Origin of the sequence: Synechococcus sp. Cruz-7E5 (assembly GCF_024345995.1) — a bacterium.
Taxonomy (GTDB): Bacteria; Cyanobacteriota; Cyanobacteriia; order PCC-6307; family Cyanobiaceae; genus Regnicoccus_A.
Map to the genome: position 1 here is coordinate 1 of NZ_JAGQCE010000020.1, position 42,717 is coordinate 42,717.

General features: G+C 66.1%; 43 protein-coding genes. 18 read left to right on the top strand and 25 right to left on the bottom strand.

The genetic code is table 11. The annotated features are described in order from the left end of the window. Positions 1–289: 289 nt before the first annotated feature. Positions 290–595, bottom strand: a complete 306-nt coding sequence (locus KBY77_RS16840; RefSeq protein ID WP_399213038.1) for a hypothetical protein — start codon at positions 593–595, stop codon at positions 290–292. A gap of 8 nt (positions 596–603) precedes the next feature. Between KBY77_RS16840 and KBY77_RS15290 the strand changes: the two genes are divergently transcribed. Next, positions 604–3,342 carry an HAD-IC family P-type ATPase gene (locus tag KBY77_RS15290; RefSeq protein WP_255106304.1) on the top strand — a complete coding sequence of 913 codons (2,739 nt, stop codon included), beginning with the start codon at positions 604–606 and terminating at the stop codon, positions 3,340–3,342. Here KBY77_RS15290 and ligA read toward each other — a convergent pair. Together ligA and KBY77_RS15300 are read right to left on the bottom strand one after the other, a co-directional pair. Next, the gene (gene ligA, locus KBY77_RS15295) at positions 3,339–5,444 is read right to left on the bottom strand and encodes an NAD-dependent DNA ligase LigA (protein ID WP_255106306.1); all 2,106 of its coding nucleotides are present in this window, start codon (positions 5,442–5,444) and stop codon (positions 3,339–3,341) included. The genes KBY77_RS15290 and ligA overlap by 4 nt on opposite strands. Positions 5,445–5,464: 20 nt before the next feature. Further along, a complete protein-coding gene (locus KBY77_RS15300) occupies positions 5,465–5,887 on the bottom strand; it encodes a hypothetical protein (protein ID WP_094556178.1) in 423 nt (140 codons plus the stop codon). Positions 5,888–5,991: 104 nt separating this feature from the next. Here KBY77_RS15300 and KBY77_RS15305 point away from each other — a divergent pair, with 104 nt between their 5' ends. Genes KBY77_RS15305 through KBY77_RS15320 form a run of 4 tightly spaced genes read left to right on the top strand, consistent with a single transcriptional unit; the run spans position 5,992 to position 7,885 of the window. Continuing rightward, positions 5,992–6,534 carry a SprT family zinc-dependent metalloprotease gene (locus tag KBY77_RS15305; RefSeq protein WP_255106308.1) on the top strand — a complete coding sequence of 181 codons (543 nt, stop codon included), beginning with the start codon at positions 5,992–5,994 and terminating at the stop codon, positions 6,532–6,534. 24 nt (positions 6,535–6,558) lie between these two features. After that, positions 6,559–6,693 (top strand): hypothetical protein, encoded by a 135-nt coding sequence (locus tag KBY77_RS15310; protein WP_255106310.1) that lies wholly within the window; start codon positions 6,559–6,561, stop codon positions 6,691–6,693. A 50-nt stretch (positions 6,694–6,743) separates the two neighbouring features. Continuing rightward, on the top strand, positions 6,744–7,322 hold the full coding sequence (locus KBY77_RS15315) for a hypothetical protein (RefSeq protein ID WP_255106312.1): 579 nt from the start codon (positions 6,744–6,746) through the stop codon (positions 7,320–7,322). Between the two features lie 41 nt (positions 7,323–7,363). Next, positions 7,364–7,885, top strand: coding sequence for a DUF1269 domain-containing protein (locus tag KBY77_RS15320; RefSeq protein ID WP_255106314.1), 522 nt, complete (start codon positions 7,364–7,366; stop codon positions 7,883–7,885). Positions 7,886–7,911: 26 nt separating this feature from the next. Here the strand turns inward: KBY77_RS15320 and KBY77_RS15325 are convergent, their stop codons facing one another. The 9 genes from KBY77_RS15325 to KBY77_RS15365 form a co-directional block, all read right to left on the bottom strand. Continuing rightward, a complete protein-coding gene (locus KBY77_RS15325) occupies positions 7,912–8,451 on the bottom strand; it encodes a hypothetical protein (protein ID WP_255106317.1) in 540 nt (179 codons plus the stop codon). A 91-nt stretch (positions 8,452–8,542) separates the two neighbouring features. Continuing rightward, positions 8,543–9,178, bottom strand: a complete 636-nt coding sequence (locus KBY77_RS15330; protein ID WP_255106320.1) for a chorismate lyase — start codon at positions 9,176–9,178, stop codon at positions 8,543–8,545. A 102-nt stretch (positions 9,179–9,280) separates the two neighbouring features. After that, on the bottom strand, positions 9,281–10,249 hold the full coding sequence (locus KBY77_RS15335) for a hypothetical protein (RefSeq protein ID WP_255106323.1): 969 nt from the start codon (positions 10,247–10,249) through the stop codon (positions 9,281–9,283). A gap of 11 nt (positions 10,250–10,260) precedes the next feature. Further along, positions 10,261–12,249 (bottom strand): tRNA uridine-5-carboxymethylaminomethyl(34) synthesis enzyme MnmG, encoded by a 1,989-nt coding sequence (gene mnmG / locus KBY77_RS15340; protein ID WP_255106325.1) that lies wholly within the window; start codon positions 12,247–12,249, stop codon positions 10,261–10,263. 4 nt (positions 12,250–12,253) lie between these two features. Then, the gene (locus tag KBY77_RS15345) at positions 12,254–13,069 is read right to left on the bottom strand and encodes a sterol desaturase family protein (RefSeq protein WP_255106350.1); all 816 of its coding nucleotides are present in this window, start codon (positions 13,067–13,069) and stop codon (positions 12,254–12,256) included. A 212-nt stretch (positions 13,070–13,281) separates the two neighbouring features. Beyond that, a complete protein-coding gene (locus KBY77_RS15350; RefSeq protein ID WP_255106359.1) occupies positions 13,282–13,866 on the bottom strand; it encodes a hypothetical protein in 585 nt (194 codons plus the stop codon). A gap of 51 nt (positions 13,867–13,917) precedes the next feature. Continuing rightward, entirely contained in the window at positions 13,918–15,384 is a 1,467-nt protein-coding gene (gene dnaB, locus KBY77_RS15355) for a replicative DNA helicase (protein ID WP_255106362.1), read from the bottom strand. A gap of 113 nt (positions 15,385–15,497) precedes the next feature. Further along, entirely contained in the window at positions 15,498–15,956 is a 459-nt protein-coding gene (rplI, locus tag KBY77_RS15360; RefSeq protein ID WP_094556144.1) for a 50S ribosomal protein L9, read from the bottom strand. Positions 15,957–16,034: 78 nt separating this feature from the next. Next, positions 16,035–16,997, bottom strand: a complete 963-nt coding sequence (locus KBY77_RS15365; RefSeq protein WP_255106365.1) for a fatty acid desaturase — start codon at positions 16,995–16,997, stop codon at positions 16,035–16,037. 56 nt (positions 16,998–17,053) lie between these two features. Between KBY77_RS15365 and KBY77_RS15370 the strand changes: the two genes are divergently transcribed. Further along, a complete protein-coding gene (locus KBY77_RS15370) occupies positions 17,054–17,815 on the top strand; it encodes a hypothetical protein (protein ID WP_255106368.1) in 762 nt (253 codons plus the stop codon). Here KBY77_RS15370 and KBY77_RS15375 read toward each other — a convergent pair. After that, positions 17,785–18,708, bottom strand: a complete 924-nt coding sequence (locus KBY77_RS15375; RefSeq protein WP_399213055.1) for an acyl-CoA desaturase — start codon at positions 18,706–18,708, stop codon at positions 17,785–17,787. The genes KBY77_RS15370 and KBY77_RS15375 overlap by 31 nt on opposite strands. A gap of 259 nt (positions 18,709–18,967) precedes the next feature. Here KBY77_RS15375 and KBY77_RS15380 point away from each other — a divergent pair, with 259 nt between their 5' ends. The 4 genes from KBY77_RS15380 (at position 18,968) to KBY77_RS15395 (ending at position 24,299) form a co-directional block, all read left to right on the top strand. Beyond that, complete coding sequence (locus KBY77_RS15380; protein ID WP_255106374.1) at positions 18,968–20,290, top strand: methionine gamma-lyase family protein; 1,323 nt, start codon at positions 18,968–18,970, stop codon at positions 20,288–20,290. A gap of 52 nt (positions 20,291–20,342) precedes the next feature. Further along, a complete protein-coding gene (gene gcvH, locus KBY77_RS15385) occupies positions 20,343–20,732 on the top strand; it encodes a glycine cleavage system protein GcvH (protein ID WP_255106376.1) in 390 nt (129 codons plus the stop codon). Positions 20,733–20,904: 172 nt separating this feature from the next. Then, complete coding sequence (gene gcvP, locus KBY77_RS15390) at positions 20,905–23,844, top strand: aminomethyl-transferring glycine dehydrogenase (RefSeq protein ID WP_399213057.1); 2,940 nt, start codon at positions 20,905–20,907, stop codon at positions 23,842–23,844. Between the two features lie 140 nt (positions 23,845–23,984). Continuing rightward, complete coding sequence (locus KBY77_RS15395) at positions 23,985–24,299, top strand: hypothetical protein (protein ID WP_399213045.1); 315 nt, start codon at positions 23,985–23,987, stop codon at positions 24,297–24,299. A gap of 31 nt (positions 24,300–24,330) precedes the next feature. Here KBY77_RS15395 and KBY77_RS15400 read toward each other — a convergent pair whose 3' ends face one another. From KBY77_RS15400 to KBY77_RS15440, 8 genes are all read right to left on the bottom strand, one after another. Further along, complete coding sequence (locus KBY77_RS15400; protein WP_255106379.1) at positions 24,331–24,558, bottom strand: hypothetical protein; 228 nt, start codon at positions 24,556–24,558, stop codon at positions 24,331–24,333. 150 nt (positions 24,559–24,708) lie between these two features. Then, the gene (locus KBY77_RS15405; RefSeq protein ID WP_255106382.1) at positions 24,709–25,260 is read right to left on the bottom strand and encodes a DUF924 family protein; all 552 of its coding nucleotides are present in this window, start codon (positions 25,258–25,260) and stop codon (positions 24,709–24,711) included. Further along, positions 25,257–25,982: a pirin family protein gene (locus tag KBY77_RS15410; RefSeq protein ID WP_255106385.1), complete on the bottom strand. Its 726-nt coding sequence runs from the start codon at positions 25,980–25,982 to the stop codon at positions 25,257–25,259. The genes KBY77_RS15405 and KBY77_RS15410 overlap by 4 nt, the downstream gene beginning before the upstream one ends. Continuing rightward, positions 25,979–27,043, bottom strand: coding sequence for an alkene reductase (locus KBY77_RS15415; RefSeq protein WP_255106387.1), 1,065 nt, complete (start codon positions 27,041–27,043; stop codon positions 25,979–25,981). The genes KBY77_RS15410 and KBY77_RS15415 overlap by 4 nt, the downstream gene beginning before the upstream one ends. A 6-nt stretch (positions 27,044–27,049) precedes the next feature. After that, positions 27,050–27,763 carry a rubrerythrin family protein gene (locus KBY77_RS16680; protein ID WP_315856498.1) on the bottom strand — a complete coding sequence of 238 codons (714 nt, stop codon included), beginning with the start codon at positions 27,761–27,763 and terminating at the stop codon, positions 27,050–27,052. A 73-nt stretch (positions 27,764–27,836) separates the two neighbouring features. Then, on the bottom strand, positions 27,837–29,645 hold the full coding sequence (locus KBY77_RS15430) for a diflavin flavoprotein (RefSeq protein WP_255106390.1): 1,809 nt from the start codon (positions 29,643–29,645) through the stop codon (positions 27,837–27,839). Beyond that, on the bottom strand, positions 29,642–31,759 hold the full coding sequence (locus KBY77_RS15435) for an acyltransferase family protein (RefSeq protein ID WP_255106393.1): 2,118 nt from the start codon (positions 31,757–31,759) through the stop codon (positions 29,642–29,644). Before KBY77_RS15435 ends, KBY77_RS15430 begins: the two co-directional genes overlap by 4 nt. Before the next feature lie 54 nt (positions 31,760–31,813). Next, on the bottom strand, positions 31,814–33,553 hold the full coding sequence (locus KBY77_RS15440; RefSeq protein WP_255106395.1) for a diflavin flavoprotein: 1,740 nt from the start codon (positions 33,551–33,553) through the stop codon (positions 31,814–31,816). 886 nt (positions 33,554–34,439) lie between these two features. Here KBY77_RS15440 and KBY77_RS15445 point away from each other — a divergent pair. Continuing rightward, positions 34,440–35,438, top strand: coding sequence for a sodium-dependent bicarbonate transport family permease (locus KBY77_RS15445; protein ID WP_255106398.1), 999 nt, complete (start codon positions 34,440–34,442; stop codon positions 35,436–35,438). Positions 35,439–35,484: 46 nt separating this feature from the next. Continuing rightward, positions 35,485–35,799 carry a P-II family nitrogen regulator gene (locus tag KBY77_RS15450; RefSeq protein WP_255106401.1) on the top strand — a complete coding sequence of 105 codons (315 nt, stop codon included), beginning with the start codon at positions 35,485–35,487 and terminating at the stop codon, positions 35,797–35,799. A 119-nt stretch (positions 35,800–35,918) separates the two neighbouring features. Here the strand turns inward: KBY77_RS15450 and KBY77_RS15455 are convergent, their stop codons facing one another. After that, a complete protein-coding gene (locus tag KBY77_RS15455) occupies positions 35,919–36,776 on the bottom strand; it encodes a DUF6671 family protein (RefSeq protein ID WP_255106406.1) in 858 nt (285 codons plus the stop codon). An 82-nt stretch (positions 36,777–36,858) separates the two neighbouring features. Between KBY77_RS15455 and KBY77_RS15460 the strand changes: the two genes are divergently transcribed. Together KBY77_RS15460 and KBY77_RS16845 are read left to right on the top strand one after the other, a co-directional pair. Further along, complete coding sequence (locus KBY77_RS15460) at positions 36,859–37,248, top strand: ABC transporter substrate-binding protein (RefSeq protein ID WP_255106408.1); 390 nt, start codon at positions 36,859–36,861, stop codon at positions 37,246–37,248. 60 nt (positions 37,249–37,308) lie between these two features. After that, a complete protein-coding gene (locus KBY77_RS16845) occupies positions 37,309–37,776 on the top strand; it encodes an ABC transporter substrate-binding protein (protein ID WP_399213051.1) in 468 nt (155 codons plus the stop codon). Between the two features lie 95 nt (positions 37,777–37,871). Here the strand turns inward: KBY77_RS16845 and KBY77_RS15475 are convergent, their stop codons facing one another. From KBY77_RS15475 to KBY77_RS15485, 3 genes are all read right to left on the bottom strand, one after another. After that, entirely contained in the window at positions 37,872–38,279 is a 408-nt protein-coding gene (locus KBY77_RS15475) for an Hsp20/alpha crystallin family protein (RefSeq protein WP_255106427.1), read from the bottom strand. 191 nt (positions 38,280–38,470) lie between these two features. After that, the gene (locus KBY77_RS15480) at positions 38,471–39,013 is read right to left on the bottom strand and encodes an MEKHLA domain-containing protein (protein ID WP_255106410.1); all 543 of its coding nucleotides are present in this window, start codon (positions 39,011–39,013) and stop codon (positions 38,471–38,473) included. Continuing rightward, positions 39,000–39,899: an SWIM zinc finger family protein gene (locus KBY77_RS15485; protein ID WP_255106411.1), complete on the bottom strand. Its 900-nt coding sequence runs from the start codon at positions 39,897–39,899 to the stop codon at positions 39,000–39,002. Before KBY77_RS15485 ends, KBY77_RS15480 begins: the two co-directional genes overlap by 14 nt. Positions 39,900–39,980: 81 nt before the next feature. Between KBY77_RS15485 and KBY77_RS15490 the strand changes: the two genes are divergently transcribed. The 4 genes from KBY77_RS15490 to KBY77_RS15505 all read left to right on the top strand — a co-directional run. Beyond that, positions 39,981–40,889, top strand: a complete 909-nt coding sequence (locus tag KBY77_RS15490) for an MBL fold metallo-hydrolase (RefSeq protein ID WP_255106413.1) — start codon at positions 39,981–39,983, stop codon at positions 40,887–40,889. Positions 40,890–40,964: 75 nt separating this feature from the next. Next, positions 40,965–41,579, top strand: a complete 615-nt coding sequence (locus KBY77_RS15495; protein ID WP_315856506.1) for an integron integrase — start codon at positions 40,965–40,967, stop codon at positions 41,577–41,579. A gap of 227 nt (positions 41,580–41,806) precedes the next feature. After that, complete coding sequence (locus KBY77_RS15500; protein WP_255106415.1) at positions 41,807–42,343, top strand: GNAT family N-acetyltransferase; 537 nt, start codon at positions 41,807–41,809, stop codon at positions 42,341–42,343. A 102-nt stretch (positions 42,344–42,445) separates the two neighbouring features. After that, the coding region (locus KBY77_RS15505; RefSeq protein ID WP_255106417.1) for a DUF4160 domain-containing protein at positions 42,446–42,717 on the top strand (272 nt) is incomplete at its 3' end.

Here is a 42,717-nt window from a genome sequence, read left to right on the forward strand (position 1 = left end):
ACTGGCCGGGATCCGCTCCTCGATCGAGACGTAGGAGAACAGTGAGCCGCTGCGCTCCTGCTGACCTCGCATCACGGCTGTGCGGTTGCCCCATTTTCGCAGGGTGGGCGGGTTTTTCAGCAAACTCTTAGGGGCTGACTCCAGCTCTGAGTCAGAAGGAGATCGCCACGATCAGCGGCCTGGTCAGGGGAACAACCTCTCAGATTCTCACCCGCTCGCGGGACGCTGGAGGAGTGCTCTGCCGGACTGCGGATCAACGTTCTCAAACCGTTGCGCAGGAGCGGACTGATCAGCTCTTGAGTGCTGTGGTCTCCGGCTGATTCCAGTCGCGGAGGGCGGCGATCAGTACGAAACAGGCCGGCCTCAGAGGTGCTTTGCCACCGCTGCGGCCGGCCTGTTCGGCGTACTTGGCCCGGCCGCACTCGGTCTTGATCCAACGGGGAGTCTGGCCTGGTGATCTGGAGCCCGGGATGTCCATGGTGGGTCCCCTGAGGTGCCGCTCACCGCGGCCGATACGTCCACCCTGGCGGCTCTGCTGGCGGCGGTGGGCCCGGAGCGATCTGTCTAGGTTGCGGCTATCGCTGTCCCATCCCACGGAGGGCCATGCCGCCTGCCACCCCCGCTGCGCCGCGCACCACTCTGGAGGCTTGCGAGCAGCCCCATTCCCAGGCTGCCGAGGCGGTGCTGAGCCAGTGGGGCAGCAACCCTGATGGCGGCCTCGGTGCCGCCGAGGTGGCCCACCGCCACGAGCGCCACGGCTGGAACGAACTGCCGGAGGTGGCCGGCCAGCCGGCCTTTCTGAAGCTGCTGCTGCAGTTTCACCAGCCCCTGATTTACATCCTGCTGGCAGCGGGCCTGGTCAAGGCCCTGCTGGCCGCCTGGACCAACGCCCTGGTGATCTGGGCGGTGGCGGTGATCAATGCCGTGATCGGTTATGTGCAGGAAGCCCGCGCCGAAGGGGCGATCGCCGCCCTGGCCCGCTCGGTGAGCACCGACACCACCGTGCTGCGCGATGGCCAGACCCTGACCATCCCCTCCCGGGAGCTGGTGCCCGGGGATGTGGTGCTGCTTGCGGCCGGTGACAAGGTGCCGGCCGATCTGCGCCTGCTGGCGTTGCGCGACCTGCAGATCGACGAGTCGGGGCTCACCGGCGAATCCCTGCCGGTGGCCAAGGACCCCGCCCCCATGCCGGCCGACACCCCCCTGGCCGATCGGCTGTGCATGGCCTATGCCGGCAGCTTCGTGACCTTCGGGCAGGGCCGGGGTGTGGTGGTGGCCACCGGTGAGGCCAGCGAGATGGGGGAGATCTCCCGCTCGCTGCAGAAGCGGGTGACGCTGAGCACCCCGCTCACCCGCCGCTTCGCCAGCTTCAGCAGGGTGCTGCTGTATTTCATCCTGGCGGTGGCGGCCCTCACCCTGGCCATCGGCCTGGGCCGCGGCCAGCCCTTCGCCGAGGTGTTCGAGGCGGCCGTGGCCCTGGCGGTGAGCGCCATCCCGGAGGGCCTGCCGGCGGTGGTCACGATCACCCTGGCCATCGGCGTGAACCGCATGGCCGCCCGCCACGCGATCATCCGCAAGCTGCCGGCCGTGGAGGCCCTGGGCAGCGCCACGGTGGTGTGCTCCGACAAGACCGGCACCCTCACCGAAAACCAGATGACGGTGCAGGTGGTGGTGGCTGGTGGCGTGAGCTACCAGGTGAGCGGCACCGGCTACAGCCCCCACGGCGATCTCCTCGATGGCGCCGGCGCCGTGGTGGATCCCCTGCCGCCGGCGCTGGAGCAGGTGCTGCGCTGCGGTGTGCTCTGCAACGACTCCCGCCTCAGGCAGCAGCACGGCGCCTGGACCATCGAGGGAGACCCCACCGAGGCGGCCCTGCTGGCGGCCGCCGAGAAGGGTGGTCTCACCCGGGCTGGGTTGGAGTCGGGCTTCCCGAGGCTTGATGCAATTCCCTTCGCCTCCGAATACCAGTACATGGCCAGCCTCCACGACGGCGAGGAGCGGTTGATGCAGGTGAAGGGATCGGTGGAGGCGCTGCTGCCACGCTGCCGCGGCATGCTCGCCGCCGATGGCGCAGTGGTGCCCCTCGATGCCGAGGCCATCCATCGCCGGGTGGATGGCCTGGCCGGGGAGGGGCTGCGGCTGATCGCCTTTGCATCGCGGGTGTTGCCCCATCACCGCCACGACCTCGACCATGCCGATCTCGACGGCGAGCTGGTGTTCCTGGGGCTCCAGGGCATGCTCGATCCGCCACGGCCGGAGGCGATCCGTGCCGTGGAGGCCTGCCAGCGGGCCGGCATCTCGGTGCGCATGATCACCGGCGATCACGCCGCCACCGCCGCCGCCATCGCCGCCCGCATGGGTATCGGCTCCGCCGGCGCCCAGGAACTGCGGGCCTACACCGGCAGGGAACTGGAGGCCATGGATGATGTCGCCTTTGCCCTGGCGGCCAGTGATGGCAAGGTGTTTGCCCGGGTGGCGCCGGCCCAGAAGTTGAAGTTGGTGGAGGCGCTGCAGGCCGGCGGCAACGTGGTGGCGATGACCGGCGATGGCGTCAACGACGCTCCGGCCCTGCGCCAGGCCGACATCGGCATCGCCATGGGCAAGGGCGGAACCGAGGTGGCCCGCGAGGCCTCCGACATGTTGCTCACCGACGACAACTTTGCCTCGATCGAGGCGGCGGTGGAGGAGGGGCGCACGGTGTACCGCAACCTGCGCAAGGCGATCGCCTTCCTGCTGGCAGTGAACGGTGGTGAGTCGATGACGATCCTGATCAGCGCCCTGCTGGCAAGAGATATGCCGATCCTGGCCCTGCAGGTGCTCTGGCTCAACATGATCAACTCGATCACGATGACGGTGCCGTTGTCGTTCGAGCCCAAGGCGCCCGACACGATGACCCAGCTGCCGCGGGATCCCAAAGAACCGCTGATCACGCCCCGGCTCCTTCGGCGCATCCTGGTGGTGTCCGCCTTCAACTGGGTGCTGATCTTCGGGGTGTTCGAGTGGGTTCGGATCGGCGGCGGCAGCCTCGAGTTGGCCCGCACGGCGGCGATTCAGGCCCTCGTTGCAGCCCGGATCATCTACTTGCTCAGCATTAGCCAGCTGGGCCGCAGCCTGGCGCTGCGGCTGTGGGATCCCTCCACCCACATAGCCCTAGCGCCCCAGCTGCTGCTGGGCGTGGGCCTGGCGGTGTTGTTGCAGGTGGTGTTCAGCCAGTGGGGGCCGATGAATGCGCTGTTCAGCACTGCGCCGATCGGCGGCCCGGAGCTGCTGATGTGCTCCCTGGCGATGGTGGCGATGCTGCCGGTGGCCTGGCTGGCCAACCATCTCGATCCCGACGCCTAAGCGCCCAGAAGCCCCAGTAACCCCGCTTCATCCAGCACCGGCACCCCCAGGCTTTCGGCCTTTGCCAGCTTGCTGCCGGCTTCCTCACCGGCCACGAGGTAGCTCGTCTTCTTGCTCACGGATCCGGTCACCTTGCCGCCGGCCGCTTCGATCAGCGCCTGGGCCTGGCTGCGGCTGAGGCTTGGAAGGGTTCCCGTGAGCACGAAGGTGTGGCCGGTGAGCGCTGAGCGACCATCGACGCCCGTGGCCTCCACGCCGCCGTTCGCACTGGCCGCCAGCTCCCCTTCGCCGGCGGCCATGGAGAAGCCCAGCTGCTTGAGCTGGTCCAGCAACCCCTGGTTGGAGGGGGTGGCGAACCACTGGCGCAGGGATTCAGCGATCTCCCCGCCGATGCCGAACACCGCCGTGATCGCCTCCGGCTTCTCCGCCGCGGCGACGCGCAGGTCGTCGGCCGATGGGAACACCCGCGCCAGCAGCTTGGCGTTCACCGCCCCCACATGGTGGATGCCGAGGCCGTAGAGCTGGCGATGCCAGGCCTGCTGCTTCGAGGCCTCCAGGGCCGCCACCAGATTCGCCGCCGACTTCTCCCCCATCCGCTCCAGGCTGGCGAGCAGGGCCGCATCGAGGCGGTAGAGATCGGCGATCGAGGCCACCAGGCCCCGGTCCACCAGCTGTTCAATCAGTTTGCCGCCGAGGCCGTCCACATCCAGGGCCCCCTTGCTCACCCAGTGGCGCAGCGAGCCGCGCAGGATCGCCGGGCAGCTGCTGTTCACGCAGCGGGTGGCGGCCTCACCCACCTCCCGCACCAGCGTTGAACCGCATTCAGGGCAGGTGTGGGGTAGCTGCAGCGGCGCGGCTCCCGGCGGCCGCAGTTCGCTCAGCACCTTCACCACCTCCGGGATGATCTCGCCGGCCTTGCGGACCACCACCGTGTCGCCGGCATGGAGATCGAGCTCCTCGAGCCGGTCGGCGTTGTGCAGCGTGGCGCGGCTCACCGTGGTGCCGGCCAGGGGCACCGGCTCGAATTCGGCCACCGGTGTCACCACCCCGGTTCGCCCCACCTGGGCCACCAGGCGCAGCAGCTTGCTTGGCGCCTCCTCGGCGGCGTACTTGAGCGCGATCGCCCAGCGCGGTGCCTTCTGGGTGAAGCCGGCATCGGCCTGCAGGCGCAGGTCGTCGAGCTTCACCACCACCCCGTCGGTGGCATAGGGGAGCTGCGCCCGCCGCGTCTCCCAGACGCTGAAGAAGGCCTCCACAGCCGCCAGATCGGGGCAGAGGTCGGCATTGGGATTCACCCGGAAGCCGGCGGCGGCCAGCCAGGCCAGCGATTCCCACTGACTGCGGGGCCGCGCTGGATCGGCCCCGACCGGACTCCAGTCGTCCGGCAGGTGGAGCGTGTAGGCGAAGAAATCGAGCCGCCGGCTGGCCACCACGCCCGGATCGAGCTGGCGCAGGGTGCCGGCGCAGGCATTGCGAGGGTTGGCGAACAGGGGTTCACCGCGGGCCTCCCGTTCGGCATTGATCGCCGCGAAGGTGCCGTCGGGGATGAAGGCCTCGCCGCGCACTTCCACCCATGCCGGCGGCCGCTCCAGCTGCAGCCGCAGCGGCACGGCCTGGATCGTGCGCACGTTGGCGGTGATCTCCTCGCCGCGCTCACCGTCGCCGCGGGTGGCGGCCCGCACCAGCACCCCCTGCTCATAGCTGAGCGCCAGGGCGTTGCCGTCGATCTTCAGCTCCCCAACCATCGGCAGGCGCGGCAGGGGCTCGCCGGCCTCCGGGGTACGGTCCAGGACCTTCAGCAGCCGGGCAAACCAGGCTTCGAGCTCTTGGCTGGAGAAGGCGTTGTCGAGGCTGAGCAGCGGGATTCGGTGTTCAACGCTGCGGAAGCCGTCGGCTGGCGCGCCACCCACCCTCTGGGTGGGGCTGTCGGGACTGGCCAGCTCCGGATGGGCCACCTCGAGATCGAGCAGCTCCCGGTAGAGCCGGTCGTAGACCGGATCCTCCAGCTCCGGGGCGTCGAGCACGTAGTAGGCGTGAGCGGCACGGTTGAGCATCCGACGGAGCTCCTCGGCCCGGCTCGACTCGGCGGCGGTGGGCGGCATGGCAGGCCGGCGCCCCGGTCTCAGGCCGCAGCCAGTTTCTGGATCCGCTCCACCCGCCAGTTTTCTTCCACCTTCACGAAGGTGAAATCCAGGGGCAGTTCATCCTTGGCTTCGGATTTGAGCTTCACGGTGAGGATGATCTGGCCCTCCTGCAGCCGGGGCCGGCCCGATTTGAGGTTGCGATACTTGTTGAGCTGCAGGCCCGCCAGGAAGCGGATGAACTGCTGCCGGTTCACGTGCGAGCGGTAGTTCTTGGTGGTGAGCAGATAGGCGCCGTCGATCTGGCCCGAGGCCACCTGGGTGAAGAACTGCTTGAGCAGGGGGTTGATGCCGCGGGCGCTGATCACCAGGCGCACCGCGGTGTAGGTCCAGTAGAGGAGCAGGGCGGTCGCTCCGGCCAGCAGGGCCTTGGTGCCGATCGTTTGGGCCAGACCCCAGTCCATCGTCTGCATGCGCACGTTCAGGTTGGAGAGTCTGACCGACGGCCCCGCCACCTCGGTGGCGAACCCTGCACACTGGGCGCACGGTTGAGCCACCCGTCTGCGGCATGCCCCTGGCGCCCCTGCTGCCCCTGTTCCATCGCCTCGACCGGGAACACTTCGGCGGCGCCCTGGCTCCTGGAGGCCGCGCCCTGCTGGATCTGCGCTGGAGCGACGGGCGCATGAGCCGCACCGCCGGTCTCTACCGCCGCGGCCGCCGACGTGATGGCTCCAGCCTGTGCGAGATCGTGCTCTCCCGGCCGGTGCTGGCGCCCCTGCCCGCCAGCGCCACCCTGGGCACCCTCTGCCACGAGATGATCCACGCCTGGATCGACCGGGTCTTGCAGGCGTCTGAGGTGCATGGTCCCCACTTCCGCGCGGCCATGGCCCGGATCAACGCCGCCCAGGGGGAGTTCAGGGTGAGCCTGCGCCACCACTACCCGCTGCCGCTGGCATCCGCCCCCTGGATCGCCCGTTGCCCCTGCTGCGGTGTCAGTGCGGCCTACCGTCGCCGGGTGCGGGGCCTGGCCTGCCGGCTCTGCTGCGAGCGGCTGCATGGCGGCCGCTGGGATGCCAGCTGTGCCCTGGTGTTCGAAGCGCGTGCGACCTAGGGTTCCGGCAACCGGCTGGGGCCCTTGGATCTGTTTCTTTGGGTGCTGCAGGGAGGGGGACTCTCGATCGCCCTGCTGGGCCTGGGGCGAGAGCGCTGGATGCGGGCCCACCGCCTGGGGCTGTCTGATTCGTGTGCGCGGCCGATCGTCGGCCGTTGAGTGGCCGTTAAGGTCGGATTACATCGATTGCGATGGCACACGCGAGGGCCATGAACGGTTCGGGTGATCCTCCCCGCCGGGGACGCCGCCGCAGCGGCGGTTCTCTGGATCAATGGATGTCGGCGGGCCGGCAACTGGTCGATGGAGTGGCAGGGGCTCGCCCAGGCTCGCGTCCCCAGGTCCGTGGAGCCGAGCGTCGAGCCGGTGGCCGCCCGGGCCTGGAGGGTCTGGGCCGCTGGGTGGAGAACCGCATCGACTGGTTCCTTGAAGGCGACGACGATTGGCCGGAGCCCTGGCAGGAGCGGGCTGAGATCCCGGAACGCAGGAGGCCACCGCTGAACTCAGACGTGGCGCCCTGGCAACTCCAGAGCGAGCGTCAACCGACATCGCCATCGCAACCGCAACCCCAGCCGCCGGCCCGGGCTTCGGCGCCTGTGGAAGGAACCCGCCGTCCCCTGGAGGCCATCTCCCGCCGCACTGCACCCCTGCTGCCTCCGTCCCGGGGTCAGTCCTCCGTTCAGTTGCCGCCAGTGCAGCTCGAGCCGCCACCGCAGCCGCAGACCAGCGGGGAGATCCCCCCTGGAGCCCGTCCTCTGCCTCGCTCCAGCCGGCGGCCCCGGCGTGAATGAAGCCCTAGCCTGAGCCCCAGTCCCGACATTCCCCAGCGTCCATGAGCAACCTGATCGTGGTGGGTTTTCCCAAGGTTGATGAGGCAGAAGCCGTGCGCAAGGAGCTGGTTGCCATCCAGCAGGAACATCTGATCTCCCTCGAAGACGCCGTGGTGGTGGAGCGTGATGCCGATGGCCAGGTGCAACTGCGTCAGGCTGTCAACCTCACCGCCGCTGGCGCCCTGGGCGGTGGTTTCTGGGGGTCGTTGGTGGGGCTGCTGTTCCTCAATCCCCTGCTCGGTGCCGCAGTCGGCGCCGGCATGGGTGCGGCTTCAGGGGCGCTCAGCGATCTGGGCATCAACGACGGCTTCCTGCGGGAGCTCGGTGAAACCTTGCCCAAGGGCAGTGCCGCTCTCTGCCTGCTGGTGCGCGATGCCACACCTGATCGCGTGGTTGAGCGCCTGCGCAGCTTCGCGCCCCACGCCAAGTTGCTGCGCACCAGCCTCAGCCACACTGATGAGGCCCAGCTCAACGAGCTGCTGGAGAACAGCCGCAAACAGGCCGAAGCCCTGCGCCTGGGCTGAGCGCCCCGGAGCAGGACGCTCAACGCTCAGTGGCTATGGCGCACCCTGCTGCGGCCAGGTGCCATCTGGCTGTGGTGCTGGGCGGTCTGCTGGGGCCTGGAGGGATGGTTTCTCACCTGGAAGTCCCAGCCTTTGTCCTGCAGCTGACGGTTCACGGCCCCCACCAGCTCATGGGGAAGATCTTCCGCCATCTGCTCGGCGGAGGTGATGATTGAGGGGGAGCCCTGCTTCAGGGCCCAGAGCAGTTCCGCCCACTGCTCCACCAGGGTGGGCTGAACGACCTGCCGTTGAGAGTCACCCTCAAGGACGGCAGCGCAGCCGCTCTGCTGCCAGAGGGTGGCACGACCCCTTTGCAGGCCCTGGCCACTGGCCCGCGCCAGACCCAGTTGCAGTGCCCGCTCGGTGGGGCGGCCATCAAGCTGGCGCAGCCCGGCCTGAATCAGCTGGCGGCCGCAGCTCACGGCTGAAAGGCCGAGGGAGCGCCCCAGGTCAGTGAGGGAGATCCAGCGATCCCCGGATTCGTCGGGGCCGTGCCCGCCTGTGGTCCCAGGCATGGTGGTCGTCATCGTTGAAGAGGTGAAACCGATGCCGCCATCCTGTTCAGATTGCCCGAAAGCGCAAGTTGTCAAGTGGAAACCGCCACAGGTTGCGACGATTTCATAAAACTTTATGGAGATCTGCATCGGGCTGGCTGGGGCCGAGCCAGCGCTCCAGTGCTGGTGAGAACACTTCCCGGATCACCGTGAGTTCCCGTCCCTGCCTGAAAAAGCGGTAGTGGCGGCTCCAGAAGGGACCCTTGGCGGCGAATCCCCGCTCCAACCAGTCGGCGTTCACCTGGGCCAGTCCGTCCACTTCCCGAAACAGTTCGGCCCGCTCACTGGTTAGGCTCAACCAGATGGGCTGCTGCCGGTCGCGCAGAGACTCTTCGGCCTCCGCCTGATTCCACCAGCTCTCGGCCCAGGCCAGGGCCTGGCCGTTGCAGCGCAGCCACACCTGCCGCAGCAGCAGGGGTGGGACCAGCTCCGCCACCTCGGCGGGCCGAGTCTGGGCGGTATCAGGGCCTGGTCCTGGGCGCCGGAGCTCCTGCTCTGGCCCCATGGCGATCAGATCGATCGTGACCGGCCTGCCGGTGAGCAGGTGCAGGTGGCGGGTGGGACTGCCGTCGCCCAGGAGCAGCAGTTTCCAGGCGCCGCTGAGCTGGGCTCCGGCCCGGGCGTTGAGCACCTCGCTGATCGGGGCTTCCCAGAGCGGTGTCGGGGAGACCGATGGCCTGGTGAGCAGGGAGTCAGCCATCAGGCTCAGCTCGGTTATTCAGGCTAAGGAGGTCCGAGAGGGCAACGGGAAGACGATCCAGGAGCCTTACCTACTACGTGGGGCTAGCCGGGAGCCTGACCCTCAGAAGCCTCCGCTGATGCTCACCCGTTGCTGCTGGCCGTTGCGCTCAATCACCACGGAGTTGCCGTTGGCCGAGCGCAGGCGCCAACCGGTGGAGCCGATCGCCTCCCCCACTGCTGCGCTGGTTGAGCTGCCGCCCATCTGGAAGATGGCGGAGCCACTCTGGCCAGGTACCTGTACGACCCCCACCAGCTCGGGGGAGCCACTCTCCGCTCCAGCACCGCCGCCATCATCTGACGGACCGGAACCGCTGGCTGCTCCAGCTGTCGGCATGGCGGGGGCTGGTGGAGCCCTCCGCGTGATCGTGCCACTGACTGGAACCCGCAGCGGGGCTGCGGATGAGGCACGGGAGGTGCTCTCCAGCGGCTCCAGTTCCTGCACCCAGGCTTCCTCCGGCGGCGGCGGCGGCAGGCCGTTGATGGCGCCATCGACAGCTTCGCCTGGAGGCTGGGAGGTGGCGGCGGCCGTGGTTCCAGGCTCGGCAGCCCCCAGGGGGCCCACCGAGCGCAACCGCTCCAGCAGTTGCAGGGTGCGCTCCTGTTGAAGGGCGATGCTCGCCTGGGTCCAGCCCCGCCACACCAGCAGGGTGCTGCCGGCCCCCAGCACCGACAGGAGCGCCATCGCTATCAGCATTGGCCGTTGCTGCTGGGGCCGTACCGCTGCCGAAGAGGGGGCTGTGGAGCTTCGGCCCCTTGCCACGGATCGGCTTCCAGGCCTGGCTGCCTGCCGCAAGCGCGGTGGTGCGTCGTGCACCACCACATCGATGGGTGCGGGATCGCAGCCAGGCTCCATGGCCAGGTTCGGCTCCGGCTGGTGCGGGTCGCGGCTGTAGCCCTCCAGGGTCAACCGCTCCCCAGAGCGGATCCCCAGGGTAGGCAGACCGGAGGAAAACACGCGGTCCATCACCTGCTCGGCCTTCAGCTCCCAGAACGCGCGGGAGGAGGAGATGGGACGCGGATCACCGCCCATGGCCGATGGGCTCAGGAGTCAAGTCCGGTGAGTGTACCGGCGGTTTGCTGATCGGACAATCGTTCCTGCTGGGACCCGCGGCGCCGGCGCAGCTCCAGCCACAGCAGCAGGGCGGTGGTATCCGCCGGGCTCACTCCAGGGATGCGGGAGGCCTGCCCGAGATTGAGCGGTTGCACGGCGGCGAGCTTCTCGCGGGCTTCCTTGGAGAGGGTGGCGATGTTGGTGTAATCGATTCCCCCCGGGATTGGCCTCTGGTCCTGCTTGCGCACCTGATCGATCTGTTGTTGCTGGCGGGCCAGGTAGCCGCTGTATTTGAGGTCGATCTCCGCACCCTCACGCACCCCATTCGGCAAGCTGGCCTCCGCCAGGCCCAGCTCCACCAGATCATTGCTGTGGAAGCCGGAACGGCGCAGCAGATCAGCGAGTGTGATCGATCCCTTGATAGGCGCGCCCGAGCGAGCCTCCACCTCAGGCGCCACCGGGTCACTGACCTTGAGCCGCACTGTCTCGAGGCGCTGCTTTTCGGCGGCGATGGCGGTCTGCTTGGCCTCGAACAACCCCCAGCGGCGGTCGTCGATCAAGCCCAGCTCACGGCCCAGCGGGGTGAGGCGTCGGTCGGCATTGTCACCGCGCAGCACCAGGCGGTATTCACTGCGGCTGGTGAGTACCCGGTAGGGCTCACGCAGGTCCTTGGTGACCAGGTCATCGATCAGGGTGCCGATGTAGCTGCCTTCCCGGGGGAAATGCACCGGTTCCTGGCCCCGCAGCAGCCGGGCGGCGTTGAGGCCGGCCACCAGCCCCTGGGCGGCGGCCTCCTCGTAGCCGGTGGTGCCATTGAGCTGGCCGGCGCTGAACAGACCGCGAACCCGCTTGGTCATCAGCGAGGGCAGGCACTGGGTGGCAGGTAGGTAGTCGTACTCGACTGCGTAGGCCGGACGCAGCATCACGCAGTGCTCCAGGCCGGGCAGGGTGCGCAGCAGCTCCAGCTGCAGCCGCTCCGGCAGGCCGGTGGAGAAGCCCTGGATATAGAGCTCAGGGGTGTCGCGCCCCTCTGGCTCCAGGAAGATCTGGTGGCTCTCCTTGTCTGTGAAGCGGACGATCTTGTCTTCGATCGAGGGGCAGTAACGCGGGCCCTTGCTGTCGATGAAGCCGCCGTAGATGGGGGTGAGGTGGAGGTTGTCGCGGATGAGCTGGTGGGTGGCGGCGGTGGTGCGGGTGAGATGGCAGGCCATCGGCTCACTGCTCACCCAGGCGGCAGGATCGAAGGAGAAGAAACGGCCATCGGCGTCGCTGGGCTGCTCTTCGAGCTGATCGAGGCGGACGCTGCGGCGATCCACCCGGGCTGGGGTGCCGGTCTTGAGGCGGTCGGTGTGGAAGCCGAGGGCCTGCAGCGCTTCGGTGAGCCCTTCAGCGGCCTGCTCGCCGGCTCGGCCGGCGCTCATCGACTGGTTGCCCACCCAGATCTGGCCCCCCAGGAAGGTGCCGGCAGTGAGGATCACGGCCGGCGCGGCATAGACGCTTCCGAAATAGGTGCGCACGCCGGTGATCCGGCCCACCGCTCCATGTCCTGGCTGGCTGGGGTCGTCTCCCTCCAGCTCCACCTCCAGCCCCGTGACCATCGCCTCGCGCAGCTGCAGGTTGGGCGTGTGCTGAAGCAGCTGCAGCATCTGGCGGGCGTACTGGCGCTTGTCGGTCTGGGCGCGCAGGGCCCAGACGGCCGGGCCGCGGCTGGCGTTGAGCACACGCTTCTGCAGGGTGGTGGCATCGGCGAGGCGGCCGATCACCCCGCCGAGGGCATCCACTTCATGCACCAGCTGGCTCTTGGCCGGACCACCTACCGCCGGGTTGCAGGGTTGCCAGGCGATGCGATCGATGTTGAGGCTGAACAGGGCCGTGGAGATCCCCAGCCGCGCCGCGGTGAGCGCCGCCTCGCAGCCGGCATGGCCGCCGCCGACCACGATCAGCTCGAATGTTTCGCTGGGGGCTGCACTGAGGGCCATCAGGTCAATGTATGGCGCTCAGATCGTTGGAGGGCTCCATGGCGGCGTCGTAGCTGGAATCTTCGGTGCCGCCGATCCGGTCCCAGAGCGTGAAGTAGAGCCCGAAGTGCACACCTGGGTGGCGATGGTGCAGCGAATGGTGGGCAGGTCCGATCACCCAGCGGCCCAGCCAGTGGTGGGGGAAGCCGCTGGGCAGACGGTCAAGGCCGAGGTGATTGACGATCGCCCAGATCGTCATGGTGCTCAGCACCGCCATCAGGGTGATCAGGTGCAGCGGCACCAGCATCACCAGGAGCACCAGCACCAGCGCCTGCAGGATGGCTTCAGGGGGATCGAAGGCGAAGGAGGTCCAGGGGGTGGGCTGGCGCGTGCGGTGGTGACCGTGGTGGCACCAGGGGTAGAGCCAGCGGTGGTGGATGAGACGATGAGTGGCGTAGTAGATCCCGTCCTGAAGGATCAGCACGGCGCCGTAGCTAAAAGCGAGGTACCACCAGCCGTAGGTGTCAGGCCTGGCATAGAGGCGGGTGAGCCCATGGCTCTGGAGCGCGAGCACGGTGACGGTGGCCAGAGCGAACACGGCGGCGGAGAGCACCGAAAGGCTGATGTCGGCGCCGATGCCATTGGAGTCGTTGTGCTTCAGACGTTGTGTGGATCCGGAAGATGTCGCGGGGGAGCGGGCATACAGCCACCACCAGGATCCACCGGCCAGCAGAAAGTAGCGGGCCAGGATGATACCGAAGAAAACAAGTCCGTAGAACACGAAGGAGTGATCACCGAGTGAACGGATCACTGTTTCGGTGTCGATCTGAGCGATCGGCATGGACTGGTTGTCCCATCGGCGGCATGAACCCCCAGCCTAGAGACCCTGCACCTCACCAGCCTGCGCATCACAGCTTCGACCAGGCTTGGATCTGGATCTGTTCGCCGGAGACTTTGGCTATCTGCCGCTGGACCCTGGTGCGCGCAGCCTTCTGTTTGAGCGCTGGCGTCCGGCTTGGCCGCGCCGCAGCTGAACCACGGCTGAATGTCTGCTCAGAAGCCGATCCGGATGCGCCGGTGCTCCAGCTGATTGATCACGTTGGCCTCCACTTTCCCCTGCACGGTGGCTCCCACGTCGCCACGCACGGTTGCCCCCACATCACCAGCCACCTGGGCGTTCACCGTGCCTCTGACCTCTGCTGTGACCGGGGTGTTGACTGTTGCTTCGACGGGACCCCTGACGGCGACGCCGATGCCTCGGCCCAGCTCCGGCACGTTCACGGCCAGAGGAGAGGCCACAGCGATCGGCTCCGCCACCGTCACCTTCGCGGTGATCGGAATTGTTTTGATCGGAGCGGTCCGGATCGGTGCCGTGATCTCCTCGACCACCAACGGCGACTGAATCGAGCCCAGATCCACCTGACCTGACACCGGCAACGGGCTCTTCATCACCAGTTCGATCTTGATCGGCTCCTGCAGGATCCTGCCCAGGGAGACTGCCCCGATTCCCACAGCGGCCACCACAGCGATGGGCCAGCGCAGGGCCAGCACCCAGCCCATCAGGGCCGGCGAAGGCCCGTGAGGGCCCGCTCCTCCTTCGCTTTGGAGGCTGGACTGGCTGGCTGGGGGCTCGCTCATCGGATGCGGGGGCGTTGGACCCATGTTGATGGGGCTGCGGGCGAGTGAGGGTCAGGGCGCCGCCAGGTTGCGGAAGCGGGTGAACTGGGGCTCGAACAGCAGCTTCACGGTGCCCACAGGGCCGTTGCGGTGCTTGGTGACGATCACTTCGGTGATGCCGCGATCGGCCGTTTCCGGGTTGTAGTACTCGTCCCGGTAGATCATCAGCACCAGGTCGGCGTCCTGCTCGATCGAGCCCGACTCGCGCAGATCGCTGAGCATCGGCCGCTTGTTGGTGCGGCTCTCCACGCCGCGGCTGAGCTGGGAAAGGGCAATCACCGGCACGTGCAGCTCCCGGGCCATGCCCTTGAGGCCGCGGGTGATGCGAGAGAGCTCCTGCACCCGGTTGTCGGGGGTGGATCCCTCCATCAACTGCAGGTAGTCGATCACGATCAGACCCAGTTCCTTGCCCTGCTCCGCCATCAGCCGGCGGCAGAGGGAGCGCATCTCCAGCACACCGGCATTGGGCTTGTCGTCGATGAACAGGGGCAGCTGGCCGAGGGTGTTGATGCCCTGGCCCAGCAACGGCCATTCCTCCTGCTGCAGCCGTCCGGTGCGCAGCCGGCCGCTCTCGATGCCCACCTCCATCGACAGCAGCCGGTAGGTGAGCTGCTCCTTGCTCATCTCCAGGGAGAACACACAGACCGGCAGCTGGTGGATCTGGGCCACGTTCTTGGCGATGTTGAGCACGATCGAGGTTTTGCCCATCGCCGGCCGGCCCGCCACGATGATCAGATCGCTGCGCTGCAGTCCCTGGGTGATGGCATCGAGGTCGTAGAAGTTCACCGGGATGCCCGCCACCGAGGTGCCGAGGGACCGGCTCTCGATTTCGTTGAAGGTGCTGGTGAGGATCTCGGCGGTGGGGGTGAGCCCTACGGAAGGTTTCTCCTGGCTGATCGCGAAGATCTGCTGCTCAGCCTCATCGAGCACCTGCTCCATCGGCTTGGCCTGATCGAAGCCGAGCTTGATCACCTCGTTGCCTGAGCGGATCAGCTGCCGGCGCAGGTATTTGTCCATCACCAGGCGGGCCACCTGGTCGATCGAGGCGGTACTGAGCGTGCGCTCCACCAGCTCCACCAGCCGATTGCTGCCGCCCACCTTGTCCAGCTGACCGGTGTCGGCCAGCCAGGCGGCCATGGCGGTGAGATCGGTGGGTTTGCCCTGGCTGTGCAGCATCAGGGCGGTGCGGTAGATCTCCCGGTGGGCATTCAGGTAGAAGGCTTCGGGCCGCAGCACGTCGGCGATGCGGCCGAGGGCGTCGGGGTCGAGCAGGATGCCGCCCAGCACGGCCTCCTCCGCCTCCAGGTTCTGGGGCGGCACCTGATCGGGCAGGGCCTCGAAGCGAGCCTCGTCCTGGTCCCGGCCGCGGCGGCGAAAGGCTGGTGTCAGAGCGGCGGCGGCAGCTGCCTGGTCGCTGCGCTCGCCAGCCGGCCCCCACTCGGGACCGCCATCAGGGGCCGGCAGGGGAACACTCACCATGGGCTGAGGCTAGGTCCAGGCTGGGAGAGCGGCGATGGGTGCGGGCGCCAAGAAAAACGCCGGCCCAACAAGGACCGACGTCGAAAGGTCTGAAGGTGCGAGCCGGAACGTTGTCAGTGGCTGACCACTTCCAGATTGATCTCGGCGGTTACCTCGGGATGGAGCTTGACCTGCACCTTGTAGGAGCCGGTGCGGTGGATTTCGGGTACCGCGATGTCGCGGCGGTCGAGTTCCTTTTTGGTGGCTGCTTCGATCGCTTCGGCCACATCGCCGTTGGTTACGGTTCCGAAGAGCACGTCGTCGCCGCCGGTCTGTTTTTTGACGGTGAAGCGGCCGATGGTGGTCAAGGCCGTGCGGAAGGCTTCAGCCTCCTGCTTCAGGGCTGCCTGGCGCTCGGCCTCCTTGGCGCGGCGGTGCTCCACCTGGCGCAGCACGGCTGGCGTGACAGCAACTGCCTTGCTCTGGGGCAGGAGGAAGTTGCGGGCATAACCGGGAGCCACCTCCACCAGGTCACCCTGTTTACCGAGGCTGTAAACGTCCTCGCTGAGGACGACGGAGACGCGCTTGGCCATGGAAACAGAACGGCGGGAACGAGGGATCGGGCAGGAGCCGTCGGCGTGACGGCCTGCATCCTGAGGCGATCAGCGATCCTAGATCACAGCTTGCGATGGCCTGGCAGCGGCCGCGGGCAGACGCACCTGGGTGGCCAGGCCCAGGGCTCGCAGCAGGCGGATGTGCTGCCAGGTGAGGTCGAACTGGCGGGCTCCGAAGCCGTGGCGGGCCGAATGGGGGAAGGCATGGTGGTTGTTGTGCCAGCCCTCACCGAAGGTGAGCGCCGCCACCCAGGGGTTGTTGCGCGACTGGTCGCCGCTCTGATGGGTCACGCTGCCCCAGCAATGGGTGGCGGAGTTCACCAGCCATGTGCAGTGGTAAAGCACCACCAGGCGCAGGGGGATGCCCCAAAGCACCAGGGCCCAGCCGCCGGCGCCGGTGGCCGTGCCGATCCAGAACAGCAGCAGGCCCACCGGGATCTGCAGCAGCAGGAAGTTGGTGTTCAGCCAGCGGTAGTAGGGATCGCGCTGCAGATCGCCGGTCAGGCGGGGCACGGCGGCCATGGCCGGAATCTCCTCGAACATCCAGCCCATGTGGCTCCACCAGAAGCCCCTGTGGCTGTTGTGGTGGTCGGCGTCGGTGTCGGAGAACTTGTGGTGGTGGCGGTGCAGGCCGGCCCAGTCGATCGGACCGTGCTGGCAGCTGAGGGCGCCGCAGGTGGCGAAGAATCGCTCCAGCCACTGGGGCACCCGCAGGGCCCGGTGGGCCAGCAGACGGTGGTACCCCAGGGTGACCCCCAGACAGCCGGTGACCCAATAGAGCACCAGCAGGCTCACCGCGGCCGGCAGGCTCCAGAACTGGGGCAGCAGGGCCACCAGTGCCAGCACGTGGACCACGGCCATGAAGCCGATCGTGGCCCAGCGGGTGCCCTTGGGCGCCTCAGGTGCTGGTTGGCCGGGCCGGGGCCGGTGCAGGGCGCGGGCCTGCTTCAGTGCCGCGGCAGCCGGTGCCAGGCGTGCCACGCCGGATGGGCGGGTGGCGGGTTGAGGGGTGACCGTCATGCGGGGGGCGACTCCTGATCGTTCCTTAGAATGGTAGCAGTACGAATCCAGATCAGGTGGGATATCAGGCAGAAATCGAATCAGGACGCGAAGCTTTTTCGTATCTGATCAGGGCCTGGCATGAGCGCAACGGCTGGTCTCACCGGGTGCTGCCCGGCCTGGCCGAGGTGCTGGATCTGGGCCGGATCCACAACTCCCAGGTCTCGATGCTGCGCAACCGCAAGCTCGCCTCCCCCGGCCCTGAGGTGTTCCTGGCCCTTGGTCGCATCAATCAATGGATGGCCGCCCCCGGCGGGGTTCAGGCTGGCCTCCTGGCCGGCCATCCCGATCTGATTGAGGCCCTGGGCCAGGGGGGGCGGCCCCTGCTCAGTGACAACGGGGTGCCGCTGGGGCCCGGTGATCTGCTCGAAATTTTTGTGGGCCTGGTTCCTCCACCGCGGGCCTTCGATCTGCGCATTGCCGAAGAGGAGGCCGCGGGCCTCAGCTTCGCTCTGGCGGACCTGCTCTGCGCCGGGCGGCCCTGGCGGCTCTGCCGCGACCAGGTGCTGGCTGCCTATCCAGTGGCCAAGGCCCAGCGCAGGGAGCGCTTCGCGGCGGTGATGAGCGGCCAGCGTGATTACAGCGCCAGCGAGCTCGACGCCGAGCTGATGGACCTGCACCGAACCCTGGAGGGGCTGGGGGTGGCGGCCGAGCAGGAGATCAGCGCCGACCGCTTCCTGGATGTCCTCCGCCAGAAAGCCCGCCTGCAGCAGCAGGCGGGCCTTGAGGATCTGGCAGCAGCCATCCGTCAGGAGCTGGTGGCCGATGGCAGTGGCTGACCCAGATGGGCCTCCCGGATTCGTTTGGCCAGCCCCAGGGCGCGCAGCACCTTGATGTGCTGCCAGGTCATGTCGAACTCGAACCAGCGCAGACCGTGGCGTGCACTGGCTGGATGGGCATGGTGGTTGTTGTGCCAGCCCTCTCCGAAGGAGAGAATCGCAACCCACCAGCAGTTACGCGAAAGATCAGGACTGTCGAAGTTGCGATAGCCGAAAGCGTGGGTGGCGCTGTTGACCAGCCAGGTGACGTGATAGACGATCGCCAGGCGCAGGGGAATGCCCCAGAGCACCAGCCCCAGTCCGCCACCAGGAACGCCGGCCCGCTCGCCATACCACCAGAGGGCAGCACCGAGGGGCACCTGCAAAAGCAGAAACCAGCGGTCGAGCCAGCGGTAGAAGGGATCGCGCTGCAGATCACCGGTGAAGCGAGACATCTGGCGCACGGCCGGAATGTCGTGAAGCATCCAATCACTGTGGCTCCACCACAGGCCACGGCCAGCGTCGTGGTGGTCGTTGGGCTGGTCGGAATATTTGTGGTGATGGCGGTGCAGCCCCACCCACTCGATCGGTCCGCTCTGGCAGGCCAGACTGCCCATCAGCACCAGTGTGCGCTCGAGCCATTTCGGCGCCACGAAGCTGCGGTGGGCCAGCAGGCGGTGCAGCCCCAGCGTCACGCCCAGAACCGTGGTCCAGTAGAGGACTGCCAGCACCACCACGGCCTGCCAGCTCCAGAAGCGGGGCAACAGGGCGAAAACGGCACCGACGTGAATCGCCAGCATGAAACTGGTGGTGCCGAACTTGTACTTGCGCTGGCTGGGCGGCAGGGGCTGACGACGGCCGCTCACCGAAGCGCGGATGGCGGCGTCCTGATGTTCGGCGGCGTGGCCACGCAGGGCCTGGCCCGCAGGCCCGACCTGGGGCAAAGCGGATGCTGGATCTGAAGCGGCAACCAAATGAACACTCGCGATGGTGGCGCAGGCTCGAGTCCTTCATCTCCCCTGCGGCGGGCTATCCCGTTGCAGGGAACCCATCAGGCTGAGGTGCGACCTTGACCTGGGATGTCGGCTGTTATGTAGCCGATGCATCGAACAGAAATCTAGCGGCGTGGGGGAAGCCCCAAGGCAGCATGGCGATGCGTGCCGGTTTCAGGCCATGGCGACAACAGCAGTGAGCGCTGGTGCCCATGCCGGCTGGGCCCGGCAGCGGGTGGCCGCCGCCGCTGAGCGGATCGCGCCCTTGGCAGCGGCCCGCACCGCTGCCGTTCAGCCGGCCCTGGAGCGTGTGCTGGCTGCCTTCGCGGCCGAGCGGCTCGGCACCCATCATTTCGCCTCCGTCAGCGGCTACGGCCACGGCGATCTGGGCCGCGAGGTGCTCGATCGGGTCTTTGCGCGGGTCCTCGGGGCCGAGGCCGCCGCCGTGCGCCTGCAGTTCGTGAGCGGCACCCATGCCATCGCCGCGGCCCTGTTCGGGGTGCTGCGGCCCGGAGATCGCCTGCTCGCCCTCACGGGCCGCCCCTACGACACCCTCGAGGAAGTGATCGGCCTGCGCGGCAGCGGCCAGGGCTCCCTGGCCGAGTTCGGCATCCACTACGAGGAGCTGCCCCTCACGGCCGCCGGTGCCGTGGATGCAGATGGCCTGGCTGCGGCCCTGGCGCAGCCCACCCGGATGGTGCTGATCCAACGGAGTTGCGGCTACAGCTGGCGGCCCTCCCTGAGCCTGGAGGCGATCGCTGGCCTCTGCGAGCGGGTGGCGGCCCTCCAGCCCGGCTGTATCCGCTTCGTCGACAACTGCTACGGCGAATTCGTCGAGCCCCTCGAGCCCCCGGCGGTGGGAGCCGACCTGATCGCTGGCTCGCTGATCAAGAATCCCGGCGGCACCATCGCCCCCACCGGTGGTTACGTGGCCGGCCGAGCCGATCTGGTGGAGCAGGCTTGCTGCCGGCTGACGGCACCGGGTATCGGCGGCGAGGGCGGCACCGGTTTCGATCTCTATCGCCTGCTGTTCCAGGGGTTGTTCCTGGCGCCCCAGATGGTGTCTGAGGCGTTGATCGGCGCCGAACTCACCGCCGCGGTGTTCAGCGATCTGGGCTATGCCGTCCAGCCCCGGGTGGGGGAGCATCGCAGTGATGTGATCCAGGCGGTGCGCTTCGGTGCCCCCGAGCCCCTGATCCGGGTGTGTCGGGCCTTCCAGTCGTGCTCGCCGGTGGGGAGCTATCTCGATCCGGTGCCGGCGCCGATGCCCGGCTATGCCAGTGAGCTGGTGATGGCCGGCGGCAGCTTCATCGACGGCAGCACCAGTGAGTTCTCCGCCGATGGCCCCCTGCGCGAGCCCTACGTGCTTTTCAGCCAGGGGGGCACCCACCGCGGCCACGTGGCCCTGGCGCTGGAGAAGGCCCTGGCGGCGCTCGGCCCCGGCTCCGCTCCCAGCTCCGCTCCGGGCTCCGCGCCAGGTGGCGGCTCCGGTGGGATTGGCTGAGCAAGCCGGTCCGCCGGGAGCCACACTGGTTCAAACCGTCTTTCGGTCCGCGATGGCCCTCCAGGTCCCCGACGACTGCCGCTTCGCCGACAGCCATGAGTACGTGCGCCCGGAGGGGGAGCTGGTGAGGGTGGGGGTGAGTGCCTTCGCTGTCGATCAGCTCGGCGACATCGTGTTCGTGGAGCTGCCCGAAATCGGCAGCCAGCTGGAGCGAGGCAATTGCTTCGGCACGGTGGAGTCTGTCAAGGCCGTCGAGGAGATCTACGCCCCGATCAGCGGCACCGTGGAGCTGCGCAACGAGGCGGTTATCTCCAGCCCCGAGGAACTGCAGAACGACCCCTACGGCGAAGGGTGGTTGCTGCTGCTCCGCCCCAGCGATCCCTCCCAGCTCGACGACCTGCTGGAGCCCGCCAGCTACCGCGCCAAGCTGGCGGGTTCCTGAGCGTCAGCCAGCCGGGCCGAAGTCCCTAGGATCCGGTCGCTAAGCCGGTTCGGGTGGCGTGAGCGTCGAGAGCAGCAGCGACAGCACTGACAGCAGCGTGGCCGGCCTCCCCCGGGATGTATCCCCTTTCCTGCAACGCCATCTGGGCCCATCCACCGCTGAGCAGGCCCGGATGCTGGAGCGCCTGGGCTGTGCCGATCTGGAGGGCTTCGTGGCCGAGGTGGTTCCCGGCGACATCCTGATCCCAGCCGCTGCCGCCGAGCAGGGTCTGCCCACAGGCGTGGGGGAAGCCGAGGCTCTCACGGAACTGCGCCGGATCGCCTCCCTCAACAAAGTGCGCCGCAGCCTGATCGGCCTGGGGTATTACGGAACCGCCACACCGGCCCTGATCCAGCGCCACGTGCTGGAGAACCCCTGCTGGTACACCGCCTACACCCCATACCAGGCGGAGATCGCTCAGGGGCGGCTGGAGGCCCTGCTCAATTTCCAGACCCTGATCAGCGAGCTCACGGCACTGCCGATCGCCAATGCGTCGCTGCTGGATGAGGCCACAGCCGCGGCCGAGGCGATGGCGCTCAGTGCCGGTGCCTGCCGCCGGAGTCAGGCGCGCCGCTTCCTGGTGGATGAGCAGGTGTTCCCCCAGACCCTGGAGGTGCTGCGCACCAGGGCCGAGCCCCTGGGAATCCTGATCGAGACCTTCGATCCCGCCAGGGTCGGCGCGGTCACTGCCGCTGGCTGTGAGCAGCCCGTTGCTGACGATGTCTTCGGAGTGTTGCTGCAACTGCCCGGCAGTCGTGGCCAGCTCTTCGATCCAACCACCGTGATCGAGGCGGCCCACCGGGCCGGAGCCATGGTGACCGTGGCGATCGATCCCATGGCCCAGGTGCTGCTGGCACCCGTGGGTGCTCTCGGTGCCGACATTGCCATCGGCAGCAGCCAGCGGTTCGGGGTGCCCCTGGGTTACGGCGGGCCCCATGCCGCCTTCTTTGCCACCAGCGAGGCCCACAAGCGCCAGATCCCCGGCCGCCTGGTGGGACGCTCGCTCGATGCAGAGGGCCGGCCAGCACTGCGCCTGGCTCTGCAGACCCGCGAGCAGCACATCCGTCGCGACAAGGCCACCAGCAACATCTGCACCGCCCAGGTGCTGCTGGCGGTGATGGCGGGGTTCTACGCCGTGCACCATGGCCCCGAGGGACTGACGTCCATTGCCAGCCGGGTGCTGCGTCTGCGCGCCGCCCTGGCCCTGGGGCTCGTGCGCCTCGGCTTTCAGCTCGACGCCGGCCCCGCCTTCGGGACCATCAGCGTGGTCACAGCCGATGCCGCCGCGCTGCTGGTGCGGGCGGAGGCTGCCGGCTTCAACCTCAGGCCGCTCGTTTCCCAGGGCGGTTCGCTGGAGGGGGTGGCTCTCAGCCTGGATGAGCGCAGCGATGCCGCCGAGCTCGACCAGCTGCTTGGGCTGTTCGCCGCTGGCTCCAGCCAGGGGGAGGGCGCTGCCGCCGCGATCTCCTCAGCCGAGGTCCTGCTGGCGGAGCTGCCGGCTGATCAGGAGCTGCTGGCAGGGCTGCCTCTGCGCCAGGGCCCCTGGCTCCGTCAGGAGGTGTTCCAGCGTTACCGCAGCGAATCCGAGCTGCTGCGCTACATCCAGCGCCTGGCCTCCCGCGACCTCTCCCTGGTGCACGGGATGATCCCGCTGGGCAGCTGCACGATGAAGCTCAACGCCGCTGCCGAGCTGGCACCGGTGAGTTGGAGCGAGTTCGCCGACCTGCATCCGCTGGTGCCCCCTGCCCAGGCCCGGGGTTATGCCCGGCTGATCGCGGATCTGGAGAGCTGGCTGGCCACGATCACGGGCTTTGCGGGGGTGTCGTTGCAGCCCAACGCCGGCTCCCAGGGTGAGTATGCGGGTCTGCTGGTGATCCGCGCCTGGCATCGCAGTCGCGGTGAAGATCATCGCGACATCTGCCTGATCCCCACCAGCGCCCATGGCACCAACCCGGCCAGCGCGGTGATGGCGGGCCTGCGGGTGGTGCCCGTTTCCTGTGATGCTCAGGGCAACATCGACCTGGAGGATCTGGAGGCCAAGGCCCAGACCCACGCTGCCTCCCTGGCGGCGGTGATGGTCACCTACCCCTCCACCCATGGAGTGTTCGAGCCCGGCATCCGCCGCCTCTGTGACGTGATCCATCGCCATGGCGGTCAGGTCTACCTGGACGGGGCCAACCTCAACGCCCAGGTGGGTCTGGCCAAGCCAGGCCTCTACGGCGCCGATGTCTGTCACCTCAACCTGCACAAGACTTTCTGCATCCCCCACGGCGGCGGCGGTCCCGGGGTGGGGCCGATCGGGGTGGCCGCTCACCTGGTCCCCTTCCTGCCTGGCCAGGCCCAGGGCATCGGCGCGGTGGCGGCGGCCCGCTGGGGCAGCGCCGGCATCCTGCCGATCAGCTGGATGTACATCCGCATGATGGGTGGCGCCGGCCTGCGCCAGGCAAGCGCCGTGGCTCTGCTGGCGGCGAATGTGATCGCCGAGCGCCTGCAGCCCCACTACCCCGTCCTCTTCCGCGGGCCGGGCGGGCGAGTTGCCCATGAGTGCATCCTTGATCTGCGCCCGCTCAAGCGCAGCGCAGGGGTTGAGGTGGATGATCTGGCCAAGCGGCTGATGGACTACGGCTTCCACGCCCCAACCGTGAGCTGGCCCGTGGCCGGCACCGTGATGGTGGAGCCCACGGAGAGTGAATCACTCGAAGAGATCGATCGGTTCTGTGAGGCGCTGATCGCGATCCGCTCCGAGGTCGCGGCGATCGAGGCCGGTCAGGTGGATCCGCTCGACAACCCGCTCAAGCGTGCGCCCCACACCCTGGGCGCCGTCACGGCTGATGACTGGGACCGTCCCTACAGCCGCCAGCAGGCCGCCTTCCCCGCCGGAGACACTCAGCGGGACAACAAGTTCTGGCCGGCGGTGGCCCGCATCGACAACGCCTACGGCGACCGTCACCTGGTCTGCACCTGTCCATCGGTTGAGGAGCTGGCAGCTGCCCTGCCGATCCAGGCCTTGGCTGATGAGGGAACCACAGCACCAGTAACCACGGCGCCAGTCCTGGCTGGTCAGGGGCGTTAAGATTCGGCCAAGTTAGATAATCCTTAGATTTTCTTTCGAATCCAGGGGTTGTTTCTTCCCGTCGATCAGCAAGTAATGCGCCCGGAAGTTCCGGCAACGCTGCTCCTTCCGATCTGCCCAATCGCTTCGCAGACCCATTCATGAACGGCAAAAACGACGACACTTCTGGCCCTGCGGCCATTCGTCGCCTGGTGATGGCTGACGCCCTGGCGGCCGGTCAATCGGGATTGCCGTCCCGGCAGGGTCCATCTTTGCCGCCAGTGCCCACCACCCTGTCCAGTTCCCACGACCGGGGAGAAATCTTCCGCGAGGAGGGCACCAACGTGCTGCGGGTTCCCTTCGGGGTGCGTCAGGCCAAGCTCCAGCGTGGTGTGCGCCCGGAGCGCTGGGCCACGCTGGTGCTTCCCTTCCAGGCCGCCGGCGGCCCCACCCCCACGCCACCTCAGGCCGCCTGAGCGAGCGGCTTTGGAGTGGACTTGGATCGGGTCAGGCGGCCCGGGTGAGCCGCCAGTCGACCAGGGCCTTGACATCCGCCAGCGAGCTGGCCGGGGTGCGGAAGGGCAGGACCGGCATCGGACTGCGCTCGGGTCGCACCAACCAGGTGAGATCAGCCTGGGGCATCAGCACGAAGCCGCGGTAACGCACGATCCAGCGCCTGGGTTCCAGATCGGGGACCACCCGCAGGACAGGAGCGTAGGGATCGTGGGTCGCCATGACCAGATGCGCGATGGTTCAGTCGAAAACCATTGCAGTTGTAAGCCCGATCAGCGGCAGCATCAGCCGCTGCCTTTCGAGTGAACGGTCATGAATTGTCATCAATTGCCCTGGCGGCGGCAGCGGCTGCTTCCGGGCTTGGAGGTGCCCTCAGAAGCGAGAGCCCGGTTGCTGCAGAAAGGCCAGTTCCTCGGCGCTGGAGCTGCGCCCGAGCGCTTCGTTGCGGTGCGGGAATCGGCCGAAGCGGGCGATCACATCGCGGTGGCGGACGGCGAACGCCGTGGTGTCTGCATCGCAGAAGCGCTCGAACAGCACCAGCCCCTGCTCCTGGACGGAGAGGTCTTCGCTGTGCATCAGCGGCATCAGCCAGAACTGGCGCCGACTGCGCTCAGGTTCTGCTTCGATCCAGCCCATGGCTAGGGCCCGCAGGCTCAGCTTCAGGGCCTCGCCATCCCCGGCGAAGGCCCCGGGCTGCTCACGCCAGAGTTGCCTCGGCAGCTGATCGAGCAGCAGCACCAGCGCCAGCGCCGAGCTCGGGTCGTTCGCCCACTCCTGAAGCTCTCCGGCCACGGCACGTTCGCAGAGCGCTCCGAAGCGCTCGCGCACCTGCTGGTCGAAGGCGGGATCTTTGCGGAACCACTGGTCTGGAGTGATCTCCTCGAACCAGAAGCGCAGCAAGTCGTGAGCGCTGGCCCCGTTCATGCCAGCTCGAACAGCAGCAGATCGGTGCCGGCAGCCGTGGCCGTGAGCTGCCCTGATCCCCCGGCCACAAAGCCGAGCCCGTCACCGGCACTCAGGGGCTGGGGCCCATCAGGGCCGCTCAGCGCCACGCTGCCATCGATCAGCTGCAGCCAGGCCTGGCGCCCCGCCGCGACGGGCAGATCGAGGCTGACACCTTCGCTGGGCTGGGCCCGCCACAACCGCACCGGCCGGTGGATCGCCATGGCCCCCTCCGCCTGCTGGGGATCAAGCAGCAGGGTCCAGTCTTCTCCGACGGTGAACAACTTCTGCTCATAGGCCGGTTCGATGCCTTTACTGCTGGGCTCGATCCAGATCTGCAGCAGCCGGCAGGGGCGGTTGGAGTTGTTGATTTCGCTGTGGACGACCCCGGTGCCTGCGCTCATGCGCTGCACTTCCCCCACCATCAGCACGGCGCCGTTGCCCATCGAATCGCGGTGGGTGAGTTCCCCCTCGACCATCACCGTGATGATCTCCATGTCGCTGTGGGGATGCATCCCGAAGCCGCGCCCAGGGGCGATGGTGTCCTCGTTGATCACCCGCAGGGGGCCATAGCCCATCCAGGCAGGGTCGTAGTGGTGGCCGAAGCTGAAGGTGTGACGGCTCTCGAGCCAGTCGAGCTGGCCATGGAAGCGCTCGGCGGCCGGCCGCAGCAGCGTGTCGCGGCGAGGGGTGGTGGTGGTCATGGCAGGGCGGGGTAGTCGGTGTAGCCGGCCGGGCCGGGGGTGTAGAAGGTGGCGGGATCGGGACTGTTGAGCGCCGCGCCGCGCCGCAGGCGCTCGGGCAGGTCGGGGTTGGCCAGGAAAGCGGTGCCGAAGGCCACCGCGTCGATGGCGCCAGCTGCGATGGCGGCGTTGGCCTCGCTGGCGCTGTAGCCCATGTTGGCAATCAGGGTGCCGCTGAAGCGCTCGCGGATCGGGGTGAGCAGATCCCCCTGCTGCTCGCCGAGCAGATCGCCGCGCATCACATGCAGAAAATCCAGGCCGGTGCCGCCCAGCCGCTCCGCCAGCCAGCTGGAGAGGCCGATCGGATCGGAATCGGCCATGGCGTTGTAGCTGTTGAGGGGGGAGATGCGTAGCCCTACCAGATCAACCTCCGCTTGCACCGCGGCGATCACCTCGAGCAGCAGCCGGGCCCGGTTCTCAAGCGGCCCGCCGTAGGGCCCTGTGCGCTGGTTACTGCCATCGCGCAGGAATTCATCGAGCAGGTAGCCGTTGGCGCCGTGGATCTCCACCCCATCGAAACCGGCGGCGATGGCGTTGCGGGCGGCAATGCGGAAGCCCTCCACGATGGCCGGCAGCTCCTCGTCGGCCAGCTCGCGCGGCACCACGTAGGGCTTCTTGCCCTCGGGGGTGTGGATCTCGTCGCCGCTGATGGCGATCGGGCTGGGGGCCACCGGTTGGCGGCCGCCATTGAGGAGCGGATGGCAGGCACGGCCGCCGTGCCAGATCTGCAGGATGATCCGGCCACCGGCTTTGTGGACTGCCTCGGTAACCAGCCGCCAGCCGGCCACCTGGGCGGGGGAATAGATACCGGGCTCACTGATGAACGATGAATGGCCTTCCATCGCCATGGTGGCCTCGGCGATGATCAGTCCGGCTGAGGCGCGCTGGGCGTAGTACTCGGCCATCAGCTGCCCGGGCACGTGATCCTCCTCGGCCCGCGAGCGGGTGAGGGGCGCCATCAACACCCGGTTGGGCAGCTCCAGGGTGCCGAGCGGCAAAGGCGTGAACAGGCTGGCGGTCATGGTGGATCAGGCGGCAAGCAGTTCGGGTTCGCGGTAGGGCTCGAAACTGACCTTGCGAGCGCCGCAGATCGGGCACTCCCAGTCGTCGGGGATGGCCTCGAAGGGGGTGCCGGCGGCGATGCCGGAATCGGGATCGCCGATGGCGGGGTCGTAGATCATCGAACAGACCTTGCAGATCCAGAGGCCGGGCAGCGGCTCACTGGCCTCGCCGGCCTTGCCCTCACCGGAGAGGGCCTTCAGGGCGATGCCGTAGCGGTCGGCGTGGTGGTTCTCGATGGGGGTGAGGAAGCCGAAGTTGCTGGCGGCCTTGCGGAAGAGGCCGGCGTGGTCTTTCGATTCCGCGATCTGCCCATTGAATTCGCTCTCGGCGCTGGCGTCATGATCGGCGCGGGCGGCTGCGGCGAACTCCGGATACATGGTGGTGTACTCGTAAGTTTCACCCTCGATCGCCAGCTCAAGGCAGCGGGTGAGCACCGTCTGCTTCTGCTCCTCGCTGAGGGATGCAGGATCCTCCACCACCAGCTCTGGATGGAGCAGGCGGAAGTGGGCGAAGGCGTGCTCTGTTTCCTGGGCGGCGGTGTCTCGGAAGAGCCTGGCCAGCTCGTGGTTGCCGAGTTTTTTGGCCACATCGGCGAAGAAGAGGTATTTGCGGTTGGCCATGCTCTCGCCACCGAAGGCGGCTTCGAGATTGGCAGTGGTGGCGGGGTTGGAGAGATCCATGGGCGAAGAGGGCTGAATGCGCCTGATTCACCACACGGTACCACTAAGTCGGAGTGAGTATGAGTTAGCCGACTCAGTAGTTGGCTCCGCTGCGCCGCTTGTGCACCGCCGTGGTGCCCGCAGGATCCAGCAGTGCGCCGTTGCTCACTTCGGCATAGATCAGCCAGTGATCGCCGCATTCCATCCGCTGGCTCACCCGGGCCTCCAGCCAGGCCAGGGCCTCCGGCAGCACCGGCTGCCCCCCCGGGCTGCTCTCCAGTTCCAGGCCGGCAAAGCGATCGGCGCCGGGGGGGAAGGGTTGCAGGAACTGCTTCATCGGGCCGCTCTCCCGGCCAGCGGCCAGCACGTTGAGGGCGAAGCCATCGCCCACATGCAGCAGCGCCTCGACGGCGCGGTCCTTGGCCACGGCCACCGTGAATCCCGGCGGACTGAAGCTGGCCTGGCTGACCCAGCTGGCCACCATCGCTCCTGCCAGGGCCTCCTCCCCCTCCCCCTTGCGGGTGGTGAGGACGCAGAGGGATCCCACCACCCGCCCGAGGGCCAGCACGGCCGGGTTGCTGCGGCTTTCGCTCAGGCCACCGCCGGCCACCCGCTTCTGGCGTTTGTGCTGCTGCTGCAGGTCCCGCCCCAGGGCCGTGCCGGTTTCCTCCAGCCGTTTGAGGGTGGCGCCATCGGGGCTGAACTTCACCCGGATCGGCTCAAAGGCGAAGCGGAAGCCGCCGTCGCGCAGCTTGCTCTCGAGCAGGTCGATTGCTTCCCCACTCCAGCCGAAGCTGCCGAACACGCCCACCGGCTTGTCCCGGTCGCCCTCTGCCAGCAGGGTGCCCAGGGCGGAGACGATCGGCGTGGGTGCATGGCCCCCGAGGGTGGGGGAGCCGATCATCAACGCGTCGCAGCCGCGGATGGTCTGCAGGAGTTGCTCCGGCGGCGCGAATTCACAGTTCAGGCTCTCGACCCTGACCCCCGTGCGCGCCACTCCCTGGGCCAGGGCATCGGCGATGGCGGCGGTGTTGCCATAGGCGCTGGCATACAGCAGGGCCACCGACAGCTGTGCCTTCTCCTGGCTCTCGCCCCAGCGGCGGTAGTCGGCCAGCAGGCTGCGCCAGCTTTCGCTGATTGCCGGGCCATGGCCCGGCGCGATCGTGCGGATCGGCAGCTCATCGAGGCGGTCGACCACCGTTTCCACCTGGCGTGCCATCGGCGCCATCAGGCAGTCGTAGAAATAACGGCGATCCTCCTCGGTGCTGTCGCGGTTGGCCTCGGCCCAGCTCTCGCTGCAGAGGTGGGCCGAGAAGAACTTTCCGCTCATCAGCAGGCCGGTGCTCTCCTCAAAAGCCACAAGGGCACTGGGCCAGCGGGGTGTGGGTGTGGGGATCAGGGTGAGGCGGTAACCGGCCGCCAGCTCCCGGCTCGCCTCCTGCTTCACCACGTCGATCGGGGGCAGGGGCGGCAGGGGTGGCTCCGGCTCCGCTCCTGCCGCCGCGGGCCGGCGCTGGCTCCAGAGTTCCTCCAGAAGCCGGGCACCGGCGTTGGAGGCCACCAGCATCAGCGCCGGCCAGCGCAACGCCAGCTGGTGCAGCAGTGCCACCCGGTTGGGGTTGAGGTGGCCCACCACCACCTTCAGGGCCGCCTCGCTGGGCACCAGCTCCGCGAGCTGATCCAGAAAGGGTTGCGCGAAAGATGCTCCAGGTGGATGGATCAATACCGGTGGCACCGGCTGGCCAGCGCTGGTGACGCCGGCGGTGAACAGATAGGCGTTGGCGGTGGTGCCGCGCTCGAGGCCGTACTCCACCTCGAAGCGCAGGCGCTTGGGGCTGAGGCCCCTCAGGCAGAGCAGACCCGGCTCGATCTGCAGGGCGATGACGCTGCGTTCGGTGCTCATCGGTGCTGCCCGGCGGAGTTGAGGTTGCTGCTGGTCAGTCTGGGATTGGCCAGCAGGGATTCGAAGGCCTCGTACAGGGTGAGCATGGCCTGAGCCGATAGGTGATCCGTGTCTCTGAGCATCTGGGTCACCATGGCGTTGCTGCAGCCATCGCTGCACAGCACCGGCATCGGATCAAACAGCTCGACCTGGGCGACGAGCCCCTCTCTGAGCAGGGAATTCATGCGCTTGGCGTTCGCCACTTCTCTGCCCACTTCCTGCTCACATTGCGTGACCGCCTGCAGGCTGAACCACTCCTGGAAGCAGATGTCGTAATCGAGGTTGCGTGGCGTTGCGCCGATCAGAATTGTTCTCACGCCTCTGGCGGAGGCCGCTTCGCCGAACGCATTGATCGCTCTGAGGTAACTAGCGCTCTTTTCTTCTCCCGTTGTCAGGGTCTGGCCATCGAGCCCGCGGAATTGGTCTCGGGTGTCCTTGAGATTCTCCCTGTCGCCCAGGTGGCTCAGCAGATAGCCGTTAATGACAACCACATCGCCTGGCCGCGCCTGGGACAGGATGAATTCCTCGGAGAGTTCCAAGAATCGCGAGCATCCTTCTCGGGTATTCCCGTAATCCGTGTCTGGGAAAGGGCAGCCTGGTCGGCCGAAGAGGGTGATCGATGCGTGCCCTCGCTTGAACAAGCGATTGGCCAAGGGCGAGAAGGCCATCGCATGGCTGTCGCCCACTACGAAGATATGCCGCTTATCGTTGGTACGAACGGCGCCTCCCTGATTAATGGGATGTCTGGCCGTGCAGAGCGTCGCATACTCATTGAACGACTCCTTGCTGGAGAGAATGGTTTTGTCATTCTTTCTGGAGGCGCAGTTTGGAGGGTTGATTTTCGATCCCTTGATCTTGAGTGGGCCTCCATCGCGGACGCCATCCATCATGCTTCGATCTCCCAGATAGAGGCTGCCCTTGAGGGGGCTGCTGAGTGCCCATAACGGCAGGGAGGTCGATACTGCACCGATGAGCCCTAATGCGATGGTGCGCCAGCTAAGGCCGGACCATTGGGCATAGCGAAGGGGTTGTTCGATGTAGCGATAGGAGGCGATGGCAAGCAGCCAGATCACGGCGATTTGCAGAGGGATGGTCCACCACTGGATGCCGATTGTCCAACGGCTGATCGCAAGAACGCTCCAGTGCCAGAGATAGAGTGAATAGGAGAGCAGCCCTATGCCCACAACTGCGGGGTTGGACAACCAGCTCTTTGCCAGCGATTTGGGCTGCAGGCAAGCGATCAGTGCGGCCGTCAGCACCACGACGGAAAGCGTTGCTATCACCTGCAGCCTTTGGGGAAGAAGGAACGAGGCGATCAGCAGAGCAAGAACGACCAACGGTGAGAGCCGCTCCGCGAATCCTCGACCCCGTCCTGCCGTAAGCATCAGAAACAGCAGGCATCCTGCGCCAATCTCCCAGAAGCGGGATGGCATAAGGAAGTAGGCTGCCGAAGGGTTGGTGTCACTAAGGCGGATGAAGGCGATCAGAGAAGCGACACTTGGAATGCCGACCAGCCAGATGAGTTTGTTGCACCTGGCTGAGGTCGATGTAATGAAGCCTGAAATAAGAATAAGAATCGGAAAGACGAGATAGAATTGCTCTTCGATCCCCAAGGACCAGGTATGGGTGAAGGCATTCAGCTCTGTTGTCCGCGCGAAGTAGTCGGTCGATTGCTGAAAAAGGTAGATATTGGAAAAACCGAACAGCGCGCTGATGCCGGTCGCCAGGGTGACCCCGGAATGGCGATCAAACAGTGAAATGAACAGGCTGGTGATGGCCACGCAGACAACCAATGCTGGCAGTAGGCGTTTGATGCGCCGCGCGTAGAACTCCAGCAGTAACTCCTTGTTGTTGGAGACTGGTCTGATCCTGGCGAAGGATGCTGTGATCACGAAGCCGGAGATCACAAAGAAAATATCGACACCCAGATAGCCGCTGGGAAGGATGTCTTTGTTGAAATGGTTTGCAATCACAGCGATCACAGCAACCGCCCGCAGCCCATCGATCTCGGGCCGGTAGAAGGATGATCCCTTGCCTGGTGACGTCTGGTCTGTCTGTTGAGCGGGGTGCGGCATCGTTCGATCATGCATAGGCTTCAAGGCTCGGTTGGGGGTGTTCCGTTGTCGTGCTCAGTAATGGTTGCCCACCTTGCGGTGGTGCACCGCGGTGGTGGCTTCACTGTCGGCCACGTTGCCCTCCTCCACCTCGGCGTAGATGATCCAGTGGTCGGGGCCCTCCATGCGCTGGGCCACCCGGCAGCCCAGGTAGGCCAGGGCATCGCCCAGCACGGGACCGCCCGCTGAGACCCCATCGAGGGTGGAGACTCCAGCGAAACGATCGGCCCCGGGCGGGAAGCGCCTGAGGAAATGGCGCAGCAGCTCCTGGTGGTTATCGTCCCGCAGGATGTTGAGCACGAAGCGGTCGCCCACCTGCATCAGGGCCTCGATCGCCCGGTCCTTGGCCACGGCGATCGAGAGGCCAGGAGGATCGAAACTGGCCTGACTCACCCAGCTGGCCACCATGGCGCTGCTGCGTTCCCCCTGGCGGGCGGTGACGATGTAGAGCCCCCCGCTGAGGCGTCCGAGGGCTTTGTCGAGGTCGCCATCAAGAGACTTCATCGCTGCGATCGTGCGGGCGCGGGTGAGCAGCTGGCCCAGGTCGGTCCCGGCTTCTTCGCAGCGCTGGTAGTCGTTGCCGTCAGGCACCTGGCGGATGCGCAGGGGCTCAAAGGCCTCCTTCTGGCCCACGCTGCGCAGCTGGGCGGCAACGCTGTCGATCGGCTGGTCATTGCCGCCGTAGGCGTCGTAGGCGGCAACCCACTGCTTGGGTTTGAGGGCGGCCAGCAGGGTGCCGATCGATTGCTGCAGCTCGGGGTCAGGGTTGGCGGGCCAGGTGGGCACCACCACGGCGCTGGCGTCCCCCACCAGGGCCGCCAGTTCCTGCGCATCGGTGGCGCGCAGATCCACCAGCTGCACCTGGGCCTCGGCCTTGCCGATGCCGCGGGCGATGGCCTGGCATAGGCGGTCGCAGAAGCCGTACTGGCTCACGTAACAGACGGCGGCATAGGTTTCGTCGGCGCTGCGCTGGCTGCTCCAGTCGCGGTAGTCGCCGGTCCAGAGGCTCAGGTGATCGCGCAACAGCGGGCCATGGCCGGTGGCGATCATGCGGATCGGCGGCAGGGCATCCATGCGCTTCAGGGCCTGCAGCACGCTGCGGGCGTTGGGCCCCATCAGGCAGTCGTAATAGAAGCGGTAATCGGGGGCGATGGCGCCGGGATCCACGTCGTAGATGTCGTCACCGCAGTAGTGCAGACCGAAGGCATCGCAGGTGTAAAGGATGCCGGTGCCGTGATCGAAGGAGAAGATCGTGTCGGGCCAGTGCAGGTTGGGCGCGCTCAGGAACTCGAAGCGGTGCTGCACCCCGCTGGTGGGATTCACCCCCAGGTCGAGCTCTTCGCCACTCTTCACGGCCCGGCTGCGGAAGGGCCTGTGTACCTGGTCGGCCAGGAACTGGATCGCCACCTTGGAAGCCACGATCTCGATCTCGGGGTTGCGCTCCAGCAGGTGGCCGATCAGGCCGCTGTGGTCGGGTTCGGTGTGGGACACGATCAGGTGATCGATCGCCAGCGGATCGATCTGCTCCTCCAGCAGGGGCAGCCAGGTGGCTTCGAACTTGAGGTGGCTGGTGTCGATCAGGGCGGTGCGCTCACCCCGCACCAGGAAGGCGTTGTAGGTGGTGCCGTTGCGCAGGCCGAACTCGATGTCGAAGCGGCTGCGGTCCCAATCGAGGGAGCGGATGGTGGTGGTGTCGGGCCCGATCGCGGCGCACTGGAGCGAGAGGCGAGGGGGTGCAGCGGTGGCGACAGTCATCGACGGCGTCTGCGAAGGCGACGACTCTAGAAAGGCCATTGGGATTTCCCTGGCTCCAGAGGCGCCAGAGAGGCGCCGGGTCGATTCGGCCCTCTGATGGCATTCATGGGCATGGCTTGGGCCACCGGAAGCCAATACGGCCAGCCGCGGGTGGTGCCGGCAAGCGCTGTGGCGTTCCCTTAGCTACGTCCATCAATTACCCGTCAGATAACCCACGCTTATCTGTAGGATTTGCAGCTCTTTACATAACTAGGCCCACCGCCATCGGGATGGAGTTAAGGTCTCCCGATCTTGACAATCACCAACCATGTTTCACTCCTGAGAACTCTTGATCGCTCAGGGGATTCACCCTTTGTGCTCCTGCCCAGACGCCAACTCCCGTGGCAATCTGCCCCTTATCCAGCGGTTGGTTGTACTGGGTATCTATCGCTTTCCTTGCCCTTCCGCTCAAAACCCATGACACTCGACTGAAGAGACATCGCTGGCTGGACTGTTCGTCTGAACTTTCTTGCCTGAGTACTGACGAGCAGCTGCAGTCCCCAGCACTCAACTTTGAATTGACGGGATGATCAGCGCACTTGTCACCAGCGTCAAGCGTGGAGTCAAACCCATGCTTGAGGTCTCTCACTCCGGTCACCCAGCAGAGCTGAGATCCCCGTGACATGTGATTTTCGCTGACGTTCTCTCAGCCCGAGCTCCTCCCAGGCATCGAAATATGGTTTGGCTACGTTCCTGCCTTTGGCGATGACAGCAGTTCCGGTTCCTGCCGATCTGCTGCTCTGAACGGGTCGAAACCCATCAATCTGGTTGCAAACTTAGGCCGTTTTCATCCCATGACCCCTGATCTTTCAGCGATCTAAATAATCAACACAACGGAGTATTTGCCTTGTCCGATTTCATCACACTGTTTCTTGAGCAGGTTCAGTCTCCAACGCTGGGCTTCCTGATCGGCGGCATCGTTGTTGCTGCATTAGGCAGCGAGCTGGCCATTCCAGACTCGATCTACAAGTTCATCAGCTTCTTCCTGTTGATGAAGATCGGCTTGACAGGTGGGATCGCCATTCGCAATTCCAATCCCACCGAGATCTTCCTCCCGGCGCTCGCGGCTGTGGGGATTGGCATCGCGATCGTGTACATCGGTCGTTACACCCTGGGGAAGCTGCCAGGCATCAGCGTGCCTGACGCCGTGGCCACCGGTGGTCTGTTCGGCGCGGTGAGTGGATCCACTCTGGCAGCGGTCCTGCCGCAGCTGGATTCCGCCAAGATCCCCTATGAGGCCTGGACGGCGGCACTCTATCCCTTCATGGACATCCCGGCCCTGGTGACGGCGATCGTGGTGGCCAGCGTTTACCTCAGAAAAAAGACCGGCAACGCTTCCGAGAAAGTCGAAGTATGGCCGATCATCAAGGAAAGCATGCAGAGCTCGGCCGTCACGTCGCTGCTGCTGGGCGTGGCCCTTGGCATTCTCACCAAGCCAGAGCCCGTCTGGGAGAGCTTCTTCAATCCTCTGTTCCGCGGCTTCCTCGCGGTTCTGATGATCATCATGGGGATGGAGGCCGCCCAGCGCATGAATGAGCTGCGCAAGGTGGCCCAGTGGTTCGCCATCTATGCCTTCTTTGCGCCCATCGTGCATGGTTTTCTAGCCTTCGGTCTTGGCCTGATCATCCACAAGCTCACCGGCTTCAGCATTGGTGGCGCGGTCGTGCTGGCGGTGATTGCTGCGTCGAGCTCGGATATCTCGGGCCCGCCGACCCTTCGTGCTGGCATCCCGTCGGCGAATCCCTCTGCCTACATCGGCGCCTCCACGGCCATCGGCACGCCAGTGGCGATCGCCATCTGTATCCCGCTCTTCATTGGGATTGCCGAGATGATGCTCGGTCGTTAAAATTTCAAAAACCTTTCAAAATCTCAACTAATTGGAGACTAAGTTCATGAGTCAACAAGTTTGGAAGCTGGTGATCGTTGCAGAGGAAATCCTCTCTAAAAAACTCATCAAGCTGATCAAGGCGGCAGGTGCAACCGGTTACACTGTGAATGCGGCCGGTGGGGAAGGAAGCCGCAATGTGCGCTCCACGGGGGAGCCAAGCGTGTCGCACACCCTCGCCAATGTGAAAATAGAGGTGCTCACCGGCACCCGCGAGCTCGCTGACAAGATCACCAGCGATATCGCAGCCAAGTTTTACGCGGACTACTCGATCATCACTTATATCTACCAGGTGGAAGCCCTGCGCGATCATAAGTTCTGACCTGTGATCTGATCCGAGCTGTTTTATGTCCCCGGCTGTGTGCCTGCACATGGCCGGGATTTTTTAGTTTCAGGTTGTCTTGACGGCGGTGCGGGCGGCCGCGCACACGGCGGTGGCACTCAGGGATTGCACAGCGGGCAGTGCTGCGGATCCGCCTCAGCCAGTCCATCCGGGCGGGGGTGCTCCTCGGTATGGGAGCAGCTGACGCAGCCGAACCGTTCACGGTGTGTCAGGGGCGTGGGCATGCCGCAACAGCTGCAGGGAAGGCCTGGCACCACCTCCAGTCGCCCCCAGCCAGGGGCCGCGCAGGCGGGGCAGGCCGTGGAGATCCGTTTCGCCAGCCTGGTGGCCAGGGTGCGTAGGCAGGCCATGCGCGTGGGGTTGCGGTGGGCGCGCATGTCGGTCTCCAGCAGGGCCCGGCCGTTGCTGGAGGCGGTCGCAGCGGCGTCGATCGCTCCGGCCAGTTGCGGGTGATCAGGCAAGTCTTTGAACAGAAGCGTTTCGGCGCCATTGCAGGGGTGTTCCGGGCGCACGATCAGGCCATGGGTGGGGAAGCCCACCTGCGTGAGCCAGCCCTCCAGCTCCGCCGGCTCTGCGGCGCAGCGGTGATTGAAGTTGGTGCGCCGGGCGATCAGCCGTTCCCAGATCTCCAGACCGCGCTCCTGATCCAGGAACACCATCACTTCCAGCCCGGCAGCGAGGAAGGGCATCTCCGGGTGGGGGCCGAAGCTGCCCTCACTGGCCAGGCCCAGTGGCAGGCCGAGATTCTCTATGCCCAGCCGGGCCTTGCGGAGGCAGGCTTGTTCGGCGCCGCCTGCGCGCGGCACGAGCCCGTCGAAGCTGCCCAGCTGATCGGTGTCGAGCCCCCTCGGGAGCTCCAGCTCGAGGCCAAGCAGGGAGCGGAAGGGGCGTGCGATGGCCCGCTCTTTGCCATGCATGGTGGCCAGGGCAACCTTGCTCCCTAGATAACACTCCATCACGGCAGGCGGATTTCAGCTGGAATCCATGGATTGGGCTGTACCAACCTAAGCAAAAGCACCATATCCAGAGTGCGAGTTTGTGGCAGACGACAAGGGCCTTGAGACAAAGACGATCAGTCTCGGTTTCATTCCAGTCCTTGAGGCCGCCCCACTTGTGGTGGCCGTCGAGAAGGGGTATTTCGCCACGCATGGTCTAGAGGTGAACCTCAGCAAGCTGGGCAGCTGGCCTTCTGCCCGCGACAACGTCGTGCTTGGTTCCGCCGGTGGCGGAATCGACGGCGGTCAGTGGCAGATGCCCATGCCCCAGATGATCAGCGAAGGTGCGATCACCGATGGCAAGAAAGTGCCGATCTATGGGTTGGAGATGCTGACGAACCAGAGCAACGGTATCGCCGCCTCCAATGCCGTCAAGAACGGCAGCAAGTTCAAGGCCTCCTACACCATCACGAAATCCAACCAGGAGATCTGAATCCTCTACTGGCTGGCCGCTGGCGGCGTGGACCCCGACGAGCAGGTGTAGCTGCTGACGATGCCCGCCACGGACACCCTCCTCGGAATGAACAACGGCAAGATGCAGGCGTTCTCCACCGGCGACCGCTGGCCCTCACGGATCGTCGAGGACGGGGCTGGCTTTCTGCCGGCAATCATCGCCCAGATCCATAGGTCCCACCCCGAGGAGTATCTGGCAGTACGGGCCGACTGGGTGGACAAATATCCCCGGCCCACGGTGGCCTTGCTCAAGGGGCTGATCGAAGCCCAGATGCGGATGAATCAGACCGAGCGGACTCCTTTCCTGACGCAGTGGAAGTGCACTGTGCTGATGATCACCCACGACATCGATGAGGCCCTGCTCCTGGCTGATCGGCTGGTGATGATGGCCAACGGCCCTGCCGCAGAGATCGGCGAAATCATGGAGGATCCGCTCTACTACGACCTGCGCAACCAGGCGCTGAATTTCCTCTACAGCCGCTTCGCCCACGACGACACGGCGGACTGACATCAAAAAAAGCCCCGACCGGAAGGCCGGGGCTTGCTCAGCTCTCCTCGTGTCGACTCCAGCGGGGGTCCGGTTCAGCCGGCCCCCGATTCCGTTCAGCTCTCCACTTTCACCACTACGGTGCTGTGGGTCTGGGCCTTCGGCGCCGTCACCGTCAGCAGGCCATCGCGGTAGCGGGCTTCGATGGCTTCCCGCTGCAGGCCGGCTGCAAAACGGAAGCTGCGGCTCCAGGTGCCATAGCGGAATTCGCTGTGGATGGGGCCTGCTTCCTTGGCGTTGTCGTTGCCGCTGCTGGTCTGGGAGCGGCGCTCGGCACTGATCAGCAAGGAGCGATCGGTGGCCTTGACTTCGATCGAATCCTTGTCGACTCCGGGCAGTTCCAGCACGACGACGTAGGCCTCAGCGGTTTCATGCACTTCGGCGGCAGGTACACGCTCGGCCTGATTGACCTGTTGCTCCAGACGCTCGAGCAGATCGAAGGGGGAATGGCGCAGGGTCAGCATGGTGATGTCCTTCACAGATAAATGATCAGGGTGTTTCCGGATCACCCGTCCAATCAATGTGGCTGATCTAGATGAGATCCTGGAGGGCAGAAACCGTCCATCTCGGTACGGGCTGCACGCCTGGGTCGGTCTCTACACCAGAGCAGGGGGGAGAACCGACAAAAGTTGCAGCCAGGAGTTGCAGCCAAGCGCTAAGTCGGAAGCCACCACCAGTTGGAGAAGGCAGCGGCCTGACCGCAATCGCGGCCGTCGCGATCGCGCAGGGTCCAGAGGCGGGCGCGGCTGATCACAAAGCGACGGCCGTGGCTGTCGATGCGGATGCCGGTGTAACCGCTGATCGCCTCCAGGGCCCGGGCGCTGGTCAGCAGGCGGGCTCGGCTTGAGCGCTCAGCTGGCTCCGCCGTGAGCCGGGAAGGCATGCCCACCATCTCGTGCCAGGGGCGGCGCCAGAGCGCCAGGGCGGAGCGATTGGCGTAGATCAGGCGGGGGTCGTGATCAGGCCGGTCCACACTGCCGTCGTGAGCGAGCACCACGGTGGCGGCGGCGAACAGCTCCTGGGCCCGCTGCCTCGCTTCACCGGGGGATGGCCCTGACGGGGCCGGGGTGAAGGTGGCGATCAGGGGCCGTCCGAAGGCCCGCTGGTGCGAGGCCAGCAGCCAGCGGGTCCGCTCGATCCCAGCGGGGCTGAGCCAGGGAGCTTCGCCGGGGGACGGCCCGGGCTCAGTCAGCGGCATCGCTGTTGCCGCCACCCATGGCCTGGGCCAGGGCCAGCTGGCTCACCCGGCTGGCCTGGGCCTGCAGCAGGGAGAGGAAGCGGCTGTTGGCGTCTGGGAAGAGGGGTTCGTGGGCCAGGGGCAGCTCACCAGCCTCATCGAGCCCGCTCTCCCCTTCCATGGCCGGCGTGATCACCACCAGATCCGGATCCAGGGCCGATGCGTACGACCACCAGCGGCTCGGGTCGCTCACGGCTGGGTGGACAGGGTGGAGCACGTGAACGGCGGCCTGGCGCCGGCCGCCTGCGGCTGCAGCCAGCTGTTTCCGTCTGCGCTTGGCCAGGTCGGAGAGCAGCTGGGTTCTGGAGCGGCCGCGCAGCTGGAAGAGCACGAAGGGGTCTTCGCTGAAGCGATCACCCATCAGGTAGTAGACGGCGCTGACGTGCTTGCAGGGGTTGGCCTTGTCGGGGCAGCTGCACTCGCTACGCACCTCCTGGAGCTTGAAGGGAAAAAGGCGGCGGCCGCTGGCGGCGAAGGCGCGCTCGATGTCCTGGGGCATCACCCCGGCCAGCAGCTGGGCCGACCAGCGGGCCTTCTGGCCGAGGGCCTCGAGTACGTAGCCCCAGTCGTCGTCGCTGAGCACATCCAGCCAGAGTTTCACCTTGTAGGGCTCCTCCTCGGTGCCCTGCACGCGGGCATGAACCCGCCTGCCCTCGAAGCGGATCGAGAGCACGTTGCCCTCACGCACATACGACCAGGCGCGCTCAAGTCGTTTCTTGTAGCGGTAGGAGTTGATCAGCTCCATCCACTGCTCCACCCACCAGGGCTGCTGCCCCAGGCCCTGCTGGCCCAGCTGGGTGGTGATGGGGCTGCCGCCGAAGGCGGCGCCGCTGCCGGAAATGGTCATGGAGAAAGTATGCCGAGCGACCGGATCAGCGGCCGCTGATGGTCCGCGCTCGCCAGGCTGGATTGGTCCTGGAGTCTGGCCATGGCCCGTGTCGCCGAGCGTCTGGCCGTCAATGTGGACGGTCCCTTCTATGTGGATCGCAGCTGCATCGACTGCGGCACCTGCTGGCAGTTCGATCCGGCCCATTTCGCTCCCAGCTGCAACACCTCGCATGTGTGGGCCCAGCCGGCCGGGGAGGAGGAGACCCGGGCAGCTCTGCTGGCGCTGCAGGCCTGTCCGGTAGCGGCCATCGGCGCCACCCGGGAGCTGCTGGCGCAGACGCCGGCTGATGGCTTCCCGACGCTGGTGGCGAGCCTGCCGCGGGGGGAGGTGCACTACTGCGGCTGGGCGTCGCGCAAGAGCTTCGGGGCCAGCAGCTGGCTGATCACGCGACGGCGACCAGATGGCAGCCCCGACAACGTGCTGATCGATTCCCCGCGCTGGAGCGCGGCCCTGGCCCGCCGGATCGAGGCCATGGGCGGCGTGGGCCGGATTCTGCTCAGCCACCGCGATGACGTGGCCGATCACCAGGCCTGGGCCCGGCGATTCGGCGCCGAGCGCTGGATTCACGGCGCCGATGCTTCGGCAGTGCCGCAGGCGGAGCACCGCTTCGAGGGCACGGAGCGCCTGCAGCTCGATGACGATCTGCTGGTGATTCCGGTGCCGGGACACACAGTCGGCTCTGTGGCGGTGCTGTTCGCCGATCAGGTGCTGTTCAGCGGCGACCACCTCTGGTGGGGTGTGGATCCGCCGGGTGTGGTGGCCTCCCGCCGCGTTTGCTGGTGGAACTGGGAGGAGCAGCTGCGGTCGGTGGAGCGGCTGCTCGATCTGGACGTGCGCTGGCTGCTCCCCGGCCATGGCCGCTGGCATTCATTCGCCCCGGGCGAGTGGCGGCGGGAGTTGGAGGCAACACTGACGCGGGCTCGGGAGGGACCGAGCGGTGAGCCCTGAAAGTGGATTTGCGTTGAACGCAGAACCAGGCGCTTTCGGCCTTGCTGTTTCTCTACCGGACGGTGCTGGGCGGAGATGTGGGGAACCTGGAGGGAGCAGCTCGTGGCGCAGCTGTTCTACGGCAGCGGTCTGCGGCTGATGCAAGTCCTGCGGCTACGGATCAAGGATGTGGACTGCCAGGCCCGGCAGCTGACCGTTCGCAGCGGCAAGGGTGACAAGGACCGGGTCACCGTGTTTCCAGCCAGTCTGGTGGAGCCTATGCAGGGCCATCTACTGGGCGTCCAGGAGATGCATCGGGCTGATCCGGCGGCCGGGTGGGGCCGTGTGATGTTGCCCCTGGCACTGGGACGCAAGGATCCGACCGCAGCTTCGGAGTGGGCCTGGCAATGGGTGTTTCCGCAGGCTCACCGCTGGCGCGATCAGAAGGAACGAACCGAAGGCAGGCACCACATCGACCCATCCCTGATCCAGAAGGCCGTGAAACGAGCCATGCTGAGCGCAGGAATCAACAAGCAGGCCAGTTGTCACACCTTTCGGCATTCGTTTGCCACACACCTCCTGGAGCGTGGCCATGACATTCGAACCATTCAGGAGTTGCTGGGTCACAGTGACGTGAAGACGACGATGATCTATACCCATGTGCTGAATCGCGGCCCCTGTGGGGTGACGAGCCCAGCAGACCTTTTGTAGCTGAACAAACATTTGTTTCGCGGACCCGCCTAAGTTCCCTTGAGCGATGGGGCAATGCCAGAAATGACCCTATGCTGTAAGCGATTTCAGTCATCGGCTGGGGAGTCTAAGCGTTCTTATACTGCCACACGGTCTTGTCAGGGAGTGGATACCGGACCCGTCGAAATACTGTCAGGCTGCATAGAGCGAACCCGGACAGTTCGGCAGTATATTGAAGAGGACAGAGCGTGGAGTTCCGAAGCATTGATAGAAAGTACAGTCAAGAGCTGGCGGATCTTTTCCGGTCCTGCTTTACGTCATCCGAAGGCGAAGCGGAGGGCGAATCAATTGCAGCACTCGCTGCGGAGCTTGCTGAGTCCATCGACGACGAAAGCGTTTTCTGCTTTGTTGCAATCGAAAGTGATGCCGCCGTAGGGGCAATATTCTTCTCCAAGCTCACCTTCGAATCGCCAGCGCGGGTTTACATGCTTTCCCCAGTTGCGGTTCTGACATCACGACAAGGGCAAGGGATTGGGAAGAAGCTAATTGAGTTTGGCCTCAACAGCATGCGGGCGCGCGGCGCCGAGATTGCTGTCACCTACGGTGATCCGGATTTCTATGGTGATGTTGGTTTCTTATCTTTGAGCGAGGATTGCCTCAAGGCTCCGATGAAACTGTCCATGCCATTTGGTTGGCTTGGGCAGTCGCTTACCGCATCGCCAATCCCGGTGTTCAAGGATCGCCCAACATGCGTCACTGCGTTCAAGAATCCAGCTTATTGGTAGCGGCTTCATGAAATATTTTCAGGCTAACTATTCGCTCAGCGAATAGTTGGCTGTACAGAAGGTGCGTGGTGGCTATCATTGATGTGGCGGTGGCGAACACGGATGCCGACAATCCTCAGAAGTGGCCCGTACAGGTTCTACTTTTTCAGTCACGAACCAAGTGAACCTCCCAATGTTCGCGTTGACAGAGATCAAGACTCCTGCAAAGTATGGCTCACGCCAGTCGGGCTTTCTTCAAGTCTTGGTTTTAGGGAAACCCTGGAAAACCCAGCCCGATCACGGGACAATGGTCCTGTGATCACTGACCAGGACTGGGCTGATGGGTGGCAAGCAGCTGGGATTCGGCGACTACGAGCAATCCACGGCCAAGAAGC

Bases quoted from the DNA above. Each gene is read 5' to 3' on its own strand.
- KBY77_RS15440 (WP_255106395.1), bottom strand. From the start codon at position 33,553: ATGACTGTCGCCACCGCTGCACCCCCTCGCCTCTCGCTCCAGTGCGCC.
- KBY77_RS15430 (WP_255106390.1), bottom strand. From the start codon at position 29,645: ATGAGCACCGAACGCAGCGTCATCGCCCTGCAGATCGAGCCGGGTCTG.
- KBY77_RS15365 (WP_255106365.1), bottom strand. From the start codon at position 16,997: ATGACGGTCACCCCTCAACCCGCCACCCGCCCATCCGGCGTGGCACGC.
- rplI (WP_094556144.1), bottom strand. From the start codon at position 15,956: ATGGCCAAGCGCGTCTCCGTCGTCCTCAGCGAGGACGTTTACAGCCTC.
- KBY77_RS15325 (WP_255106317.1), bottom strand. From the start codon at position 8,451: ATGACGACCACCATGCCTGGGACCACAGGCGGGCACGGCCCCGACGAA.
- KBY77_RS15415 (WP_255106387.1), bottom strand. From the start codon at position 27,043: ATGACCGCCAGCCTGTTCACGCCTTTGCCGCTCGGCACCCTGGAGCTG.
- KBY77_RS15475 (WP_255106427.1), bottom strand. From the start codon at position 38,279: ATGCTGACCCTGCGCCATTCCCCCTTCGATCTGCTCGAGCGTCTGGAG.
- gcvP (WP_399213057.1), top strand. From the start codon at position 20,905: ATGCTGGAGCGCCTGGGCTGTGCCGATCTGGAGGGCTTCGTGGCCGAG.
- KBY77_RS16845 (WP_399213051.1), top strand. From the start codon at position 37,309: ATGCCCGCCACGGACACCCTCCTCGGAATGAACAACGGCAAGATGCAG.
- KBY77_RS15495 (WP_315856506.1), top strand. From the start codon at position 40,965: ATGTGGGGAACCTGGAGGGAGCAGCTCGTGGCGCAGCTGTTCTACGGC.
- KBY77_RS15480 (WP_255106410.1), bottom strand. From the start codon at position 39,013: ATGCCGCTGACTGAGCCCGGGCCGTCCCCCGGCGAAGCTCCCTGGCTC.
- KBY77_RS15315 (WP_255106312.1), top strand. From the start codon at position 6,744: ATGAACGGTTCGGGTGATCCTCCCCGCCGGGGACGCCGCCGCAGCGGC.
- KBY77_RS15320 (WP_255106314.1), top strand. From the start codon at position 7,364: ATGAGCAACCTGATCGTGGTGGGTTTTCCCAAGGTTGATGAGGCAGAA.
- KBY77_RS15395 (WP_399213045.1), top strand. From the start codon at position 23,985: ATGAACGGCAAAAACGACGACACTTCTGGCCCTGCGGCCATTCGTCGC.
- ligA (WP_255106306.1), bottom strand. From the start codon at position 5,444: ATGCCGCCCACCGCCGCCGAGTCGAGCCGGGCCGAGGAGCTCCGTCGG.
- mnmG (WP_255106325.1), bottom strand. From the start codon at position 12,249: ATGGCCCTCAGTGCAGCCCCCAGCGAAACATTCGAGCTGATCGTGGTC.
- gcvH (WP_255106376.1), top strand. From the start codon at position 20,343: ATGGCCCTCCAGGTCCCCGACGACTGCCGCTTCGCCGACAGCCATGAG.
- KBY77_RS15450 (WP_255106401.1), top strand. From the start codon at position 35,485: ATGAGTCAACAAGTTTGGAAGCTGGTGATCGTTGCAGAGGAAATCCTC.
- KBY77_RS15380 (WP_255106374.1), top strand. From the start codon at position 18,968: ATGGCGACAACAGCAGTGAGCGCTGGTGCCCATGCCGGCTGGGCCCGG.
- KBY77_RS15400 (WP_255106379.1), bottom strand. From the start codon at position 24,558: ATGGCGACCCACGATCCCTACGCTCCTGTCCTGCGGGTGGTCCCCGAT.
- KBY77_RS15455 (WP_255106406.1), bottom strand. From the start codon at position 36,776: ATGGAGTGTTATCTAGGGAGCAAGGTTGCCCTGGCCACCATGCATGGC.
- KBY77_RS15330 (WP_255106320.1), bottom strand. From the start codon at position 9,178: ATGGCTGACTCCCTGCTCACCAGGCCATCGGTCTCCCCGACACCGCTC.
- dnaB (WP_255106362.1), bottom strand. From the start codon at position 15,384: ATGGTGAGTGTTCCCCTGCCGGCCCCTGATGGCGGTCCCGAGTGGGGG.
- KBY77_RS15290 (WP_255106304.1), top strand. From the start codon at position 604: ATGCCGCCTGCCACCCCCGCTGCGCCGCGCACCACTCTGGAGGCTTGC.
- KBY77_RS15350 (WP_255106359.1), bottom strand. From the start codon at position 13,866: ATGAGCGAGCCCCCAGCCAGCCAGTCCAGCCTCCAAAGCGAAGGAGGA.
- KBY77_RS15485 (WP_255106411.1), bottom strand. From the start codon at position 39,899: ATGACCATTTCCGGCAGCGGCGCCGCCTTCGGCGGCAGCCCCATCACC.
- KBY77_RS15410 (WP_255106385.1), bottom strand. From the start codon at position 25,982: ATGACCACCACCACCCCTCGCCGCGACACGCTGCTGCGGCCGGCCGCC.
- KBY77_RS15300 (WP_094556178.1), bottom strand. From the start codon at position 5,887: ATGGACTGGGGTCTGGCCCAAACGATCGGCACCAAGGCCCTGCTGGCC.
- KBY77_RS16680 (WP_315856498.1), bottom strand. From the start codon at position 27,763: ATGGATCTCTCCAACCCCGCCACCACTGCCAATCTCGAAGCCGCCTTC.
- KBY77_RS15405 (WP_255106382.1), bottom strand. From the start codon at position 25,260: ATGAACGGGGCCAGCGCTCACGACTTGCTGCGCTTCTGGTTCGAGGAG.
- KBY77_RS15435 (WP_255106393.1), bottom strand. From the start codon at position 31,759: ATGCCGCACCCCGCTCAACAGACAGACCAGACGTCACCAGGCAAGGGA.
- KBY77_RS15335 (WP_255106323.1), bottom strand. From the start codon at position 10,249: ATGGGCGGTGATCCGCGTCCCATCTCCTCCTCCCGCGCGTTCTGGGAG.
- KBY77_RS15345 (WP_255106350.1), bottom strand. From the start codon at position 13,069: ATGCCGATCGCTCAGATCGACACCGAAACAGTGATCCGTTCACTCGGT.
- KBY77_RS15490 (WP_255106413.1), top strand. From the start codon at position 39,981: ATGGCCCGTGTCGCCGAGCGTCTGGCCGTCAATGTGGACGGTCCCTTC.
- KBY77_RS15305 (WP_255106308.1), top strand. From the start codon at position 5,992: ATGCCCCTGGCGCCCCTGCTGCCCCTGTTCCATCGCCTCGACCGGGAA.